This window comes from Pseudomonas sp. GW822-FHT02D10 (assembly GCF_058802345.1).
This window is the reverse complement of record NZ_JBXAOB010000010.1, coordinates 111,266-168,606: the sequence shown is the minus strand read 5'-3', so window position 1 is coordinate 168,606 and position 57,341 is coordinate 111,266. Positions and strand designations below refer to the sequence as shown.

The 57,341-nt window shown below is 59.4% G+C and carries 50 protein-coding genes and 2 pseudogenes (2 of these 52 running past the window's edge); 26 read left to right on the top strand and 26 right to left on the bottom strand.

Translation table 11 applies throughout. The annotated features are described in order from the left end of the window. The 3 genes from xdhB to guaD form a co-directional block, all read left to right on the top strand. A protein-coding gene (gene xdhB, locus AC1RPZ_RS17855; protein ID WP_493138288.1) for a xanthine dehydrogenase molybdopterin binding subunit crosses the window boundary here: on the top strand, positions 1-545 show its 3' end. It extends 1,855 nt beyond the left edge of the window; the window shows 545 of its 2,400 coding nt (coding positions 1,856-2,400); its start codon lies off the left edge, out of view; its stop codon occupies positions 543-545. A 139-nt stretch (positions 546-684) separates the two neighbouring features. Beyond that, the gene (xdhC, locus tag AC1RPZ_RS17850) at positions 685-1,527 is read left to right on the top strand and encodes a xanthine dehydrogenase accessory protein XdhC (protein ID WP_493138287.1); all 843 of its coding nucleotides are present in this window, start codon (positions 685-687) and stop codon (positions 1,525-1,527) included. 23 nt (positions 1,528-1,550) lie between these two features. After that, positions 1,551-2,855, top strand: coding sequence for a guanine deaminase (gene guaD, locus AC1RPZ_RS17845; protein ID WP_493138286.1), 1,305 nt, complete (start codon positions 1,551-1,553; stop codon positions 2,853-2,855). Positions 2,856-3,018: 163 nt separating this feature from the next. Here guaD and AC1RPZ_RS17840 read toward each other — a convergent pair whose 3' ends face one another. Next, entirely contained in the window at positions 3,019-3,783 is a 765-nt protein-coding gene (locus tag AC1RPZ_RS17840) for a GntR family transcriptional regulator (protein WP_493138285.1), read from the bottom strand. A 241-nt stretch (positions 3,784-4,024) separates the two neighbouring features. Here AC1RPZ_RS17840 and AC1RPZ_RS17835 point away from each other — a divergent pair, with 241 nt between their 5' ends. Beyond that, complete coding sequence (locus AC1RPZ_RS17835; RefSeq protein ID WP_493138284.1) at positions 4,025-5,215, top strand: benzoate/H(+) symporter BenE family transporter; 1,191 nt, start codon at positions 4,025-4,027, stop codon at positions 5,213-5,215. Between the two features lie 44 nt (positions 5,216-5,259). Here the strand turns inward: AC1RPZ_RS17835 and AC1RPZ_RS17830 are convergent, their stop codons facing one another. Further along, positions 5,260-5,604: a YggL family protein gene (locus AC1RPZ_RS17830; RefSeq protein ID WP_262115650.1), complete on the bottom strand. Its 345-nt coding sequence runs from the start codon at positions 5,602-5,604 to the stop codon at positions 5,260-5,262. 234 nt (positions 5,605-5,838) lie between these two features. Here AC1RPZ_RS17830 and dacB point away from each other — a divergent pair, with 234 nt between their 5' ends. Continuing rightward, on the top strand, positions 5,839-7,299 hold the full coding sequence (dacB, locus tag AC1RPZ_RS17825; RefSeq protein WP_493138283.1) for a D-alanyl-D-alanine carboxypeptidase/D-alanyl-D-alanine endopeptidase: 1,461 nt from the start codon (positions 5,839-5,841) through the stop codon (positions 7,297-7,299). Positions 7,300-7,439: 140 nt separating this feature from the next. On the opposite strand, the gene AC1RPZ_RS17820 is transcribed toward dacB, so the two are convergent. Together AC1RPZ_RS17820 and rlmKL are read right to left on the bottom strand one after the other, a co-directional pair. Next, entirely contained in the window at positions 7,440-9,839 is a 2,400-nt protein-coding gene (locus AC1RPZ_RS17820; protein ID WP_493138282.1) for a sensor domain-containing diguanylate cyclase, read from the bottom strand. Between the two features lie 138 nt (positions 9,840-9,977). Then, complete coding sequence (gene rlmKL, locus AC1RPZ_RS17815; RefSeq protein ID WP_493138281.1) at positions 9,978-12,248, bottom strand: bifunctional 23S rRNA (guanine(2069)-N(7))-methyltransferase RlmK/23S rRNA (guanine(2445)-N(2))-methyltransferase RlmL; 2,271 nt, start codon at positions 12,246-12,248, stop codon at positions 9,978-9,980. Positions 12,249-12,793: 545 nt separating this feature from the next. On the opposite strand from rlmKL, the gene rmf reads away from it, so the two are divergent. Then, positions 12,794-13,009 carry a ribosome modulation factor gene (gene rmf, locus AC1RPZ_RS17810; RefSeq protein WP_003223300.1) on the top strand — a complete coding sequence of 72 codons (216 nt, stop codon included), beginning with the start codon at positions 12,794-12,796 and terminating at the stop codon, positions 13,007-13,009. Between the two features lie 256 nt (positions 13,010-13,265). On the opposite strand, the gene AC1RPZ_RS17805 is transcribed toward rmf, so the two are convergent. Continuing rightward, positions 13,266-14,285 (bottom strand): quinone-dependent dihydroorotate dehydrogenase, encoded by a 1,020-nt coding sequence (locus tag AC1RPZ_RS17805; RefSeq protein ID WP_493138280.1) that lies wholly within the window; start codon positions 14,283-14,285, stop codon positions 13,266-13,268. Positions 14,286-14,532: 247 nt separating this feature from the next. On the opposite strand from AC1RPZ_RS17805, the gene AC1RPZ_RS17800 reads away from it, so the two are divergent. From AC1RPZ_RS17800 to cobA, 8 genes are all read left to right on the top strand, one after another. Beyond that, positions 14,533-15,744: a CmpA/NrtA family ABC transporter substrate-binding protein gene (locus AC1RPZ_RS17800; protein WP_493138279.1), complete on the top strand. Its 1,212-nt coding sequence runs from the start codon at positions 14,533-14,535 to the stop codon at positions 15,742-15,744. A 15-nt stretch (positions 15,745-15,759) separates the two neighbouring features. Continuing rightward, positions 15,760-16,335: an ANTAR domain-containing response regulator gene (locus AC1RPZ_RS17795; protein ID WP_145015334.1), complete on the top strand. Its 576-nt coding sequence runs from the start codon at positions 15,760-15,762 to the stop codon at positions 16,333-16,335. A gap of 337 nt (positions 16,336-16,672) precedes the next feature. Then, a complete protein-coding gene (locus tag AC1RPZ_RS17790; RefSeq protein ID WP_493138278.1) occupies positions 16,673-17,884 on the top strand; it encodes a nitrate/nitrite transporter in 1,212 nt (403 codons plus the stop codon). Positions 17,885-17,891: 7 nt separating this feature from the next. After that, positions 17,892-19,562 carry a bifunctional protein-serine/threonine kinase/phosphatase gene (locus AC1RPZ_RS17785; protein WP_493138277.1) on the top strand — a complete coding sequence of 557 codons (1,671 nt, stop codon included), beginning with the start codon at positions 17,892-17,894 and terminating at the stop codon, positions 19,560-19,562. Between the two features lie 306 nt (positions 19,563-19,868). Further along, positions 19,869-22,322, top strand: coding sequence for a nitrite reductase large subunit NirB (gene nirB / locus AC1RPZ_RS17780; protein ID WP_493138276.1), 2,454 nt, complete (start codon positions 19,869-19,871; stop codon positions 22,320-22,322). Then, positions 22,319-22,636, top strand: coding sequence for a nitrite reductase small subunit NirD (gene nirD, locus AC1RPZ_RS17775; protein ID WP_054593246.1), 318 nt, complete (start codon positions 22,319-22,321; stop codon positions 22,634-22,636). Before nirB ends, nirD begins: the two co-directional genes overlap by 4 nt. Further along, positions 22,636-25,353: a nitrate reductase gene (locus tag AC1RPZ_RS17770; protein ID WP_493138275.1), complete on the top strand. Its 2,718-nt coding sequence runs from the start codon at positions 22,636-22,638 to the stop codon at positions 25,351-25,353. The genes nirD and AC1RPZ_RS17770 overlap by 1 nt, the downstream gene beginning before the upstream one ends. Positions 25,354-25,363: 10 nt before the next feature. Further along, on the top strand, positions 25,364-26,149 hold the full coding sequence (gene cobA / locus AC1RPZ_RS17765) for a uroporphyrinogen-III C-methyltransferase (protein WP_493138274.1): 786 nt from the start codon (positions 25,364-25,366) through the stop codon (positions 26,147-26,149). An 88-nt stretch (positions 26,150-26,237) separates the two neighbouring features. Here cobA and AC1RPZ_RS17760 read toward each other — a convergent pair whose 3' ends face one another. From AC1RPZ_RS17760 to ppsA, 9 genes are all read right to left on the bottom strand, one after another. Continuing rightward, positions 26,238-27,218, bottom strand: coding sequence for an OmpA family protein (locus AC1RPZ_RS17760; RefSeq protein ID WP_493138273.1), 981 nt, complete (start codon positions 27,216-27,218; stop codon positions 26,238-26,240). A gap of 107 nt (positions 27,219-27,325) precedes the next feature. Beyond that, positions 27,326-27,916, bottom strand: a complete 591-nt coding sequence (gene sigX / locus AC1RPZ_RS17755; RefSeq protein WP_401120263.1) for an RNA polymerase sigma factor SigX — start codon at positions 27,914-27,916, stop codon at positions 27,326-27,328. A gap of 90 nt (positions 27,917-28,006) precedes the next feature. Beyond that, complete coding sequence (locus tag AC1RPZ_RS17750; protein WP_123425629.1) at positions 28,007-28,831, bottom strand: mechanosensitive ion channel family protein; 825 nt, start codon at positions 28,829-28,831, stop codon at positions 28,007-28,009. Between the two features lie 2 nt (positions 28,832-28,833). Continuing rightward, positions 28,834-29,079, bottom strand: a complete 246-nt coding sequence (locus AC1RPZ_RS17745; protein WP_123425628.1) for a CrfX protein — start codon at positions 29,077-29,079, stop codon at positions 28,834-28,836. 63 nt (positions 29,080-29,142) lie between these two features. Then, positions 29,143-30,138, bottom strand: a complete 996-nt coding sequence (locus AC1RPZ_RS17740) for a zinc transporter ZntB (RefSeq protein WP_493138272.1) — start codon at positions 30,136-30,138, stop codon at positions 29,143-29,145. A 26-nt stretch (positions 30,139-30,164) separates the two neighbouring features. Next, the gene (gene rraA, locus AC1RPZ_RS17735; RefSeq protein WP_493138271.1) at positions 30,165-30,656 is read right to left on the bottom strand and encodes a ribonuclease E activity regulator RraA; all 492 of its coding nucleotides are present in this window, start codon (positions 30,654-30,656) and stop codon (positions 30,165-30,167) included. An 87-nt stretch (positions 30,657-30,743) separates the two neighbouring features. Then, a complete protein-coding gene (locus tag AC1RPZ_RS17730) occupies positions 30,744-31,043 on the bottom strand; it encodes a Rieske (2Fe-2S) protein (protein ID WP_493138270.1) in 300 nt (99 codons plus the stop codon). Positions 31,044-31,142: 99 nt separating this feature from the next. After that, positions 31,143-32,132: an alpha/beta fold hydrolase gene (locus AC1RPZ_RS17725; RefSeq protein WP_493138269.1), complete on the bottom strand. Its 990-nt coding sequence runs from the start codon at positions 32,130-32,132 to the stop codon at positions 31,143-31,145. A gap of 94 nt (positions 32,133-32,226) precedes the next feature. Next, positions 32,227-34,602, bottom strand: a complete 2,376-nt coding sequence (gene ppsA, locus AC1RPZ_RS17720; RefSeq protein WP_493138268.1) for a phosphoenolpyruvate synthase — start codon at positions 34,600-34,602, stop codon at positions 32,227-32,229. A 176-nt stretch (positions 34,603-34,778) separates the two neighbouring features. Here ppsA and ppsR point away from each other — a divergent pair, with 176 nt between their 5' ends. Continuing rightward, on the top strand, positions 34,779-35,597 hold the full coding sequence (gene ppsR / locus AC1RPZ_RS17715; RefSeq protein ID WP_493138267.1) for a posphoenolpyruvate synthetase regulatory kinase/phosphorylase PpsR: 819 nt from the start codon (positions 34,779-34,781) through the stop codon (positions 35,595-35,597). A gap of 111 nt (positions 35,598-35,708) precedes the next feature. Here ppsR and AC1RPZ_RS17710 read toward each other — a convergent pair. Further along, positions 35,709-36,071: pseudogene (locus AC1RPZ_RS17710) on the bottom strand (PLP-dependent aminotransferase family protein); the annotation flags it as partial. Between AC1RPZ_RS17710 and AC1RPZ_RS17705 the strand changes: the two are divergent. Further along, a pseudogene (locus tag AC1RPZ_RS17705) lies at positions 36,064-36,561 on the top strand (EamA family transporter); the annotation flags it as partial. The pseudogenes AC1RPZ_RS17710 and AC1RPZ_RS17705 sit on opposite strands and share 8 nt — an antisense overlap. Before the next feature lie 27 nt (positions 36,562-36,588). On the opposite strand, the gene prpD reads toward AC1RPZ_RS17705, so the two are convergent. The 6 genes from prpD to AC1RPZ_RS17675 form a co-directional block, all read right to left on the bottom strand. Further along, on the bottom strand, positions 36,589-38,073 hold the full coding sequence (gene prpD, locus AC1RPZ_RS17700; RefSeq protein WP_493138266.1) for a 2-methylcitrate dehydratase: 1,485 nt from the start codon (positions 38,071-38,073) through the stop codon (positions 36,589-36,591). A 210-nt stretch (positions 38,074-38,283) separates the two neighbouring features. Further along, positions 38,284-39,486: a 2-methylaconitate cis-trans isomerase PrpF gene (gene prpF, locus AC1RPZ_RS17695; protein WP_493138265.1), complete on the bottom strand. Its 1,203-nt coding sequence runs from the start codon at positions 39,484-39,486 to the stop codon at positions 38,284-38,286. Positions 39,487-39,538: 52 nt separating this feature from the next. Further along, a complete protein-coding gene (gene acnD, locus AC1RPZ_RS17690; RefSeq protein WP_493138264.1) occupies positions 39,539-42,133 on the bottom strand; it encodes a Fe/S-dependent 2-methylisocitrate dehydratase AcnD in 2,595 nt (864 codons plus the stop codon). A gap of 204 nt (positions 42,134-42,337) precedes the next feature. Beyond that, positions 42,338-43,465 carry a bifunctional 2-methylcitrate synthase/citrate synthase gene (gene prpC / locus AC1RPZ_RS17685; RefSeq protein ID WP_493138263.1) on the bottom strand — a complete coding sequence of 376 codons (1,128 nt, stop codon included), beginning with the start codon at positions 43,463-43,465 and terminating at the stop codon, positions 42,338-42,340. A gap of 56 nt (positions 43,466-43,521) precedes the next feature. Then, positions 43,522-44,412 (bottom strand): methylisocitrate lyase, encoded by an 891-nt coding sequence (prpB, locus tag AC1RPZ_RS17680; protein ID WP_493138262.1) that lies wholly within the window; start codon positions 44,410-44,412, stop codon positions 43,522-43,524. Next, the gene (locus tag AC1RPZ_RS17675; RefSeq protein WP_123425615.1) at positions 44,409-45,131 is read right to left on the bottom strand and encodes a GntR family transcriptional regulator; all 723 of its coding nucleotides are present in this window, start codon (positions 45,129-45,131) and stop codon (positions 44,409-44,411) included. The genes prpB and AC1RPZ_RS17675 overlap by 4 nt, the downstream gene beginning before the upstream one ends. 270 nt (positions 45,132-45,401) lie before the next feature. Between AC1RPZ_RS17675 and rloA the strand changes: the two genes are divergently transcribed. From rloA to pabB, 4 genes are all read left to right on the top strand, one after another. Then, entirely contained in the window at positions 45,402-45,938 is a 537-nt protein-coding gene (gene rloA / locus AC1RPZ_RS17670; protein WP_493138261.1) for a retropepsin-like aspartic peptidase RloA, read from the top strand. A 5-nt stretch (positions 45,939-45,943) separates the two neighbouring features. Further along, entirely contained in the window at positions 45,944-47,476 is a 1,533-nt protein-coding gene (gene rloB / locus AC1RPZ_RS17665; protein WP_493138260.1) for an osmotic stress tolerance membrane protein RloB, read from the top strand. Continuing rightward, positions 47,476-48,462, top strand: a complete 987-nt coding sequence (locus AC1RPZ_RS17660) for an alpha-L-glutamate ligase-like protein (protein WP_493138259.1) — start codon at positions 47,476-47,478, stop codon at positions 48,460-48,462. Before rloB ends, AC1RPZ_RS17660 begins: the two co-directional genes overlap by 1 nt. A 240-nt stretch (positions 48,463-48,702) precedes the next feature. Further along, positions 48,703-50,046: an aminodeoxychorismate synthase component I gene (pabB, locus tag AC1RPZ_RS17655; protein ID WP_493138258.1), complete on the top strand. Its 1,344-nt coding sequence runs from the start codon at positions 48,703-48,705 to the stop codon at positions 50,044-50,046. A gap of 93 nt (positions 50,047-50,139) precedes the next feature. Here pabB and thrH read toward each other — a convergent pair whose 3' ends face one another. Further along, positions 50,140-50,757 (bottom strand): bifunctional phosphoserine phosphatase/homoserine phosphotransferase ThrH, encoded by a 618-nt coding sequence (thrH, locus tag AC1RPZ_RS17650; RefSeq protein ID WP_493138257.1) that lies wholly within the window; start codon positions 50,755-50,757, stop codon positions 50,140-50,142. A gap of 174 nt (positions 50,758-50,931) precedes the next feature. On the opposite strand from thrH, the gene AC1RPZ_RS17645 reads away from it, so the two are divergent. Next, positions 50,932-51,666, top strand: a complete 735-nt coding sequence (locus AC1RPZ_RS17645) for a phosphoadenylyl-sulfate reductase (protein ID WP_493138256.1) — start codon at positions 50,932-50,934, stop codon at positions 51,664-51,666. Between the two features lie 73 nt (positions 51,667-51,739). On the opposite strand, the gene AC1RPZ_RS17640 is transcribed toward AC1RPZ_RS17645, so the two are convergent. Then, positions 51,740-52,663 (bottom strand): LysR family transcriptional regulator, encoded by a 924-nt coding sequence (locus AC1RPZ_RS17640; RefSeq protein ID WP_493138255.1) that lies wholly within the window; start codon positions 52,661-52,663, stop codon positions 51,740-51,742. A 125-nt stretch (positions 52,664-52,788) separates the two neighbouring features. On the opposite strand from AC1RPZ_RS17640, the gene AC1RPZ_RS17635 reads away from it, so the two are divergent. After that, complete coding sequence (locus AC1RPZ_RS17635) at positions 52,789-53,535, top strand: 3-oxoacyl-ACP reductase family protein (protein ID WP_493138254.1); 747 nt, start codon at positions 52,789-52,791, stop codon at positions 53,533-53,535. An 84-nt stretch (positions 53,536-53,619) separates the two neighbouring features. On the opposite strand, the gene AC1RPZ_RS17630 is transcribed toward AC1RPZ_RS17635, so the two are convergent. After that, entirely contained in the window at positions 53,620-54,312 is a 693-nt protein-coding gene (locus AC1RPZ_RS17630) for an HAD-IA family hydrolase (protein ID WP_493138253.1), read from the bottom strand. A 254-nt stretch (positions 54,313-54,566) separates the two neighbouring features. On the opposite strand from AC1RPZ_RS17630, the gene AC1RPZ_RS17625 reads away from it, so the two are divergent. Both AC1RPZ_RS17625 and AC1RPZ_RS17620 read left to right on the top strand, forming a co-directional pair. Continuing rightward, positions 54,567-54,821 (top strand): type II toxin-antitoxin system RelE family toxin, encoded by a 255-nt coding sequence (locus tag AC1RPZ_RS17625; RefSeq protein WP_493138252.1) that lies wholly within the window; start codon positions 54,567-54,569, stop codon positions 54,819-54,821. Continuing rightward, positions 54,802-55,128 (top strand): helix-turn-helix domain-containing protein, encoded by a 327-nt coding sequence (locus tag AC1RPZ_RS17620; RefSeq protein ID WP_493138251.1) that lies wholly within the window; start codon positions 54,802-54,804, stop codon positions 55,126-55,128. The genes AC1RPZ_RS17625 and AC1RPZ_RS17620 overlap by 20 nt, the downstream gene beginning before the upstream one ends. 132 nt (positions 55,129-55,260) lie before the next feature. Here AC1RPZ_RS17620 and AC1RPZ_RS17615 read toward each other — a convergent pair whose 3' ends face one another. Both AC1RPZ_RS17615 and AC1RPZ_RS17610 read right to left on the bottom strand, forming a co-directional pair. Then, positions 55,261-55,605 carry a bacteriocin gene (locus AC1RPZ_RS17615; protein ID WP_493138250.1) on the bottom strand — a complete coding sequence of 115 codons (345 nt, stop codon included), beginning with the start codon at positions 55,603-55,605 and terminating at the stop codon, positions 55,261-55,263. A gap of 270 nt (positions 55,606-55,875) precedes the next feature. Then, positions 55,876-56,067, bottom strand: a complete 192-nt coding sequence (locus AC1RPZ_RS17610; protein WP_493138249.1) for a hypothetical protein — start codon at positions 56,065-56,067, stop codon at positions 55,876-55,878. A 258-nt stretch (positions 56,068-56,325) separates the two neighbouring features. On the opposite strand from AC1RPZ_RS17610, the gene AC1RPZ_RS17605 reads away from it, so the two are divergent. After that, positions 56,326-56,520 carry a hypothetical protein gene (locus AC1RPZ_RS17605; RefSeq protein WP_493138248.1) on the top strand — a complete coding sequence of 65 codons (195 nt, stop codon included), beginning with the start codon at positions 56,326-56,328 and terminating at the stop codon, positions 56,518-56,520. A 208-nt stretch (positions 56,521-56,728) separates the two neighbouring features. After that, positions 56,729-57,341, top strand: partial view of a MocR-like pyridoxine biosynthesis transcription factor PdxR gene (gene pdxR, locus AC1RPZ_RS17600; RefSeq protein WP_493138334.1) — the start only. The gene runs 806 nt beyond the window's last position; the window shows 613 of its 1,419 coding nt (coding positions 1-613); its start codon is at positions 56,729-56,731; its stop codon lies off the right edge, out of view.

Genomic DNA, 57,341 nt, shown 5'->3' with positions numbered 1-57,341 from the left:
CACGTGGTCGGCCGTTCTACTACTACGCCTTCGGTGCAGCCTGCGCCGAGGTGATCGTCGATACCCTGACCGGCGAATACAAAATGCTCCGTACCGACATCCTGCATGACGTCGGCGCCTCGCTGAACCCGGCCATCGATATCGGCCAGGTCGAGGGTGGCTTCATCCAGGGCATGGGCTGGCTGACCATGGAAGAGCTTGTCTGGAATAACAAGGGCAAACTGATGACCAACGGCCCGGCCAGCTACAAGATCCCGGCGGTTGCCGACATGCCGCTGGATTTGCGAATCAAGCTGGTGGAAAACCGCAAGAACCCGGAAGACACGGTGTTCCATTCCAAGGCCGTGGGTGAACCGCCGTTCATGCTCGGCATCGCCGCCTGGTGTGCGATCAAGGATGCGGTGGCGAGCCTGGGCGATTACAAACATCAACCAAAAATCGACGCACCCGCCACACCGGAGCGGGTGTTGTGGGGCTGTGAACAGATGCGCCAATTGAAGGCGGTGAAAGCCGTGGAAGCCGAGACCGAGCTGGCTTCGCTGTAAAGACCGTGTCGCGGCCATCGCGAGCAAGCTCGCTCCCACAATGGATATGTACAGGTCCATCAGTCAGCACATAACCCTGTGGGAGCGAGCTTGCTCGCGATGAAGCCCGAACAGACAACAATGTTGTAGGGGTGAAAACATGTACAACTGGATCGACGCCCTCGCCGACCTGCAAACCCAGGGTGAACCCTGCGTGTTGGTGACCATCATCGAAGAGCTCGGCTCGACACCGCGCAATGCCGGCTCAAAGATGGTCATCAGCGCAACGCAGACGTTCGACACCATTGGTGGCGGGCATCTGGAATACAAGGCAATGCAAGTCGCCCGGGAGATGCTTGCCAGCGGCAAACAGGACACCCACCTGGAACGTTTCACCCTCGGCGCCAGCCTCGGCCAGTGTTGCGGTGGCGTGACCGTGTTGCTGTTCGAACCCATGGGCCAGGTACAGGCACAGATCGCCGTGTTCGGCGCCGGCCACGTCGGCCGGGCGCTGGTGCCGTTGCTGGCCAGCCTGCCCTGCCGCGTGCGCTGGATTGATTCGCGGGAAGCGGAGTTCCCCGAACAGATCCCCCATGGCGTGCGTAAAATCGTCGCCGAAGAACCAGTGGACGAAATCGACGACCTGCCCGCCGGCAGTTACTGCATCGTCATGACCCACAATCACCAACTCGACCTGGAACTCACCGCGGCGATCCTCAAGCGCAACGACTTCGCCTACTTCGGCCTGATCGGCTCGAAGACCAAACGGGTGAAGTTCGAACACCGCCTGCGCGAGCGCGGTTTCGACAACGCCGTGCTGCAACGCATGCGCTGCCCGATGGGCCTGGGCGAGGTCAAAGGTAAATTGCCGGTGGAAATCGCCATTTCCATCGCCGGTGAAATCATCGCCACCTATAACGCGAATTTCGGCCAGCACACCGCGAAAGCCGAACCGATTGCCAAACTGCTGCCCGCCTCACGCCGCAGCCACGCTTCGAACTAAAAAGCCACGAACCGAGAACGACAATGCCTTTGACTCGCAAAGCCTACCGCGCCGCCATTCTGCACAGCATCGCCGACCCTGCCGTGGTTGGCATCGAAGCCTCCTACGAGTATTTCGAAGATGGCTTGCTGGTGACCGAAAACGGCCAGATCAGCGCCATCGGTCCGGCCCGCGAACTGCTCGCCAGCCTGCCCGCCGGCATTGAGATCACCCATTATCAGGATGCCTTGATCACCCCAGGCTTCATCGACACCCACATTCACCTGCCGCAAACCGGCATGGTCGGCGCGTACGGCGAACAACTGCTGGACTGGCTCAATACCTACACTTTTCCGTGCGAAAGCCAGTTCGCCGATAAGGCCCACGCTGAAGAAGTCGCCGGCATTTTCATCAAGGAATTGCTGCGCAACGGTACCACCACCGCACTGGTGTTTGGCAGCGTGCACCCGCAATCGGTGGACTCGTTCTTCGAAGCCGCACGGACGCTTGATCTGCGGATGATCGCCGGCAAGGTGATGATGGATCGCAACGCCCCGGACTACCTGACCGACACCGCTGAATCCAGCTACGTCGAAAGCAAGGCACTGATCGAACGCTGGCACGGCAAGGGTCGCCTGCACTATGCGGTGACGCCGCGCTTCGCACCGACCAGCACCCCGGAACAGTTGACCCTCGCCGGCCAGTTGCTCAGCGAATACCCCGACCTGTACATGCAGACTCACATCAGTGAAAACCTGCAGGAAGTCGAATGGGTCAAGGAACTGTTCCCGGAGCGCAAGGGTTACCTGGACGTCTACGACCACTACAAATTGCTCGGCGAGCGCTCGGTATTCGCGCACGGCGTGCACCTGTGCGACGACGAGTGCGCACGTCTGGCTGAAACCGGCTCGGCCATCGCCTTCTGCCCGACCTCGAACTTCTTCCTCGGCAGCGGCCTGTTCAACCTGCCGATGGCCGAGAAGCACAACCTGAACGTGGGCCTGGGCACTGACGTCGGCGGCGGCACCAGCTTCTCGCTGCTGCAGACTCTGAACGAAGCCTACAAAGTCATGCAGTTGCAAGGTGCACGCCTGAGCCCGTTCAAATCGCTGTACCTGGCGACCCTCGGCGGCGCCCGCGCACTGCGCCTGGAAGACAAGATCGGCACCCTGCAACCGGGCACCGACGCCGACTTCCTGGTGCTGGACTACAACGCCACACCGCTGCTCAGCTATCGCCTGAAACAGGCCAACACCATCGCCGAGACGTTGTTTGTGCTGATGACATTGGGTGATGACCGGACTGTTCTGCAGACTTATGCGGCGGGGAATCTCGTTCATCAGCGCTAAGCCCTTCAGAAACGAAAAATCCCCCGCAATCGTTGGTTGCGGGGGATTTTTTTATCGCCTGTCAGACCGCTATCGCGAGCAAGCTCGCTCCCACAGGAGATCTATGCACGACACAGATCTAATGTGGGAGCGAGCTTGCTCGCGATGGGCGCGCCGCGGTCTATCAAAACTTGGCGGTTGGCCGCCCTGGCTTCTTGGTCTGCAACAGGTGCGAGAACACGGCGTGCAAATCGTCTGAGGCGCTTTCTTCGTCGAGGTTGAGCTTGCTGTCGATGTGATCCATGTGATGCATCATCAGGTTCACCGCCAGTTCGGCGTCACGGGCCTCGATGGCATCGATCAACTGAGTGTGTTCATCGTAGGAGCAGTGCGAGCGGTTACCGCTTTCGTATTGGGCGATGATCAAGGAAGTCTGCGACACCAGGCTGCGCTGGAAGCTGATCAGCGGCGCGTTCTTCGCCGCCTCGGCCAGCTTCAGGTGGAACTCGCCAGACAGACGGATGCCGGCACCACGGTCGCCACGGGAGAAGCTGTCGCGCTCGTCGTTGACCATCTGCCGCAGTTCGGCAATTTGTTCGGCGGTCGCGTGTACGACTGCCAGCTCGGTGATCGCCTTCTCAACCAGACGCCGCGCCATGAATACCTGACGGGCCTCTTCAACACTCGGGCTGGCAACCACGGCGCCACGGTTGGGACGCAACAGCACCACACCTTCGTGGGCCAGACGCGACAACGCACGGCGAATGATGGTGCGACTGACCCCGAAAATCTCTCCCAGCGCCTCTTCGCTCAATTTCGTACCGGGCGCCAGGCGCTGTTCGAGGATGGCCTCGAAGATATGCGCATAAACGATATCGTCCTGGGTTCCGCTGCGGCCGGCTTTACCTGCTCGCGGTTGTTTCTTGAGGGGCTGCAACTGTTCGTTCATGGGCACTCGAGTCGGGAGAACTGCGGCGAATTGACTGTGACTGTAATACGGCACAGTAGGTCGCTGGCAAGTATTGCGTAAAAAACACAGCACATTGTACACAACCGGTGGTGGCAACACGACTGTACGGCCATATACGCCCCCGGCTGTATTGCAACGACCGGTCACGTTTAAGTTTAGGCTTGAATACCCTGGCACTCCGGGGTGCATCATCTTTATCAAGAGCAAGGAACACCGCGCCATGACCGACGCCACTCACGCGCAACTTCGCCCATTGGCCGATACTTCACCTTCGGCCATCGTCGCCGGATTCATCGCCATGATGACCGGCTACACCAGCTCGCTGGTGCTGATGTTCCAGGCCGGCCAGGCGGCGGGCCTGACCAGCGGGCAAATTTCGTCGTGGATCTGGGCGATCTCGATTGGCATGGCCGTGTGCTCGATCGGTTTGTCCTTGCGCTATCGCACACCAATCACCATTGCCTGGTCGACACCCGGTGCGGCACTGTTGATCACCAGCCTGTCGGGCGTGACCTACGGCGAGGCGATTGGCGCCTACATCACCTGCGCCCTGCTCGTCACCCTTTGCGGTATGACTGGCAGCTTCGAACGTCTGGTCAAACGTATTCCTGCATCCCTGGCAGCTGCGTTACTGGCGGGGATTCTGTTCAAGATCGGCAGCGAAATTTTCGTCGCCGCCCAGCATCGCACCAGCCTGGTACTGGGGATGTTTTTCACCTATTTGCTGGTCAAGCGCCTGTCGCCGCGTTATGCGGTGCTGGCGGCGCTGCTGATCGGCACTGCATTGTCCAGCTTCATGGGCCTGCTGGATTTCAGCGGTTTTCATCTTGAAGTGGCAACCCCGGTCTGGACCACCCCGCACTTTTCCCTCGCAGCGACCATCAGTATCGGCATTCCACTGTTCGTGGTGGCCATGACCTCGCAGAACATGCCCGGCATCGCCGTGTTACGCGCCGACGGCTACAACGTGCCGGCCTCGCCGCTGATCACCACCACCGGCATCGCCTCACTGTTGCTGGCGCCATTTGGCTCCCACGGGATCAACCTGGCAGCCATCAGCGCCGCGATCTGCACCGGGCCGCATGCCCATGAAGACCGCAACAAGCGTTACACCGCGGCCGTCTGGTGCGGGATTTTCTACGGGATTGCCGGGGTCTTTGGCGCGACCCTCGCGGCGCTGTTCGCCGCCTTGCCGAAAGAGCTGGTGCTGTCGATTGCCGCGCTGGCGCTGTTCGGCTCGATCATCAACGGCCTGAGCATCGCCATGAGTGTAGTGAAGGAGCGCGAAGCGGCGTTGATCACCTTTATGGTCACTGCGTCGGGGCTGACGCTGTTTTCCATCGGTTCGGCATTTTGGGGGATTGTGGCGGGGGTGGTGACACTGATGATTCTGAATGGGCGCAAGGCCTGAGAGATAAAAAAACGGCGACCCTTGGGTCGCCGTTTTTTAGAACATCAGGCTACCGGATTGATCGGCTTTTCCGGGTACCAAACGTCCAGCAACGGGCTGACTTCTACGCTGGTCAGCTCGGTGCGAGCTTTCAGCCAGGCTTCAACGGCGGCGCGTTGTTCTGCGCTGACCGAGCCACGTTTTTGCAGGCAAACCAGACCGAAGTCGTCGCCGCCAACGTAGCCAAGGCCGTTAGCTTCCATGGCTTCTTTCAAGAACGCGTCGAGGAAAGCGTCAACGGCTGCATCAGCCAAATCTTCTTTGAAATCCAGGTTCAGTTCGAAACCCAGCTCTTGAAATTCATCGACGCACAATTTTTTGCGCAGACGCTGGGAACGGTTAGTCGCCATTGGAACAATCCTCAAAAGTAATAACGGGCGGCACTTTAGCAGTTTAAGCCGCTGTTTGCCCGACTCTCTGGGAGCTTGTGCCTACCGCCGGTAAAAAAAATAGCGGATTCGGCCCCCTGTGTACGGCACAAGGCGCCATACCTTGGGGCATAATGCCGACACTTTCGTGACCACTGAGGGATTTTATCTTCATGCCCTCATCTTTTTCCCCTCGGCTGTAGGGTTTTACTTCAGATGATCAAATCTTTGCGTCCATTGCTTCTTGCCAGCCTGCTTGTGCCTCTGGCCTTCCCTGTTTCCGCTGCCCCGACCAACACAGCCCTGTCACCCAATGTTGAAAAGGCTCTCAGAGCCAGCAAGTTGAAGGACAGCGCCCTGTCGCTGGTGATGATTCCACTCAATGGCCCCGGCACAGCGACCGTTTTCAACGCTGACGTTTCGGTCAATCCAGCCTCGACCATGAAACTGGTGACCACCTACGCCGCGCTGGAAATGCTTGGCCCGAACCATCAGTGGAAAACCGAGTTCTACACCGACGGCACCCTCAGTGGCGGCATCCTGCACGGCAACCTGTACCTCAAGGGTGGCGGTGATCCGAAGCTGAACATGGAAAAACTCTGGCTGCTGATGCGTGACCTGCGGGCCAATGGCGTGCAGCAAGTCACCGGTGACCTGGTGCTGGACCGCAGCTTCTTCGTCCAACCGCAATTGCCTGAATTCAATGACGACGGCAACAATGAAAACAAGCCGTTCCTGGTCAAGCCCGACGCGCTGATGGTCAACCTCAAGGCCTTGCGCTTCGTGGCTCGCAACGACTCGGGCAAGGTGCTGGTGTCGGTTGAGCCGCCGATCGCCAGCATTCGCATCGACAACCAGGTCAAGGCCATCAACGGCAAGCAGTGTGCCGGTGGCGTGCGCTACAACCCCGTGACCCAGGCCGACGGCAGCGTGTCCGTGACGGTTGCGGGCCAGTTGGCCGACGGTTGCAGCTCGCAGACTTACCTTTCGCTGCTCGACCACGCGACCTACACCGCTGGCGCCGTACGCGCGATCTGGCAAGAACTGGGTGGCAGCATCCAGGGCAAGGATCGTCTGGCCGCCGTGCCGAAAGACGCCAAGGTACTGGCCCGGGCGTTCTCGCCGGACCTGGCGGAAATCATCCGTGACATCAACAAATACAGTAACAACACCATGGCTCAGCAGCTGTTCCTCAGCCTGGGTGCGAAATACCGCACCGACGCCGATGCTGACGATGCAAAAGCTGCACAACGCGTGGTCCGTCAGTGGCTGGCGAAGAAAGGCATCACCGCGCCGCACCTGGTGATGGAGAACGGCTCCGGCCTGTCGCGTGCCGAACGGGTCAGCGCCCGTGAAATGGCGAGCATGCTGCAAGCCGCCTGGAGAAGCCCGTATTCGGCCGAGTTCGTCAGTTCGCTGCCGATCAGCGGCATGGACGGCACCATGCGCAAACGCCTCAAGACCACCGCAATGAGGGGTGAAGCACACGTCAAGACCGGCACCCTGAACACTGTGCGTGCGATCGCCGGTTTCAGCCGCGACAGCAACGGCAACACCTGGGCAGTGGTCGCAATCCTCAACGATCCCGCGCCTTTTGGCGCGCATACGGTGCTTGATCAGGTGCTGCTGGATTTGTACCGCCAGCCGAAACTGGCGACAGCCGAGTCGGCGCTTTAAGCCGATCTATCAAACGCCACAGATCCAGTGTGGGAAGAGCCGGGCGACGTTCGTCTGCTCGCGATGCGGTGTATCGGAATGACCGTGTCATCGTTCATCGCGAGCAAGCTCGCTCCCACAAAAGCTGGTGTGCAACCGGCTTACGCCAACTCCATCTCAACCCGATCCCGTCCCGACTGTTTCGCCGCGTAAACCCCCGAATCAGCGCGCAACAACAAGGCATCAGCACCTTCTCCGGAACGCCAACTGGCGATGCCAAAGCTGGCAGTCACCGTGCCCAATCCGTCGATCGGCGAATTACGCAAGCTCTGCCATAGCTCGACGGCCAACGTATGAGCATGCTGCCCGTCGGTGTCCGGACACAGCACCATGAACTCCTCGCCCCCCAGGCGACAGAACACATCGGTGCGCCGCAAGCGGTGGCGGATGCGCTGACAGATCGCCTGCAACACCCGATCGCCCGCCGCGTGGCCGTACGCATCATTGATGCGTTTGAAGTGATCGATATCCAGCATGATCACTGCCAATTCCCCGGTACCGCGCTCGACCCGAGCCATTTCCGTGGTCAACCGCTCCTGGAAATAGCGCCGATTGTGAATGCCGGTCAGTGAGTCGGTCACCGACAACGCGCGCAGTTCTTCCTCGACTCGCTTGAGGTCGGAAATATCCGAAATGTAGCCATGCCACAGCACTCCACCACCGGGCAGTTCTTCCGGCGTTGCCTCACCGCGTACCCAACGCAGACCACGGACGGGCAACTGTACACGGTACTCTTCGCGCCACGGGCTGAGCTTTAGCGAAGAGATGCGGATCGAGGCACGCACCCGGACCACATCCTGCGGATAAATCCGCTCGAAAATGGCCTCGGCGTTCTGTTGCAGCACGTCTGGATCGAGCTCGTAAATATCGCGGATACCGTCGCTGGCGTAGATCACACTGAAGCGCCCGTCTGCCGTCATCTTGAACTGATAAATGCCGCCCGGCACATGCGCGCTGAGTTTCTTGAGCAACAAATCGCGCGCCGCCAATGCTTCGTGCACGCGCTTGCGCTCGGTGATGTCGATACAGATCGCCAGATGCCCGACCCAAAGCCCCAGTTCATCAAGCACGGCCGTGGCGAGCATGTTCACCGTCAGATGGCTGCCATCCTGACGCACCAAGGTCCATTCACGCGCTTCACGCCCACCCTCTTCGCCACCTTCCACCAGCATCGCCTGACAGCTCGGCACCGGCTTGCCGTAACGCTGACTGAGCTGGGCGGCGCGCGCTTCCAGCTCAATGGGCAGGTGCAGCCCCTCGAGGGTCATGTGCCCCAGCACATCGGCGCTGCGATAACCGAGCATGTGTTCGGCACCGGCATTGAAGGTCGTGATCACGCCGCGCAGGTCGGTAGCAATCACTGCCACTTGGGTCGCCGCGTCCAGCACCCCGCGTAACTGTCCATGAGCACGGTGCAATTCCTGCTCACGCAGGCGCAACTCGCGGGTACGCTGCTCAACCAGCGCCAGTGCCCGTTGCCTCTGACTGACCAGAATGTAGAGCAAGGCGCTGAGCAGCACGCTCAACAGAACCCCCATCACGATCAGACTGGCAACCGTCGAACGATTGGCACGCTCAAATACCGCGCTAGTGCGAATGTCGAGATCATAGACGTGATCGCCCAGTCGCAACATCGAGCCGTAATGCAACGGCTGATTCGCCACCGGGTTGGTGGATTCGTAGAGCGTTTCTGACTGGCCGTCCTGCGCCCGACCGCGAATCTGCACCACGAGGTTGTCCTGACCTGGCATTGGAAAACCATCGACCACCAACTGCCGCATGCTGATCACCGCCAGCACAAAACCAAGGGGGGTGGCGTCGTGAGCGGACGCTGCGGCATTGCGCGAAACCGGTTCGACCAGCAGCACACCACGGGCATATCCAGGGTCGACGCCAATCAGTTGCACGGGCTCGGACACCGCCATCCCATTCAGGCTGCGAGCCCTTTGCAGGGTTGCGCGACGCGCCGGCTCCGAGAGCAAATCAAAACCCAGCGGCGAGCTTTTTGAGCGTTGCGCCTGGCTGTACAACACCGGCGCATACTCATCACGTTCGGCGGCAGGTTGCAACGCTGCTGAAGGTGTCAGATCGCGGATGGAAAACCCTGTTTTACCTTGCTCTCGCACTCGTTGCTCGAACGCGGCACGTTCACTGCGGGCAACCAACGGCACCCAGGTGTAAGCCTGGGTTCTTTGCAACAGTGCTTTGGTAAAACCGTCGAACTCTTCACGGGACACCGATTCGGAGTTGACGAAGAATCGCCGCAGGCTATCGAGGCGCTGTTCCTGATCGTCGAAACGTTCGGTGATCCGGCTCTTGCGCTCGTTGACCAGCAATTGAAAACTCTGCGCCATCTGCTGACGGTGCACATTGAGACTGGCCCAGGCGAGCAGCCCCGTCAGCACGCCGCCGGTCAGTAGAACCAGCAGCGCAACCAACCAGGCCGAAACATCTTCACTGATGAAGCCCAGAATCTTGGGTCGTACGGCGTGCAACGGCATAAGCAAAACTCAGAACGCCGGCGTGCTTTGGCGTCACCTTGGCTTTGAGTGAAGTTATAGCCATTAGCCATCAGATTAGCCAGCGCAAAAAGACCACAGAGCCCAGAAAAATCAAGGCCCTGTGGATCCAATCGGCCGTTAGCGCGCCATGATTTTCCAGGCGCGATGGATCTTGCCGTTACGGGCAAAGTCCGGGTCGATGGTTTGTGCGGTGATCTCCTCGACGGCATAGCGCGCCGTGAGGTTTTCTTCAAGCTGGAACTTGCGGAAGTTGTTGGAGAAATACAACACGCCACCCGGCGCCAGACGGGCCATGGCCAGGTCCAGCAACTGCACGTGGTCACGCTGCACGTCGAAGATGCCTTCCATGCGCTTGGAGTTGGAGAAGGTCGGTGGATCGATAAAGATCATGTCGAACTCGTCACGGTTGGCTTCCAGCCAAGCCATCACGTCGCCCTGCTCCAGGCGGTTCTTGTCAGAGAAACCGTTCAGCGACAGGTTGCGGCGTGCCCAATCCAGGTAGGTTTTCGACAGGTCGACGCTGGTGGTGCTGCGCGCGCCGCCCTTGGCCGCATGGACGCTGGCCGTCGCGGTGTAGCAATACAGGTTGAGGAAGCGCTTGCCGGCCGCCTCTTTCTGAATCCGCAGACGCATTGGACGGTGATCCAGGAACAGCCCGGTGTCGAGGTAGTCGGTCAGGTTGACCAGCAACTTCACGCCGCCTTCGTTCACCTCGGTGAACTTGCCCTGTGCGCTCTGGCGCTCGTACTGCTTGGTGCCGCTCTGACGCTCGCGACGTTTGACGACCACGCGGTTCTTGTCGATGTTCAAGGCCTGCGGAATGGCCGCCAGCGCATCGAACATACGCGCCGAGGCTTTTTCCGGATCGATCGACTTCGGTGCCGCGTATTCCTGGACATGGACCCAGTCGTGATACAGGTCGATGGCCATGGAGTATTCCGGCATGTCGGCATCGTAAACGCGGTAGCAGTCGACACCTTCGCGCTTGACCCATTTGCCCAAGGCCTTGAGGTTCTTTTGCAGGCGGTTGGCAAACATCTGCCCGCCTTCGCTCAGGCGTGCCTGTTCAACGACGGGAGCCGGCGCCGGTGCCGGCTTGATCGGGTTACCGTTCTTGTTGTACTGACGCTCTTGCGGCTCGGCCGGCGACTGATCGTAGGCCGCCTGTTCACGCTCGGCCTGACGCTGTTCCGGGGTACGACGCTCACCGGTGACGAACTGATCCGGCAGCACTTTGATCAGCAGCAATTTGCACGGCAAGGCGCCGTTCCAGAACGAATACTGTTTGTGGCTGCGAATCCCCATGCGCTTGCCCAGATCCGGCGCGCCGGTGAACACCGCCGCTTCCCAGTTCAGGCAGGTCTGACGCAGACGCTCGCCGAGGTTCTGGTAGAGGTAGAGCAAACTCGCCTCATCGCCCAGACGCTCGCCGTACGGAGGGTTGCAGATCACCAGGCCTTTCTGGTTCTGGTCTGGACGCGGCTCGAAGGTCGCGACTTCGCCCTGGTAGATCTTGATCCACTCACTCAGACCGGCGCGTTCGACGTTGTTGCGGCCCGGTTGAATCAGGCGCGGGTCGGCTTCGTAACCGCGAATCCACAGCGGTGGTTTGGCCAGACCGGCAGCGGCGCGGGCAGTGGCTTCTTCGTGTAGTTTTTTCCACAGCGCCGGCACGTGACCGAGCCAGGCGGTGAAACCCCACTGCTCGCGACGCAGGTTCGGCGCCATGTCGGCGGCGATCATCGCGGCTTCGACGAGGAACGTACCGACACCGCACATCGGGTCAGCCAGGGCGCCGCCTTCAGCGGCAATGCGCGGCCAGCCGGAACGAATCAGAATCGCCGCCGCGAGGTTTTCCTTCAGCGGCGCTGCACCTTGCTGCAAACGGTAACCGCGCTGGTGCAGGCTGTGGCCAGACAGGTCGAGGGACAGGATCGCTTCGCCACGGTCCAGACGCAGGTGAATGCGCAGGTCCGGGTTGAGTTTGTCGATAGACGGACGCTCGCCCGACGGGGTGCGCAGTTTGTCGACGATGGCGTCCTTCACTTTCAGGGCGCCGAAGTGGGTGTTGTCGATGCCCGAGCCGTGACCGCTGAACTCAACGGCCAGGGTGCCGTCATTGAGCATGTGGTCTTGCCACTCGATATCCAGCACGCCGTGGTACAGGTCTTCGGCATCCTTCATCGGGAAACGCTTGAGCACCAGCAGCACCCGGTTAGCCAGACGCGACCACAGGCACAGGCGATAAGCCGTTTCCATGTCGGCCATGCCGCGCACGGCAGAAGTGTGCTCGCGCGCGTCCTCAAGGCCAAGCCCGACGGCTTCCTCGATAAGCAGACCTTCGAGGCCTTTTGGGCAAGTGAGGAAGAGTTCGTAACGATCCGACATGGGAGTTCCAGGGCCTTTAGCAATAAGTGAACGGGCAACGCATTGACCGCTCGGTTTTCAATCAAGCGCTTTTCTTGAAGAGCGCTCGCGAGGCACGAAAGTGTGCCGTCCCACCCTGACCGCACAGCCAACCAACCGGTTGAATGAGCTTAGATGCCCGGGCAGATAAAAAATTCTTTGCAACAAAATGTCATAACTCGACCCTTCGTCGAATAATACCCGAGCGCAACGGGTGGACATTCTCACCAAAGCATTAGCCTCGTCATCTTGTGAAAGGCTGATCATAGCGGGCTTTGACCAATGAACATGGGAATTACATCGTGTTACTTATGGCCTTAGCATCTTTATCGTTACGTCCTTATGACAAAACGATCATTCCCTCGATGTGACGCATTGGTTAGAACTCAATACAGGTTGACGCCGCAACGACGTCAACACCTTGGCTCGTGACGCCGGCAGCGAGCCACCAACGGCAGAAATTTTTCTGCCTGACCTCGATAGAGGTCGACGCGATAAATACAGTCAACAAGTGAGGGAAACACCCTATGAGAAGACTTAAGCGTGATCCGTTGGAAAGAGCATTTTTGCGCGGATATCAATATGGCGTTGGTGGAAAATCCCGTGAGCTTTGCCCATTTACTCTACCGTCGGTACGTCAAGCCTGGATCAACGGCTGGCGAGAAGGACGCGGCGACAACTGGGACGGTATGACCGGCACTGCGGGAATCCATAGACTCAACGAACTTCACGCCGTCGGCTAAACAGGGCACACACTCCGACACGACAATCTGATTACGTAACGACTTAACCACGCACGTCCTCTCCGGACGGCGGGCTTCGGCCCAGGGGCTCCCTCGAGGAGCCCTTTTTTATGCCTGTTGCAACACAAATCCCGCGATACCTCGCGTAGGAGCTGCCGAAGGCTGCGATCTTTTGATTTTGCTTTACGACTTTTTTCTGCTGACGCAAAAAACAAGATCAAAAGATCGCAGCCTGCGGCAGCTCCTACATCTATGGTTATCTCAGCGCGGCGATAGCATCCACCGATTCGCGAATCAGCGCCGGACCTTTGTAAATGAAGCCCGAATACAACTGCACCAGACTGGCGCCCGCAGCGATTTTCTCAGCGGCGTGCTTGCCTTCGGTAATACCGCCAACCGCGATGATCGGCAAACGCCCGGCCAGCTCAGCCGCCAGCACCTTGACCGTGTGAGTGCTCTTGTCGCGTACCGGTGCACCGGACAAACCGCCCGCCTCGTCACCGTGCTCCATGCCTTCGACGCCGACCCGGCTCAGGGTGGTATTGGTCGCGATCACCGCGTCCATTCCGGTGTCGATCAGCGCTTGCGCCACCTGAACGGTTTCTTCGTCGGTCATGTCCGGAGCGATCTTGATCGCCAGCGGTACACGCTTGCCGTGGTGCTGAGCCAGTTCTTCCCGGCGCTTAGCCAGGTCTGCGAGCAATTGCTTGAGCGAGTCACCAAACTGCAGGCTGCGCAGGCCCGGGGTGTTCGGCGAGCTGACGTTGACCGTCACGTAACTGGCGTGGGCGTAGACCTTGTCCAGGCAGATCAGGTAGTCGTCGACAGCACGCTCAACCGGCGTATCGAAGTTCTTGCCGATGTTGATCCCCAGCACGCCCTTGTATTTGGCAGCCGCCACACGCGCCAGCAGATGATCGACGCCGAGGTTGTTGAACCCCATGCGGTTGATGATCGCCTCGGCCTGGGGCAGGCGGAAAATCCGTGGTTTTGGATTGCCCGGCTGCGGACGCGGGGTAATGGTGCCGATTTCAACGAAGCCGAAACCCAATTGAGCAAACCCGTCGATGGCCGCACCATTCTTGTCCAGACCGGCCGCCAGACCCACCGGGTTCGGAAAGTCCAGCCCCATGACATTCACTGGCATCTGCGCTGGCGCCTTGCACAACAAGCCATTGAGACCCAAACGCCCACCTGCGCCGATCAGGTCCAGGGACAGATCGTGGGAGGTTTCCGGGGAGAGTTTGAACAGCAGTTGGCGGGCCAGGGTATACATGGGCGGGATTGACTCGGTTGACGGCGAAATAAGGCGGCGATTATAGCCGTGCATCGGGGTCGCAAGCGAGACGCACGACGAAATCAGCCATGAGTGGCATATGCCTTGCACCAACTTGCTTATCAGCACCCATGCCAATGGCGGGATGAGTGCCAGGTTGCGATTAGAAAGGACAACGGCGTCGTCACCTGGCCTGGTTTGCACACGGGCCCGGGTACGGCGCTTTTTCATGCAAGGTGCTTATTTGATGACTGAACCTCAAGCGGGACCGCTGGCCTGGGTCAACGGCAGCGATGCCCCGGAAAAAACCGCGATCAACCTGGGCTTCATGGCCCTGAGCGACTGCGCGTCAGTGGTGGTTGCCGCGACCCAAGGCTTCGCCCAACCCTATGGGTTGACCCTGAACCTCAAACGCCAATCGTCCTGGGCCAACCTGCGAGACAAACTGGTCAGCGGTGAACTGGATGCCGCCCACAGCCTCTACGGCTTGATCTATGCGGTGCACTTGGGCATCGGCGGCGTCGCGGCAACGGACATGGCCGTGCTCATGGGGCTGAACCAGAACGGCCAGAGCATCAACCTCTCTCACGGCCTGCAAGGGCTGGGCGTGACCAGTCCTGAAGCGCTGGACCGTCACGTGCACCAAAGTCGCCCAAAACTCACCTTCGCCCAGACCTTCCCCACCGGCACCCACGCCATGTGGTTGTATTATTGGCTGGCGAGCCAGGGCATCCATCCGTTGCAGGATGTCGACAGTGTCGTGGTGCCGCCACCGCAAATGGTTGCGCACTTGCAGGCCGGACGGATCGACGGTTTCTGCGTCGGCGAACCGTGGAGCGCCAGTGCAGTGAAGCAGAACCTCGGTTTCACGATGGCGACGACCCAGGCCATCTGGCCCGACCACCCGGAAAAAGTCCTCGGTTGCACCCGCGCCTTCGTCGAGCAATACCCGAATACCGCTCGGGCGCTGGTCATGGCGATTCTGGAAGCCAGCCGGTTCATCGAACAAAACACCGAAAATCGCCGCAGCACCGCACAGCTGTTGAGCGCCCCCGAATACCTCGACGCGCCGCTCGACTGTATCGAACCGCGCTTGCTGGGCGACTATGCCGACGGCCTTGGCAATCGCTGGCAAGACCCTCACGCGCTGCGCTTTCACGGCGGTGGCGACGTCAACGTGCCGTACCTGTCCGACGGCATGTGGTTCATGACCCAATTCCGGCGTTGGGGCTTATTGCGCGAAGACCCGGACTATCTGCAAGTGGCGCGTCAAGTCCAGCAACTCGGCGTCTACCGCGACGCCGCCAGCGCGCTGGGTGTCGCGGCCCAGGGTCAGGAAATGCGCAGTAGCCAGTTGATCGACGGTAAAATATGGGATGGTTCGGACCCGGCGGCGTATGCCCGCAGTTTCAAGCTGCACGCCATGGCCGACGCCCCCACCCTTCTCGCCCGCCGCTGACAGGAGCCTGCAAACATGTTGCGTATCCTGCTGATCAACGACACCGCGAAAAAGGTAGGGCGGCTCAAGGCTGCGCTGACCGAAGCCGGTTTTGAGGTGATCGACGAGTCCGGCCTGACCATCGACTTGCCTGCGCGCGTCGAAACGGTGCGTCCGGACGTGATCCTGATCGATACCGAGTCACCGAGCCGTGATGTGCTGGAGCAAGTGGTGCTGGTCAGCCGCGACCAGCCTCGGCCGATCGTGATGTTCACCGACGAGCACGACCCGGACGTGATGCGTCAGGCGATCAAGTCCGGCGTCAGCGCCTACATCGTCGAAGGCATTCATGCCGCACGCCTGCAACCGATCCTCGATGTGGCCATGGCGCGTTTTGAAAGCGACCAGGCCCTGCGCGCCCAGCTCCAGGCCCGCGATCAGCAACTGGCCGAGCGCAAGCGCATCGAGCTGGCCAAGGGGCTGCTGATGAAAATGAAGGACTGCAATGAAGAACAGGCCTACACCCTGATGCGTCGTCAGGCCATGAGCCGCCAACAGAAGCTGATCCAGGTCGCCGAGCAGATCATTGCCATGAGTGAGTTGCTGGGCTGAGCCTTCAGCGCCTGTAAGGGCGCCAATCGCGAGCAGGCTCGCTCCCACAGGGGAATTGCGTCGTACACAAATCAACTGTGGGAGCGAGCCTGCTCGCGAATGGCCGCGACGCGGCTTCACCTGTTGGCACAGATCTCGCTAGGTAAACCACACAGGTAGCCAACGGCGGTTGCCCCACCTACGACAAAGACGTCGCACACCCCTTTCGCGCAAGCGCAGCGGGTTGCGGCGTTTTTTCGTTTTGGCCCCACAGCCCGGGGCCGGTGGTGCGGCCGTCGCGGCGCCCCACCGCAAAGCTCATGACTCCCTTCGAGACTCTTCACAGCTGAGGTGCGCGATGAATTCAAGCTTCTGGAAATCCGGCCATACCCCGACACTCTTCTCGGCCTTTCTGTATTTCGACCTGAGCTTCATGGTCTGGTACCTGCTCGGCCCGTTGGCGGTGCAAATCGCCGCCGACTTACACCTGACCACCCAGCAACGCGGACTGGTGGTGGCCACGCCGATTCTGGCCGGGGCGTTCTTGCGCTTCGTGATGGGCTTGCTGGCGGATCGACTGTCACCGAAAACCGCTGGGTTGATCGGTCAGGTGATCGTGATCTGCGCCCTGTTCGGCGCCTGGAAACTCGGCATCCACAGCTACGAGCAAGCATTGCTGCTGGGGCTGTTCCTCGGCATGGCCGGCGCCTCGTTCGCGGTTGCCCTGCCCCTGGCTTCGCAGTGGTATCCGCCACAGCATCAAGGCAAGGCGATGGGCATCGCCGGCGCGGGCAACTCGGGCACGGTGTTCGCTGCGCTGATCGCCCCGATATTGGCTGCCTCATTTGGCTGGAGCAACGTCTTCGGCTTCGCGCTGATTCCGCTGATCCTGACGCTGATCATCTTCGCCTGGCTGGCGAAAAACGCACCTGAGCGGCCGAAAGCCAAATCCATGAGTGACTACTTCAAGGCCCTTGGTGACCGCGACAGTTGGTGGTTCATGTTTTTCTACAGCGTGACCTTCGGCGGCTTCATCGGCCTGGCCAGCGCCCTGCCCGGCTACTTCAACGACCAATACGGCCTGAGCCCGGTCACCGCCGGCTACTACACCGCCGCCTGCGTGTTTGGTGGCAGTTTGATGCGGCCACTCGGTGGTGCACTGGCGGATCGTTTCGGTGGTATTCGCACCTTGCTGGTGATGTACACGCTGGCCGCGATCTGCATGGCTGTCGTGGGGTTCAACCTGCCCAGTTCCTACGCTGCGCTGGCGCTGTTCGTCTGCACCATGCTCGGTCTTGGCGCGGGTAATGGTGCGGTGTTCCAGTTGGTGCCGCAGCGCTTTCGGCGCGAAATCGGCGTGATGACCGGGTTGATCGGCATGGCGGGCGGCATCGGCGGTTTCGCCCTTGCGGCGGGCATGGGGGCGATCAAACAGAGCACCGGCAGCTATCAGCTGGCCTTGTGGTTGTTCGCCTGCCTCGGTGTCCTGGCCTGGTTTGGCTTGCACGGGGTCAAACGTCGCTGGAGAACCACTTGGGGTTCGGCCGCCGTGACCGCAGCGCGGGTATGATGCATCGATGAGCCTGCAATTGAGCTTCGCCGAGGCCAGCGCCATCGGCCCACGAGACGAGAATCAGGACGCCCTGCGCCTGGTCACGCCCGCCGCTGAACTGGCGGCGAGCAAGGGGTTTCTGTTCGCCATCGCCGACGGCGTCAGCCAATGCGCCGATGGCGGACTCGCAGCCCGCGCGACCTTGCAGGCTCTGGCCCTCGATTACTACGCCACGCCGCAGACCTGGGCGGTGGCGCAAGCGCTGGACCGCCTGCTGCTGGCGCAGAATCGCTGGTTGCAGGCCAATGGCGGTGGCCAGCCATTGCTCACCACCGTTAGCGCGCTGGTGCTGCGCGGTCGACGCTTCACCTTGGCGCATGTCGGCGATTGTCGGGTGTATCGCTGGCACGCCAACCAATTGCAGCGCATCAGCGAGGACCACGTCTGGGAACAACCGGGCATGCAGCATGTGCTCAAGCGCGCACTGGGACTGGATCAGCATCTGGTGCTGGATTTTCTCGACGGCGAACTGCGCACCGGCGAGAGTTTCGTCCTGCTGAGCGATGGTGTTTGGGCGACGCTGGGCGACACCGCAATCGCGGCCATTCTTCGCGACCAGCCCGACCTCGACAGCGCTGCGCAAACCCTGGTCAACGCGGCCCACCTGGCGGGCAGTCAGGACAACGCCAGCGCACTGTTGGTGCGGGTCGACACCCTTGGCGAAACGAGCATCGGTGATACGCTGATCCAACTGCAGCAATGGCCATTGCCGCCGCTGCTCAAACCCGGCCAAGCCTTCGAGGGCTGGCATGTCGAGAGACTGCTTGGGCAGAGTCAACAGTCGCTGATCTATCGCGTTCGCGATGGCCAGCAACAGCCCTGGCTGCTGAAGACCCTCCCCTTGCAACTGAACAACGACACAACGGCCGCACAGGCACTGCTCTCTGAAGAGTGGTTTCTCAAGCGTGTTGCCGGTCGCAGCTTTCCGGAAATTCACCCGGCGACGCAACGTCAGCACCTGTATTACGTGATGCGCGAGTATCCCGGAATGACCCTGGCCGAACTGTTCGCGCAGAACGGTCCGTTGCCGTTGCCCCAATGGCAACAACTGGCCGAGCGTCTGCTGCGAGCAGTCGGCATGCTGCATCGGCGGCAGATCTTCCATCGCGACATCAAACCGGAAAACCTGCTGCTGGCTGAGGACGGTGAGTTACGGCTGCTGGATTTCGGTCTGGCGTACTGCACTGGCTTATCCGAAGACCAATCGAACGCGCTGCCGGGCACCCCAAGCTACATCGCCCCGGAAGCGTTCAACGGGACTCCGCCGACGCCGCAACAGGATCTGTATGCGGTCGGCGTGACGCTGTATTACCTGGCCACCGGACATTATCCCTATGGGGAAATCGAAGCCTTTCAACGACCGCGCTTTGGTTCGCCAGTCAACGCCAACCGCTATCGGCCGGATTTGCCGGACTGGCTCGGGCAAAGCCTGGAACGCGCAGTCTGCGCCGACCCGGCGCAACGTTATGAGACGGCGGAGGAATGGTTGCTGCTGCTGGAGCAAGGCGAACGACGCAGTTTGAGTGTGCGCCGCAGGCCGCTGTTGGAACGTGAACCCTTGAAGGTCTGGCGGACCTTGGCGCTGGTGTCGTTACTGATCAATCTGGTGCTGTTGTATCTGGCATTTCATGGCTGATCTTTTGATTTTCTGCTTCAAAACCGTGCATTGCGCCTTTATCCGGTGCACTAAAAAGCCCGTTACTCATAGGGAACGTCCGTAAATACGGCCCTTGCGCCACTTGGCACGACCACTGCATTACCTGTTTCACCATACATAAAGCCCAACCTTCAACGACGAAGGGTGTGCTTCCCGAGAGAACGGGACCAGGACAAAGGCGTCCTCGCTAGGTAACTAGCGGGACGCCTTTTTTTGTTTGCGCAAAATATGTCGAGCCAGCCTGATCGCTCTGATGAGACAGGCCTGAGCTCCCCGGAGAACCTGATGAAAAAACTAAAGCTGGTGATGATCGGCAACGGCATGGCCGGGGTTCGCACCCTGGAAGAACTGCTCAAGCTGAGCAATGAACTGTATGACATCACGGTCTTCGGTGCCGAACCCCACACCAACTACAACCGCATCCTGCTTTCGCCGGTGCTGGCGGGCGAGCAGACCTTCGACGAAATCGTGCTCAACGATCTTGATTGGTACCTGGACAACAACATCAAACTGCTGCTCAACCGCAAAGTGGTGGAGATCGACCGGGTCAAACGCCGGGTCATCGCCGAAGACGGCAGCGAAGCCGAATACGACCGCCTGCTGATTGCCACCGGTTCGACGCCGTTCATCCTGCCGATTCCTGGCAATACCTTGCAGGGCGTCATCGGTTACCGCGACATCGCCGACACCCAGGCCATGATCGACACCGCCAAAACCCACAAACATGCGGTGGTCATCGGCGGCGGCCTGCTGGGTCTTGAAGCCGCCAATGGCCTGATGCTGCGCGGCATGCACGTGACCGTGGTGCACCTCGGCGAGTGGTTGCTGGAACGGCAACTGGACAAAACCAGCGGACAATTGCTGCAAACCGCCCTGGAAGGTCGTGGCCTGCACTTTCGCCTGAGCGAACAGACCCAGGCCCTGCACGACGCCGGCAATGGCCGGGTCGGTTCGGTGCAATTCAAGAACGGCGACATTATCCCCGCTGACCTGGTGGTGATGGCCGCCGGCATTCGCCCCAACACCGAACTCGCGGAAAAATCCGGCATCCCGTGCAACCGCGGGATTCTGGTCAACGACACCCTGCAAACCTATGACCCACGCATCTATGCCATCGGCGAATGCGCCAGCCACCGTGGCATCGCCTACGGCCTGGTGGCACCGCTGTTCGAGCAGGCCAAGGTCTGCGCCAACCACCTGGCACAACTGGGGTTTGCCCGCTATTCGGGCTCGGTGACCTCGACCAAATTGAAAGTCACCGGCATCGACCTGTTCTCCGCTGGCGACTTCATGGGCGGCGAAGGCACCGAGACCATCACCCTCTCCGACCCCATCGGCGGGGTCTACAAAAAACTGGTGATCAAGGATGACGTGCTGGTCGGCGCCTGTCTGTACGGCGACACAGCGGATGGCGGCTGGTACTTCCGGCAGATTCGTGAGAACCACGCCATCGGCGAGATCCGCGATCACCTGATGTTCGGCGAAAACGCTCTGGGCGATGTCGGCCACCAAGGCCAGGACAAAGCCATGAGCATGGCCGACAACGCCGAAGTCTGCGGTTGCAACGGCGTCTGCAAAGGCACCATCGTCAAGGCGATTCAGGAACACGGGCTGTTCAGCGTCGACGAGGTCAAGAAACACACCAAAGCGGCCAGCTCCTGCGGCTCCTGCGCCGGACTGGTGGAGCAGATCCTGATCAACACCGTCGGCGGTGCGGCGGACGTCAAACCGAAGAGCGAAAAAGCCATCTGCGGTTGCAGCGACCTCAACCACGGGCAGATCCGCCAGGCGATCCGCGAAGAGCATCTGTTGACCATCGCCGGGACCATGAGCTACCTGAACTGGCGCACCCCGAATGGCTGCGCCACCTGCCGTCCGGCGCTCAACTACTACCTGATTTCAACCTGGCCAGGCGAGGCCAAGGACGATCCGCAATCGCGGCTGATCAACGAACGGGCCCACGCCAACATTCAGAAAGACGGCACGTACTCAGTAGTCCCACGGATGTGGGGCGGCGTGACCAATCCTTCGGAGCTGCGGCGCATTGCCGACGTGGCCGACAAGTACAACGTGCCCATGGTTAAGGTCACGGGCGGCCAGCGCATCGACTTGCTGGGAATCAAGAAGCAGGATCTGCCCGGCGTCTGGAAGGACCTTGACATGCCTTCCGGGCATGCCTACGGCAAATCGATCCGCACGGTCAAAACCTGCGTCGGTAGCGAGTTCTGCCGCTTCGGTACGCAAAACTCCACGCAACTGGGCATCGAACTGGAACATGACCTGTTCAACATGTGGTCGCCGCACAAGGTCAAGCTGGCGGTCTCTGGCTGCCCGCGCAATTGCTCGGAAGCCGGGATCAAGGACGTAGGAATCATCGGCGTCGACTCTGGCTGGGAGATGTACATCGGCGGCAACGGCGGGATCAAAACCGAAGTCGCGGAGTTCTTCGTCAAACTGAAAACTGCCGAAGAAGTGCGCGAGTACAACGGCGCCTTCCTGCAGCTGTACCGCGAAGAGGCCTTCTACCTCGAACGGACCGTGCACTACCTGCAGCGGGTTGGCATGGAGCACATCAAGAAAGCCGTGCTGGAAGACCCGGAGCGCCGCAAAGCGCTCAACGATCGCCTGCAATTCTCCCTGTCGTTCGAGCAGGACCCGTGGAAAGAACGCCTTGAGCAGCCGCTGCTGAAGAAGGAGTTCGATGTCATCCCCGTGAAAAACCTGGAGGTGTCGGCATGAACTGGCTGGATATCTGCGCACTGGAAGAAATCAACGCCTTGGGCTCGCGCATCGTCAGCGGGCCAAAAGGTGACATCGCGATTTTTCGCACCAGCGACGATGAGGTTTTCGCCCTCGACGACCGCTGCCCCCACAAGGGCGGACCGCTGTCCCAGGGACTGATCTACGGCAAACGCGTCGCCTGCCCGTTGCACAATTGGCAGATCGACCTGGAGTCCGGTCAGGCCCTGGCGCCTGATGTCGGTTGCGCCCATCACCATCCGGCACGGGTGGAGAACGGCCGGGTCATGCTCGCTCTGCGGGAAGCAGGCTGATGAGCCGCCAGACGACCGCCTCGACCTGCTGTTACTGCGGGGTGGGCTGCGGCGTACTGATCGAGCATGACGGCGAGCAGATCCTCGGCGTCAGCGGCGACCCGACGCACCCGGCCAACTTCGGCAAACTGTGCAGCAAAGGCTCGACCCTGCACCTCACCGGCGACCTCGCGGCGCGGGCGCTATACCCGGAACTGCGATTCGGCAAAGGTATGGCCCGCAGCCGTACCGATTGGGACACCGCCCTCGATCACGCCGCCAGCGTTTTCGCCGACACCATCGCCGAGCACGGCCCGGACAGCGTGGCGTTCTATATCTCGGGGCAATTGCTGACCGAGGACTACTACGCCTTCAACAAACTGGCCCGGGCACTGGTGGGCACCAACAACATCGACAGCAATTCACGACTTTGCATGTCGTCAGCGGTGGTCGGCTACAAGCGTAGCCTGGGTGCCGACGCTCCGCCGTGCAGCTATGAAGACCTTGAGTTGAGTGATTGCGTGATGATCGTCGGCAGCAACATGGCCTACGCCCATCCCGTGCTGTTTCGTCGCCTGGAAGAAGCCAAAACCCGCCGGCCACAGATGAAAGTCATCGTCATCGACCCTCGGCGCACAGACACCTGTGACTTGGCCGACCTGCATCTGGCCATACTGCCCGGCACCGATGTCGCACTGTTCCATGGGATATTGCATCTGTTGCTGTGGGAAGACTGGGTCGACCGTGAGTTCATCAAGGCGCACACCGAAGGCTTGGCCGAGCTGAAAAACCTGGTGCGCGATTACACCCCGCAAATGGTCGCGCAACTCTGCGGAATCAGCGTTGAGCAATTACAGCAATGCGCAGAGTGGGTCGGCACTTCAGCGAGTTTTCTGTCGCTGTGGTGCATGGGCCTCAACCAGTCCACCGCCGGCAGTGCAAAAAACAGTGCGCTGATCAACCTGCACCTGGCCACCGGGCAAATCGGCCGCCCAGGTGCCGGCCCCTTCTCGCTCACCGGTCAGCCAAATGCCATGGGCGGACGCGAAACCGGCAGTTTGTCGAACTTGCTGCCAGGACATCGCGAAGCCGCCAATGCCGAGCATCGCGCCGACGTGGCAGCTTACTGGGGTGTCGAAAAACTGCCCGACACCACCGGGCTGACCGCCATTGAGCTGTTCGAACAGGTCCAGAGCGGCAAAATCAAAGCCCTGTGGATCGCCTGCACCAACCCGGCGCAGTCGCTGCCGGATCAGCAAACCGTGCGCTCGGCGTTGCAGGCTTGCCCATTCGTGGTGTTGCAAGAAGCCTTTCGCACTACCGAAACCGCCCCCTTCGCCGACCTGCTGTTGCCCGCCGCCAGTTGGGGTGAGAAGGAAGGCACAGTGACTAACTCTGAACGGCGGATTTCCCACGTTCGCCGCGCCATCAGCGCACCGGGTGAAGCACGCCCGGACTGGGCGATCACTGTGGATTTCGCACAGCGCCTGGAACGGCGCCTGCGTCCGGGGAAACCCAGCCTGTTTGCCTTCGAACAACCGGCGCAGGTCTTTGATGAATACAAACAGCTGACACGCGGACGGGACCTGGACCTCTGCGGGATCAGCCATGCGCTGCTCGACCGCCTCGGCCCACAGCAATGGCCGTTCCCGGAAGGCGCCTTGAGCGGAACGCCACGGCTTTATCTGGACTGGATTTTCCCCACTGAGAGTGGCCGTGCACAGTTTGTCGCCGACCCTTATCGCGCCGCCAAGGAGCAACGTGATGCACGCTTTCCGCTGACCCTGATCACCGGACGCCTGCGCGATCAATGGCATGGCATGAGCCGCACTGGCACCGCCGCGCAGCTGTTCGGCCACGTCAGCGAAGCCTTGTTGAGCCTGCATCCTGATGAACTGCGTCGGTATCGGCTGCAAAACGGTGACCTGGTCAGCCTCAAAAGCCGTCGAGGCAGCCTGATCGTCGCGGTCGGTAGTGATGACAGCGTGCGTCCAGGCCAGGCGTTTCTGCCGATGCATTGGGGGGACCGTTTCCTCAAGGGCGGCATCAATGTGCTCACGCAGCCGGCGTTCGATCCGCTGTCGAAACAACCCGAACTCAAACACAGCGGCGTGCGTATCGAACCGGCAAAGCTGCCATGGCATTTGTTCGCATTGGTTGAGGGCGATGTTCAGCTGCATTTCGAGACCTTACGACCGCTCTGCGAGGACTTTGCCTACGTCAGCCTCAGCCTGGCCGGCCGTGAACGCCCGGCGCTGCTGATACGCGCTGCCAGCGCCCAGGCGCCCGATCCGCAATTGCTGCATGACATCGATCAACAACTGGGACTCAACGATGGCCCGGTCTTGGCCTATGACGATCCACGGCGCGCCATTGGCAAACGAGTGCGCATCGAACACGGCCGGATTACCGCCATTCGCCTGGCCGGTGAAACCCTTGCACAACACTGGCTGCAAAACCTGTGGCTGGAAGGCCGTGCCGACGAACAACTGCGGCGCTGGCTTCTGGCGCCGTTGAGCACGCCACCCGGCGGTGCAGGCGCCGCTGTCAGCCCCCGCAAGACCCTGTGCAACTGCATGAACGTCAGTGAAGACGCGGTGTGTACCGGCATTCGCAGCGGGCTGGACTTGCAGGGCCTGAAACAACAACTCGGTTGCGGCACGCAATGCGGCTCCTGCGTCCCGGAAATCAAGCGTCTGTTGGCGGCCAGCGTGCAGCCGATCGCAATCACGTCGTGAGGAATAGAACATGAGCGCAAAAGTCTGGTTGGTAGGTGCAGGTCCCGGCGACCCTGAATTGCTGACCCTCAAAGCCGTTCGGGCGCTGAACGAAGCCGATGTGGTGCTGATCGATGATCTGGTCAACGAAGCAGTGCTGGTGCATTGCCCGCAGGCGCGAATCATTGCGGTCGGCAAACGCGGTGGCTGTCGTTCTACTCCGCAGGCGTTCATTCATCGCTTGATGCTGCGCTATGCCCGCCAAGGCAAATGCGTGGTGCGGCTCAAGGGTGGCGATCCGTGCATTTTCGGACGCGGCGGTGAAGAAGCACAGTGGCTGCGCGAGCGTGAGGTTGAGGTCGAGCTGGTCAATGGCATCACCGCAGGCCTGGCCGGCGCAACACAATGCGATATTTCCCTGACCCTGCGCGGCGTCGCCCGCGGCGTAACCCTGGTCACCGCGCACACTCAGGACGACAGCGAGCTTAACTGGCGAGCCTTGGCCCAAAGCGGTACGACGCTGGTGATTTACATGGGCGTGGCGAAATTGAGCTCAATTGGCGAGCAATTGCTGGCCGGTGGGATGGCTGCTGATACGCCGGTGGCGATGATTGAAAACGCTTCATTGCCACACCAGCGCGAATGCCGGAGCAACCTGACAGCAATGCAGGAAGACGCCCGCAGCTTCCAGTTGAAAAGCCCGGCAATCCTGGTGATCGGCGCGGTGGCAGCCCATGACAATGCTAAAAGATCGTCCGAACGCGGCCCGAGCCCTTCGACAGCTACAGAGGAGCGCTGGAACGCCCATCTAGCATAGCTGCCGCAGGCTGCGATCCTTTCAAAAAACCAAATCGCAGACAAAGAAAAGCCCGGCCTAAGCCGGGCTTTTCCGAACTACACGCTAATTACTTAGCGGTAGCTTCAACTTCTGCTTCTACGCGACGGTTCATAGCGCGGCCAGCTTCAGTTGCGTTGTCAGCAATTGGGCGGGACTTGCCATAACCAACCGAGTGAACGCGGTTAGCTGCAACACCATCCTTGACCAGGACTTGTTTCACAGCGTCGGCACGACGCGCGGACAGTTTCTGGTTGTAGGCGTCAGGACCGACGTTGTCGGTGTGACCTGCAACGGTGGTGGTGGTGTTCGGGTACTGCTTCATGAAGTCAGCCAGGTTCTTCACGTCGCCGTAGCTGTTTGGCTTAACAACAGCCTTGTTGAAGTCGAACTTCACGTCCAGCTGAACTTTAACAGTTTCAGCAACTGGAGCTTCTGGCTCTGGCTCTGGAGCCGCAGCTACTGGAGCTACTGGAGCTGGAGCAACTTTGCCGCCAGTGCCGCCGAAGTTAACGCCCAAGCCAATCAGGGCCTGGTAGTCCCAACGACCGCTGTCCAGCTTGTAGTCGGCTTCAACGCCGGCACGAGCGTACAAGTTGTCGGTCATGTACCACTTGGCGCCAGCACCAGTGGTCAGATAGGTGGACTTATCACGACCAGTGTGGCCGTCAGCAGCGACGTTGGTCATGCTGCCGTGTTGAACACCGCCTTCAACGTAAGGACGGATGGCATCGCCAACAGTACCGAAGTGGTACTGGGACTTCAGACCGAAGTGATCGCCACGGATTTTCTGGTTGCCAGTGTCGGTGTCAGAACGAGTGTAGTCGTCCGAACGGTAGGTGGCATTCACAGAAACGTCGTCGGTCAAGAAGTAACCGATCGAGTAGCCAGGACCAGTGCGGCCGTTCTCGTAAGAGTCAATACTGTGGTTGAACGTCTTGCCGTAGAACAGCTCACCTTCGACCGCGCCTTGGCCTTGTGCCAGAGCGCCGAACGAAGTAGCGGCAATAAGAGAACCAATGGCAAAGCCCAAGGTGTTTTTCAGTTTCATCCGTTAAATCCCCATCTGGTGATTGTAAAGCAGTCCCGCAAACCGGGGGACAACTCGGCGGCAAGTCTATCAGAACTTGCCTACACGTAAGAGATATTTGCGCTGAACTAAGTTTCAGCAATGCCTGCAAATTTCTCACGCAATTTGTCAAGAGCGCGTTTGTACCGCATTTTCGTTGCACTCAAGCCCATGTGCATGATGTCCGCGATTTCCTGAAACTCCAGCTCTGCGACAAATCGTAGCACCAGAATTTCTCGGTCAATCGGGTTCACATACACCAACCAGCGATCAAGTCCACCCTTTTCCTCAGGTGTCGGCGCCTTCTCTTCAGACGCTTCCTCAAGGGGGTCCAGACTCAAAGCGTCCATCAAGCGACGCTTACGCCGTTCCTTCCGATACTGCGTGATGCACTCGTTGTACGTGATGCTGTAGAGCCACGTTTTGAACTTCGATTTTCCCTCGAAGTTCTTCAAACCGTACAACACCTTCAACATCACTTCCTGACAGACATCATCTGCGTCACGATCGTTCCCAAGATACCGTGCACAAACGTTAAATAATGTTCTCTGATAACGCCGCATCAGCTCTTCGTAGGCGCGCGTCACGTGAAACAGCTCCGTGTGCGAGCGCGCGACCAACTCCTCATCAGAGAGCTCGCGGGGGTCGTAGCGCATGGATAGCGATTGGGCTTTATTCAAAACAAGTCGGGCCGACAGTCAGGTCAATGTCCGCCGCAACCCATCGTATCGGGCATTTTGCGGCGGCATACATTAGCAGGGTTTGCCGGGTTAGCGGCTACTAACATGCTGTTCCAGGAGGATCCGATTGGAAAGTGAGACTAGCTCACCCTCATCGGTCAGCAATGTAGTTTTAACCGTGCCGATCTCTTCGATCTGGCCTTCGACCTCACCAACACGCACTTGTTGCCCAACCTGGTACAACTCACGCACATAGATTCCAGCAAGAATCTGGCCGGCAATTTCCCGGCTTCCCAACCCCATGGCCAGGGCAACTGCCAGACCAACGGTAATCAAAACAATCACGATCACATGGTTCAGCAGGTCGGTTTTGACCTCAAGCTGACTGATCGCGACCGAAATACTGATGATGATCACCAGGCCTTGAGCGATACGCCCCAGGCCCGATGCGTAATCCAGTCCTACCCCTTCTGCGGCGCCGCGCACCAGCCCATTGGCCAATTGCGCGAGCAGCACGCCCACCAGCAACACCAGCGCGGCACCAAATACTTTCGGCACATACAACGCCAACATATCGAGCGTAGCCGAAACTCGCTCCAAGCCAAGGGATTCTGCAGCAGAAACCAGAAAAATCAGCAAAACGAACCAATAAACGATCTTGCCGATCAGGGTCGAAATCGGCACCTGCAGGCCTGCGCGAGCCAGCAGCTTGGTCAAACCGGTACCGCCCATCAAGCGATCCAGGCCCAGTTTTGCGAGTAATTTGGAGAGCAGGGTGTCGAGCAGCTTGGCCACGACAAAACCCAGCAAAAGCACTACCAGTGCGCCGAACAGGTTCGGAATGAAGTTCGCTACCTTGGTCCACAACGCTGTCATTGCCGTGACGAGGCTCTGAGTCCAGAGATCAAGTTCCATATTCAATCAGCCTTATCAGCAGTGCGAGCAGTAGGTTTACGACGGGAAACCGGCGAGACATGGGCCGATCCGTTATTGAGGGCAATCATCAGCGCGGGCAGCCAGCGGCCCAGCAGGCTGAACAGATCACCGGCGCCGACCTGGCGGTTGGCAGTTTTCAGTACACGCCCCAGACAGGCATCATCGTCACGGGTGGACGGTGATGCCTTGAGCATGTCACGCAAGGACTGTTCAAACGGATCGTGCATACGCACCTCTCGTGATATCTGTGAAAGACGCGATCAAAATTCTCTGGGTCACATGGCTCTCCCTCATACCCAGCGCAAACGCCGGAACAACCACCACTGCCCCACCCCGACTGTCACCATCATCAGGCAGGCAATCACGAAGCCATAAGGGTTCCCGGAAAAAGGAATTCCACCGACGTTTATACCGAGCAAACCGGTTAGAAAACTCATCGGCAAAAAGATCCCGGTAATGATCCCGAAACGGTACATGATGCGATTCATGTGCACGCTCAAACGCCGGTCTTCGGTCTCCAGCACCAGCCCCACGCGCTCCCGGGTCAATTCCAGTTCTTCCAGATAACGCGTCAGGCTGTTGTTCAATTCGTTCCAGTAGTCGCCGTCATCATCGACAAACCATGGCAGTTTTATTCGCGTCAGTTGACCGAAGATATCCCGCTGCGGAGCAAGGAAACGCTTCAGTCCTGCCGCTCGCCGACGGATCTGCAAAATGGCGCCATGTTCTGGAGTATACCGTTCGTCGGCATCCAGCTTTTCTTCTTCGTCATCGACGATTTCGGAGAGATCGCTGACCAGATCCTGCACCTTGTGGGTGAGGTACTGAGCCATATAAAGGATCAGGTCAGAGGTGGTTTTCGGCCCCTTGCCCTCGGCCAGTTGCACCAACAACTCATCGGTGGCGCGTAACGGACGCAAACGCAGGGAAATGACCCGCTGAGCAGAGGCGAAGATCCGCACCGAGACCATGTCTTCAGGCTCGGCACCCGGATTGAGGTTGATTCCACGCAAAAACAGCAACAGCTCGGAGTCCGGCAGCGCCAACAGGCGCGGCCGGGTGTTTTCTTCGAGCAACAGATCGCAGCTGAACTCACTCAGACCGCTGGATTTACGCAACCAGGTCTGAGTTTGCGGGTGACTACGGTCCCAGTGCAGCCAAAGGCTTTCATGGGGTTGCAGTTGCAGGTCATCCAGTTCAGTCCGGGTAAGCCAACGCGCACCGCCTTTGCCATCCAGCACCAGGGCATGCACCAGCCCCCACTGCGCGTTTTCTTCCTCGAACATCCTCACCCCTGGCTTGAATCAGTTATTTATTCTGGCATTTTCAACGGACTTGGCGAGATGATCACGCCATTATTGTCCGCGTAGATGTATTCGCCTGGACGGAAAGTCACGCCGGCGAAGGTTACCGCAACGTTCAGATCACCGAGGCCACGTCTGTCGGTTTTCATCGGATGGCTGGCCAGCGCCTGCACGCCCAGATCGGTTTGCGCAATAACGTCGACGTCACGGATGCAGCCGTAGATCACCAGCCCTTCCCAACCGTTTTTCGCGGCTTTCTCGGCAATCATGTCGCCCAGCAGTGCGCGGCGCAGCGAACCACCGCCATCGACCACCAGCACCTTGCCATTCCCTTTGAGCTCGGCCTGCTCCTTGACCCGCGAGTTGTCTTCGAAGCACTTGATGGTAACGATTTCGCCGCCGAAGGAATCACGGCCACCAAAATTGCTGAACATCGGTTCCAGCACCTGCACCAGTTCCGGGTAGGCATCACACAGGTCGGGAGTGAGGTAATGGTTCATCGAGAAACTCCTGTAAGAGAAAGAACACGATTGTGGGCTGTCGAAAATCGCCGGGGTTACAGTACTGAAACGAGTAGTCGCAAAGGATTAAACATCGATCCCGATGCGATCACCCTCGTAAGCCACCTTCAGCATGCTCAAGCCAGGGCACGGCGCCTGTACCGGAACGCCGCTGGGCAACTGAAACTCGATGCCGTGGCGCTGACAACGCAGGATATTTCCCGACAATGTCGCACTGCTCAGCGGCGCACCCTGATGCGGGCAACTGTCTATCAGCAACAACGGCTGATTATCCAGCACCATCAACAGCAGGCTACGCCCTTCGACCTGGAACGTCCGCCGATAACCTTCATCCAGATTGATCAGACGCTCAAGTGGCACGAACATAAGGGTGACTCAGCAACCGATTGTGACCAGAACAGCTCAATGCGTCATATCTTAGCCGTTAGCTGATCGGTGCGAAACGCTCTTGTCAGAGCATTCGTCTCAGACTGCTGCGGCCAAATCCGGCTTGTCAGCCAATAATGGCGTCTGCTGATCGGTCAGCCAGCGCTGCACCAACGGCCAGACTTCGGCCTGTGCGGCTTTGCTGACCAGCATTTCAACATGCCCAAAATTGTCCGAAAAGCCCTGCTCGCGCCCCAGGCAGATGAACTGTTTGTGCTCGGAGCCGATCTGATCGAACAGCTTGCGACACGCCCATTCAGGGTCCTGATGATCGCTGGTCGCGCTGACGCCCAATACCGGCACCTGAACCTCGGCCAGCCCGCCCCACCAGTCTTTCTCAGCATCGCCAAAGCGCCCGAACAAGCCATACCAGCGCATGCCTTCCAGGGCCAGGCCGATCGGCTCGTCCTCCGGGCCACGCTTGAGGCGAGAGCCCGAAATCTGCGCGAAACGCTTCAAGATGAACCGCCCGCTCCACTCCACCGGGGGAATTTTCAGCGGCCAATAGGTGCGACTGACCTGCGTCCCAAAAAATGCGGCAGAAGCCACGGCTGGCTCACCCAGGTACTGACCACCCAGCGCTGCCGCCAGAGTGATACCACCCAGTGAATGACCAATCCAGTGCGGAACCTGACCGCTTTGCTCACGAACGAACGCAGCAATCGCCGGCAGATCGTAACGGGCATAGTCGGCAACGCGGTTCTTTCGATAGTTCTGGTTGCGCGCGGACAATCCGTGACCGCGCATTTCCGGTATCCACACATCAAAACCGGCGCGCGCCAGGTAGGCGCCCAAGCCAAGGCCTTTGGGGGAAAACCAGAAGCGCCGATTGGAAAAGCTGCCGTGCAGCAAAATCACCGGAACGCCGCGCACGGAAGGCTCATCGGCCATGCCCAGACGGGTGACCGCCAGTTCGACGGTGCCGTCCGGACTGTTACCGGGTTTCAAGCGATAGACGTCCTCGCTCAGATCGCCGCGACGCTCGGCGCTGATCAAGGCGACAGGAAATAGGTTGCTGCTGCTTTGCATAATGCTCTTGCACAAAAAAGGGCGGGGTCCATCTGGATGCCGCCCTACTTTAACTCTAAAGGGCCGATCATCGATCGGCCCTTCACTCAACGACTCAGACCGCAGCCTGACCTTCAGCCAGGAAGAACCAGGTTTCCAGTACGGAATCCGGGTTCAACGAAACGCTTTCGATACCCTGCTCCATCAGCCACTTGGCCAGGTCCGGGTGGTCGGAAGGGCCCTGGCCGCAAATACCGATGTATTTGCCAGCCTTGTTACAAGCCTGAATCGCGTTGGACAGCAGCTTCTTGACCGCCGGGTTACGCTCGTCGAACAGGTGCGCGATGATCCCGGAGTCACGGTCCAGGCCCAGGGTCAGCTGGGTCAGGTCGTTGGAACCGATGGAGAAACCGTCGAAGAACTCGAGGAACTCTTCAGCGAGGATCGCGTTGGACGGCAGCTCGCACATCATGATGACGCGCAGACCGTTTTCGCCACGCGCCAGGCCGTTCTCGGCCAACAGCTCCACAACCTGGCTGGCTTCGCCCAGGGTACGGACGAACGGCACCATGATTTCGACGTTGGTCAGGCCCATCTCGTTGCGCACGCGTTTCAGCGCGCGGCATTCGAGCTCGAAGCAGTCACGGAACGACTCGCTGATGTAACGCGAAGCGCCACGGAAGCCCAACATCGGGTTTTCTTCTTCCGGTTCGTAGAGCTTGCCGCCGATCAGGTTGGCGTATTCGTTGGACTTGAAGTCCGACAGACGCACGATGACCTTTTTCGGCCAGAACGCGGCGGCCAGGGTGCTGATGCCCTCGACCAGTTTCTCGACGTAGAAACCGACCGGATCGTTGTAACCGGCCATGCGCTTGTCGACGCTGCTCTTGATTTCCGACGGCAGACCGTCGTAGTTCAGCAGCGCTTTGGGGTGCACACCGATCATACGGTTGATGATGAACTCCAGACGGGCCAGGCCCACACCGGCGTTCGGCAACTGCGCGAAATCGAAGGCGCGATCCGGGTTGCCGACGTTCATCATGATTTTGAACGGCAGCTCTGGCATGGCGTCGACGGAGTTTTTCTTGATGTCGAAGCCCAGCTCGCCTTCGAAGATGAAACCGGTGTCGCCTTCAGCGCAAGAAACGGTCACGCCCTGGCCGTCTTTCAACAGTTGGGTGGCGTTACCGCAACCGACGACGGCCGGGATACCCAGTTCACGCGCAATGATCGCTGCGTGGCAGGTACGGCCGCCACGGTTGGTGACGATGGCGCTGGCGCGCTTCATGACCGGTTCCCAGTCCGGGTCGGTCATGTCGGAAACCAGAACGTCGCCCGGCTGGACTTTGTCCATCTCGGAAACGTCTTTGATGATGCGCACTTTACCGGCGCCGATCCGCTGGCCAATGGCGCGACCTTCAACCAGCACAGTGCCGGTTTCTTTCAACAGGTAACGCTCCATGACGTTGGCCTGGGTGCGGCTCTTCACGGTTTCAGGACGAGCCTGAACGATGTACAGCTTGCCGTCGTCGCCGTCTTTGGCCCATTCGATGTCCATCGGGCACTTGTAGTGCTTCTCGATGATCATCGCCTGTTTGGCCAGTTCGCTGACTTCAGCATCGGTCAGGCAAAAACGCGCGCGTTCAGCCTTGTCGACATCGACAGTCTTGACCGAACGACCGGCCTTGGCTTCATCGCCGTAGATCATCTTGATGGCTTTGCTGCCCAGATTGCGGCGCAGGATCGCCGGACGACCCGCCGCCAGCGTGCCTTTATGGACGTAGAACTCATCCGGGTTTACCGCGCCTTGTACGACGGTTTCGCCCAGGCCGTAGGCGCCGGTGATAAACACCACGTCACGGAAGCCGGATTCGGTGTCCAGGGTAAACATTACGCCAGCAGTGCCGGTTTCCGAACGGACCATGCGCTGCACGCCAGCCGACAGGGCAACCAGCTTGTGGTCGAAGCCCTGGTGCACGCGGTAGGAAATGGCGCGGTCGTTGAACAGGGAAGCAAACACTTCCTTGGCCGCGCGAATGACGTTTTCGACGCCACGGATGTTCAGGAAGGTTTCCTGTTGACCGGCGAAAGAGGCGTCCGGCAAGTCTTCGGCGGTCGCCGAAGAGCGCACGGCCACGGCCATGTCCGGGTTACCGGCCGACAGCGTGGCGAACGCGGTGCGGATCTCGGCGTTGAGCTTCTCCGGGAACTCGGCTTCCATGATCCATTGACGGATTTGCGCACCGGTTTTCGCCAGGGCGTTCACGTCATCGACGTCCAGCGCATCGAGCGCGGCGTGGATCTGGTCGTTCAATCCACTTAATTCGAGAAAATCACGATAAGCCTGAGCCGTCGTGGCGAAGCCACCTGGGACCGATACACCGGCGCCCGCAAGGTTACTGATCATCTCGCCCAGGGATGCGTTCTTGCCCCCCACATGCTCTACATCGTGGACGCCGAGCTTATCGAGGGAAACTACGTACTCTACCAAGGTGATCTCTCCACTAACTGTGTTGGAAAAGCTCAGGGCGCTGGCGGCTCATCAGGAGCATTTGCCAGCGATATGGCCTGGACCTGGAAAATAAGTGAGAATGCAGGCCAATCCAGGCCGGCAAACCGCGCCTATCATATCCAAGAATCGTCACCAGCTTAAGGCCCAAGGCGCAAATGAAACGATCTGCTTTCTTTATCTCCGATGGCACGGGCATTACAGCCGAAACCCTGGGTCAAAGTCTGTTGGCGCAGTTCGAAAACATTACCTTCAGCAAAGTCATACGGCCGTACATCGACAACGTGGACAAAGCGCGGGCCATGGTACAACAAATCAACCAGGCCGCCGAAAAGGACGGATTTCGTCCGATCATCTTCGACACCATCGTCAACCAGGACATTCGTGAGATCCTCGCGACCTCCAATGGTTTCATGATCGACATTTTCTCGACCTTCCTCGCGCCTCTCGAACAAGAGTTGAGCGAGCACTCGTCGTATTCGGTCGGCAAGTCCCATTCCATTGGCCACAACTCCAATTACATGGAGCGTATCGAGGCGGTGAACTTTGCTCTCGACAATGATGACGGCGCCCGCACCCACTATTACGACAAGGCTGACCTGATTCTGGTCGGCGTGTCGCGCTGCGGCAAAACCCCGACCTGCCTGTACATGGCCATGCAATTCGGGATTCGCGCGGCCAACTACCCGCTGACCGAAGACGACATGGAACGCCTGCAACTGCCGACAGCATTGCGCGCCCATCAGCACAAGCTGTTCGGCCTGACCATCGACCCGGACCGCCTCACCGCGATCCGCAACGAGCGCAAGCCCAACAGTCGCTACTCGAGCTACGCCCAATGCGAGTTCGAAGTGCGTGAAGTCGAGAACCTGTTTCGCCGCGAGAACATCGCGCACATCAACTCCACGCATTTTTCCGTGGAAGAGATTTCGGCGAAGATTCTGGTGGAAAAAGGCGTGGATCGGCGCTTCAAGTAATTTTTCAGCGCCTGATCTACCGCCATCGCGAGCAAGCTCGCTCCCACACTGGACCGTATTTACCTTGAGGTCGCGGTCAAATGTGGGAGCGAGCTTGCTCGCGATGAACGATTACGCGGTTTCTGCACCCTGCTCCAACGCCTTCGCCACCGCCACGAACCCTTCACACAGTAACCTGTCATCCCCAGACGTATTACAGACACTCACCCGAATGAACTGCGGCACGCTTGCATGCCCAACGGCGAACGCTTCGGCAGTGGCGATCAGATAACCGTTCTGTTTGAGCTCAGCCTCGATCTGCGACGCACGCCAGGGCTCGGGCACTTCGATCCAGAAGTGTGGGCTGTGGAGGTGGGTTTTGTACTCAAGCCCCTTGAGTAGCCCGGCGACCAGGGTTTTGCGGCGAATGATTTCTGCTATTTGCTGCCCCAGCAACTGCTCGGCGACACCGTTTTCGATCCAGGATTTTGGCAGCCTGTTCATGATTATCCGTAGCCAAGGGCTGCATCTGGATCACGCGGAATTGTTTGGGGTGCTGGCGATTCTTGCCGCTGCGATCCTGCATGCGCTGTGTTACGTGGTGACCAAAAAACAAGGCAGCGCCATCAGCGTCATCACCTACAACACCCTGCCCATTGGCATCGCCGGACTAATGCTGGCAAGCGCAGGCCTGGTGGTCGAGACGCCGACATTCGCGACCATCAGCCTGCGCTCATGGGGCGCCCTGCTCTATCTCGGGCTGGTCGCTTCTGTCGGTGGTTTTATTGTGTATTTCATGCTGCTAAAACGTCTGAGCCCAATCATCCTGTCCTTTGTCTTCATCATCTTCCCGGTGTTCGCCGTGATCATCGGAGCCTGGTACGAAGGCTCGACGATTTCGCCGGAGCTGATGGCTTACAGCGCGGTGCTGTTGACGGGGTTTGCGATCACCAAACTGCCAATGGAGAAGCGGTTCAAGGTCTGAAAAACCCACCTTACGCGGGATCCGACTTCAGATCACGAAGAGGTCCATGAAGCGGTTAACCGGCGTTGCCTCAAGCTTCGCCTGATCCTTGCACAAGGCAAAGATTTGCGCCGAGCGTTGCGCAGTGAATCGGGTAATCAGATTGGCTTTGAACTTGTCCTCCAGCAGGGGAATGCCATCGGCGCGACGACGGCGATGGCCGATCGGGTATTCAACCACCACTTGTTCAGTGCTTGAACCATCCTTGAAGAACACTTGCAGGGCGTTGGCGATGGAGCGCTTGTCGGCCTCCAGATACTCGCGGGTGTAGCGCGGGTCTTCGACGATGACCATTTTTTCACGCAGCACATCGATGATCGGGTGCGCCGCGTGAAACTCATCTTCGTACTGTTCCGCCACCAGATTGCCGAAGGCCAGCGGTACCGCCGTCATGTACTGGATGCAGTGGTCGCGGTCCGCGGCGTTGGCCAGTTGACCAACCTTGGAAATGATGCGAATCGCCGACTCGTGGGTGGTGATGACGATCTTGTCGATTTCATCCAGACGATTGCGCACCTGCGGGTGCAAGGTCACCGCTGCCTCGCAAGCGGTTTGCGCATGAAACTCGGCCGGAAAACTGATCTTGAACAGCACGTTTTCCATCACGTAGGTGCCGTATTTCTGCGAGAGGCTGAAGGTGCGCTTGTCTTCAGGCTTGAGCGCCAGGTCCTTGTTGGTGTGGCTGAACAGCACGTCGTAGAAACCCCATTGCGGTGCCGTTAATACGCCCGGAATACCCATCTCGCCACGCAGGGCGATGTCCGCCAGCCGCACGCCACGACTGGAGGCGTCGCCCGCCGCCCAGGACTTGCGTGAACCGGCGTTTGGCGCGTGACGGTAGGTGCGCAATGCCTGGCCATCGACAAACGCGTGGGACAGCGCGGCCAACAATTGTTCGCGATTGGCGCCCATCAGTTTCGCGGTAACGGCCGTCGAGGCGACTTTGACCAGCAGGACATGGTCCAGGCCGACTCGATTGAAAGAGTTTTCCAGCGCTATCACGCCCTGAATCTCGTGGGCCATGATCATCGCGTCCAGCACCGCTCGCACCGTCAGCGGTGCATCGCCGTTGGCCACGCGTTTCTGCGACAGGTGATCGGCAACTGCGAGGATCCCACCGAGGTTGTCGGACGGATGCCCCCACTCGGCGGCCAGCCAGGTGTCGTTGTAGTCGAGCCAACGGACGATACAACCAATGTCCCACGCAGCCTTTACCGGATCGAGGCGAAAGCTGGTGCCGGGAACACGTGCGCCAAAGGGCACGACCGTGCCTTCGACGATGGGACCCAGGTGTTTGGTGCATTCGGGAAAACGCAGGGCAAGCAGACCGCAGCCGAGGGTGTCCATCAGGCAATTGCGGGCGGTGTCCAACGCCTCTTTGGACTCGATCTTGAAATTGAGGACGTAATCGGCAATGTCTTGCAGGACTTTGTCGTAGTCGGGACGGTTGTTCAGGTCGACGTTGGCGCTCATGCTCGATTCACTCTGGCAGTGGTTCGTTGATGGGACCTCGGTTCAGGGGCAATCTTAGTCAGTTACATCATTCTTATTGTTGGAAAACGGTCAATTGTAGGAGCGAGCTTGCTCGCGATGGCGGCGTGACAGCCAACATAGATACTGAATGTTATGGCCTCATCGCGAGCAAGCTCGCTCCCACAGGGTTCACTTCAGGTTTGTATTACCTCAGAAAGAGTCTCCCGGCACACGCACCCAGCCTTCCATCAACACCCGCGCACTGCGGCTCATGATGGCTTTGGTCACGGTCCATTCGCCGTCGACCAGATGAGCTTCGGCGCCGACGCGCAAGGTGCCCGACGGATGCCCGAAACGCACAGCATTGCGTGGAATACCACCGGCAGCGAGGTTGACCAGCGTGCCGTCAATCGCCGCTGCGGTGCCGATGGCCACGGCAGCCGTACCCATCATCGCGTGGTGCAACTTACCCATGGACAGCGCGCGGACCAGCAGATCGACATCGCCTGCTACCACCGGTTTACCGCTGGAAGCGAGGTAATCGGCGGGCCGTGCAACGAACGCTACCTTGGGGGTGTGCTGACGCTTGGCGGCGTCTTCAAGATTCTGGATCAAGCCCATGCGCAGCGCGCCGTGCGCCCGAATGGTCTCGAACATCGCCAGCGCTTTCGGGTCGCCATTGATGTCGCCCTGCAACTCGGTGCCGGTGTAACCGATGGCCTCGGCATTGAGGAAAATGGTCGGGATGCCGGCGTTGATCATGGTCACCTTGAGGGTGCCAACACCTGGCACTTCAAGATCATCGACCAGATTACCGGTCGGGAACATCGAGCCACCTGCGCCCTCTTCCTCGGCCGCCGGGTTCATGAATTCGAGTTGCACTTCAGCGGCTGGAAAGGTCACGCCATCGAGTTCGAAATCACCGGTTTCCTGCACCGCACCGTCGGTGATCGGCACATGGGCGATGATGGTCTTGCCGATATTGGCCTGCCAGATGCGCACCACCGCCACGCCGTTGTGCGGGATGCGACGGGCCTCTACCAGGCCGCTGCTGATGGCGAACGAACCGACCGCCGCCGAGAGGTTGCCGCAGTTGCCGCTCCAATCGACAAAAGGCTTGTCGATGGAGACCTGACCGAACAGGTAATCGACGTCGTGATCAGCCTTGATGCTCTTGGACACAATCACTGTTTTGCTGGTGCTGGAAGTCGCCGCGCCCATGCCGTCGATTTGCTTTTCATACGGGTCGGGGCTGCCGATCACTCGCAGCAGCAACGCATCGCGGGACGGGCCCGGAACCTGTGCCGATTCAGGCAAATCCTGCAAGCTGAAGAACACGCCTTTGCTGGTGCCGCCCCGCATGTAGGTGGCAGGGATTCTAATTTGAGGGGCGATCTGAGGTACGTGAGCCATGTGGGTCCTTATTGGCCAGCGCGGGACTTAAAATCCCGCGCGGCTCGTCGTATTAAACGGCAACAGCCGATTCAAGGAAGTCCTGGGCGAAACGCTGCAACACGCCACCGGCTTCGTAGATCGAGACTTCTTCAGCGGTATCGAGACGGCAAGTAACCGGCACCGAAACCTGTTCACCGCTCTTGCGGGTGATGACCAGGGTCAGTGTGGCGCGCGGAGTGCGCTCGCCGATCACGTCGAAGGTTTCAGTGCCGTCGATGCCCAGGGTCGTGCGGTCGGTGCCCGGTTTGAACTCCAGCGGCAACACGCCCATGCCTACCAGGTTGGTGCGGTGGATGCGTTCAAAACCTTCGGCAGCGATGGCTTCGACGCCCGCCAGACGCACACCCTTGGCGGCCCAGTCGCGGGACGAACCCTGACCGTAGTCTTGACCTGCAATGATGATCAGCGGCTGCTTGCGCTCCATGTAGGTTTCGATGGCTTCCCACATGCGCATGACCTGGCCTTCCGGCTCGACGCGCGCCAGCGAACCCTGCTTGACCTTGCCGTTTTCCTTAACCATTTCGTTGAACAGTTTCGGGTTGGCGAACGTCGCGCGCTGCGCGGTCAAGTGGTCACCCCGGTGAGTCGCGTAAGAGTTGAAGTCCTCTTCCGGCAAGCCCATTTTCGCCAGGTATTCACCGGCAGCGCTGTCGAGCATGATCGCGTTGGAGGGCGACAGGTGATCGGTGGTGATGTTGTCCGGCAGCACCGCCAGCGGGCGCATGCCCTTGAGCGGACGCGCCCCGGCCAGCGCACCTTCCCAGTACGGCGGACGGCGGATGTAGGTGCTCATCTCGCGCCAGTCGTACAGCGGCGCGACCTTCGGGCCGGTGTCTTCGTGGATGGCGAACATCGGGATGTAAACCTGGCGGAACTGCTCCGGTTTCACCGATGACTTGACCACGGCGTCGATCTCTTCGTCGCTCGGCCAGATGTCCTTGAGGCGGATTTCCTTGCCATCAGCCGTCAGGCCCAGCACGTCTTTTTCGATGTCGAAACGGATGGTCCCGGCAATCGCATACGCCACCACCAGCGGCGGCGACGCGAGGAACGCCTGCTTGGCGTACGGGTGAATCCGTCCGTCGAAGTTGCGGTTACCCGACAACACGGCAGTGGCGTACAGGTCGCGGTCGATGATCTCTTGCTGGATCACCGGGTCGAGTGCGCCGGACATGCCGTTGCAGGTGGTGCACGCGAATGCCACCACGCCAAAACCGAGTTGCTCCAGTTCGGTGGTCAGGCCGGCTTCATCCAGGTACAGCGCCACGGTTTTCGAACCGGGCGCCAGAGACGACTTGACCCATGGCTTACGGCTCAACCCAAGCTTGTTGGCATTGCGTGCCAACAGACCGGCAGCGATGACGTTGCGCGGGTTACTGGTGTTGGTGCAGCTGGTGATGGCGGCAATGATCACCGCACCGTCCGGCATCTGGCCGGGAACGTCGTCCCACTGACCGGAGATGCCTTGAGCCGCGAGATCCGAAGTAGCGACACGGGCGTGAGGATTGCTCGGCCCCGCCATGTTGCGCACCACCGACGACAGATCGAAGCTCAATCCGCGCTCGTATTGCGCGCCCTTCAGGCTGTCGGCCCAGAGACCGGTCTGCCGGGCATAGTTCTCCACTAACTGCACTTGCTCGTCTTCACGGCCGGTGAGTTTCAGGTAGTCGATGGTTTGCTGGTCGATGTAGAACATCGCCGCAGTGGCACCGTATTCCGGGGCCATGTTGGAAATCGTCGCACGGTCGCCGAGGGTCAGCTTTGATGCGCCTTCGCCGAAGAACTCCAGCCAGGCGCCGACGACTTTTTGCTGACGCAGAAATTCGGTCAGCGCCAGCACCATGTCGGTGGCGGTGATGCCCGGTTGCAGCTTGCCCGTCAGTTCGACACCGACGCTTTCCGGCAGGCGCATCCAGGACGCGCGGCCGAGCATCACGCTTTCAGCTTCCAGACCGCCGACACCGATGGCGATCACACCCAGCGCATCGACGTGCGGGGTGTGACTGTCGGTACCGACGCAGGTGTCGGGGAAGGCCACGCCATCGCGCACCTGAATCACCGGAGACATTTTCTCCAGGTTGATCTGGTGCATGATCCCGTTGCCCGGCGGGATCACGTCGACGTTCTTGAAGGCCTTCTTGGTCCAGTTGATAAAGTGGAAGCGGTCTTCGTTGCGACGGTCTTCGATGGCGCGGTTCTTTTCGAACGCCTCCGGATCAAAGCCACCGCGCTCAACGGCCAGAGAGTGGTCGACGATCAGTTGCGTTGGCACCACCGGATTCACTTGCGCAGGATCGCCACCTTGCAGGGCGATAGCGTCGCGCAGGCCGGCGAGGTCGACCAATGCGGTTTGGCCAAGAATGTCGTGGCACACCACACGGGCCGGGAACCACGGAAAGTCGAGGTCGCGTTTGCGCTCGATGAACTGCTTCAGGGAATCGGTGAGCGTGGCCGGGTCGCAGCGACGCACCAGGTTTTCCGCCAGCACGCGGGAGGTGTACGGCAGGGTGTCGTAGGCGCCGGGCTGGATGGCCTCGACTGCCGCGCGGACGTCGTAGTAATCCAGATGGCTGCCGGGCAGTGGTTTGCGAAATTCAGTGTTCATCGTCAGGACTCGGTCACGGTGATTGCATAGGAGGTGCCTGGCACCGGAACTGAAGTAACACCCAACCACTGTGGGAGCGAGCTTGCTCGCGATGACTGAGTCACATCCAACATCGATGTCGACTGACCCACCGCTATCGCGAGCAAGCTCGCTCCCACAGGGTCCTGGGTTTTATCCAGTAACCGGCGTTTAAGCGTCCACCACTCAGCGTTGTTCGATTGGCACGAACTTGCGCTGTTCGACGCCGACGTACTCGGCGCTCGGGCGGATGATGCGGTTGTTGGCGCGCTGTTCGAACACATGCGCCGCCCAGCCGGTCAGGCGCGAGCAGACGAAGATCGGCGTGAACAGCTTGGTCGGTATGCCCATGAAGTGGTACGTCGAGGCATGGTAGAAGTCAGCGTTGGGAAACAGTTTCTTCTGCTCCCACATGGTCTTGTCGATAGCTTCGGACACCGCGAACAGGACCTTGTCGCCGGCTTCGTCAGCGAGCTTTTTCGACCAGCCCTTGATCACTTCATTACGCGGATCATTGTCTTTGTAGATCGCGTGGCCGAAACCCATGATCTTGTCTTTGCGCTCGAGCATGGCGAGCGTGCCTTTGATCGCCTCTTGCGGCGACGCGAAGCGCTCGATCATTTCCATCGCCGCTTCGTTGGCGCCGCCATGCAGCGGACCACGCAAGGAACCGATGGCCGCGGTGACGCAGGAGAACAGGTCGGACAAGGTCGAAGCGCAGACCCGGGCGGTGAAGGTCGAGGCGTTGAACTCGTGTTCCGCGTAAAGGATCAGCGAAACGTTCATCACCTTGACGTGCAGCTCGCTCGGTTTCCTGTCGTGCAGCAGGTGCAGGAAATGGCCACCGATCGACTCTTCATCGGTCACGCAGTTGATGCGCTTGCCGTCGTGGCTGAAGCGATACCAGTAGCACATGATCGCCGGGAACGCGGCCAGCAGCCGGTCGGTTTTGTCGTGTTGCTCAGAGAAGTTCTGCTCCGGCTCAAGGTTGCCCAAAAACGAGCAACCGGTGCGCATCACGTCCATCGGGTGCGCGTCCGCCGGGATGCGTTCGAGCACTTCCTTCAGCGCTTGCGGCAGGTCACGCAACTTGCCCAGTTTGCTGATGTAGGCCGCCAGCTGCGCCTTGTTCGGCAGTTCGCCATACAGCAGCATGTAGGCCACTTCTTCGAAATGCGCTTGCGCCGCCAGTTCGCGAACGTCATAGCCGCGATAGGTCAGGCCTGCGCCTTCTTGTCCCACGGTGGACAGGGCGGTTTGCCCGGCCACCTGGCCACGCAGCCCGGCGCCACTCAATACTTTTGCTTCGGCCATTGCTGTCTCCAATCTTGAATTTGTTAGGGAATCGGCAAGTTGTGTACAACCGCGTCTTACTTCTTCGCAGCAAACAACGCATCGAGCTTCTGTTCGAAGGTGTGGTAATCAATGCGATCGTAAAGCTCCATGCGGGTCTGCATGGTGTCGATGACGTTCTGTTGAGTACCGTCGCGGCGGATCGCGGTGTAGACGTTTTCCGCGGCTTTGTTCATCGCGCGGAAGGCCGACAGCGGGTAGAGCACCAGCGACACATCGGCGGCTTTCAGTTGTTCGGTGGTGTACAGCGGCGTGGCGCCGAACTCGGTGATGTTGGCCAGGATCGGCGCTTTGACGCGGCTGGCGAACAGCTTGTACATCTCAAGTTCGGTGATGGCTTCCGGGAACACCATGTCGGCGCCGGCTTCGATGCACGCCGCGGCGCGATCCAGTGCCGACTCCAGACCTTCCACCGCCAGGGCATCGGTGCGGGCCATGATCACGAAGCTGTCATCGGTGCGCGCATCGACGGCAGCCTTGATGCGGTCGACCATTTCCTGCTGGGAAACGATTTCCTTGTTCGGACGGTGACCGCAGCGCTTGGCGCCGACCTGGTCTTCGATGTGAATCGCCGCCGCGCCGAACTTGATCATCGACTTCACGGTGCGCGCGACGTTGAACGCCGAGGAACCAAAACCGGTGTCCACGTCCACCAACAGCGGCAGGTCGCAGACATCGGTGATCCGGCGTACGTCGGTCAACACGTCATCGAGTCCGGTAATCCCCAGGTCCGGCACACCGAGAGAACCGGCAGCGACCCCGCCACCGGACAGGTAAATAGCCTTGAAACCGGCGCGCTTGGCCAGCAGCGCATGGTTGGCGTTGATCGTGCCGACCACTTGCAAAGGATGCTCGTTGGCAACCGCATCGCGGAAACGCTGGCCTGGTGTGCTCTTGTTGGAACTCATGACTCACCTCGTGGAGTGGCTGTCTGATGGGCGCCGTCCTGATAGTGACGGGCGATATTGCGTTTTGAAGCGCCGATGTGACGACGCATCAACAACTCGGCCAATTCACCGTCACGGTCGGCGATGGCATCGAGAATCCGGTGGTGCTCGGCAAACGCCTGGCGCGGCCGATTGGGCGTGGCGGAAAACTGGATGCGGTACATGCGCACCAGTTGATACAGCTCGCCGCAGAGCATTTGCGTCAGCGTGCGGTTGCCGCTGCCCTGAATGATCCGGTAATGGAAGTCGAAATCGCCTTCCTGCTGGTAATAGCCAACACCGGCCTGAAACGCCGCATCGCGTTCGTGGGTTTCCAGCACCCGGCGCAGTTCGTCGATTTCTTCGCTGGTCATGCGCTCGGCGGCCAGGCGACAGGCCATGCCTTCCAGAGACTCGCGAATTTCGTAAAGTTCAAGCAGTTCGGCGTGGCTCAGCGACACCACCCTGGCCCCCACGTGCGGGACGCGAACCAGCAGGCGCTGACCTTCCAGTCGATGGATCGCCTCACGCAACGGCCCGCGGCTGATGCCATAGGTGCGCGCCAGCTCAGGCTCGGAGATCTTGCTGCCCGGGGCGATCTCGCCTTTGACGATGGCCGCCTGAATGCGTCGGAAGACGTTTTCGGAAAGGGTTTCCGAATCGTCTGACGCCATCACGGGGGGATCGAGTTGATCCAGCATATTGTCGACACCTTATAAGCTAATGTGCCAAAAACTAACCAATATCAGGCAATCAGTCAAAGGAAAAAGAGCTATTGTCGACAATCGTCTAATAAACGCCTTAGGTAAAACCTAAGTAAAGGCCAGCCCCGCGGCTGGCGCCATAAAACCACCGTGCTAGAATGCCGCCCGCATTTGTCTGTCATCTTTTTATGGCAGGCATGAGAAGGAGCTTGTGCAGCAATGCCAGTCGCCTTGAACTGAAGAACGGACGGCACCGCGCCAGGATCTATGAGACTCAAGCCCTTCACCCTGCTGATCTGTCTACTCTGCCTGCCAGGTCTCGCGATCGCGGGCGAAAAGACTGTGTATGGCCTCAACGAGTACGCGCAGCTGGCAGGGATCGACCTGGAAGTCGCGGCCAAACTCGACACCGGGGCCAAAACCGCCTCCCTCAGTGCTCGCGACATCAAACGCTTCAAACGCAATGGCGAATCCTGGGTGCGCTTTTATCTGGCCATCGACACCGCCCATTCGCACCCTATTGAGCGTCCATTGGCGCGGGTCAGCAAAATCAAACGCCGCGCTGGCGACTTCGATCCCGAGGAAGGCAAGCAGTACACCGCTCGCCCGGTGATCGAGCTGGATATTTGCATGGGTACGGCGCTACGCAGCATAGAAGTGAACCTGACCGACCGAAGTGCATTCCAATACCCGCTTTTGATCGGCTCCGAAGCCTTGAAACGCTTTGATGCGCTGGTCGACCCCAGCCTTAAATACGCTGCTGGCAAACCCGCCTGCGCCGCCGACGCTCATACCGCAGAGTAATGCCCATGCGCTCTCTTACCCTCCACCTGAGAATCCTGATCGCCCTATTGATGGTGCTGGGCATTTCAGTGACGGCCTATCAGATTTTCGTGCTGGGCATTCCGGTGACCGAAGACGCCACCGACGACTTGTGGAACATCGACGCCAAGGTCCAGTTCGTCGCCAGTGCCAAAGATCCGGTCAAGATCCAGATGTTCGTGCCACCGCTGAGCCGCGATTACGTCAGCCTCAATGAAAGCTTTATTTCCAATAACTACGGTGTTGCGGTGAACCGCGTCGACGGCAACCGCAAAGTCACCTGGTCGGCACGTCGAGCCAAGGGCAACCAGACGCTTTACTACCGCCTGGTGCTGACCAAGCGCTACACCGGTGAAAAATCCAAAGTCAAAGGCCCGACCTTCCGCGACAGCATCTCCGTCGAAGGCCCGGAGAAAATCGCCGCTGACGCCCTGCTCGCACCGATCCGCCAGCACTCGGCAGACGTCGAGACCTTCATCGGCGAAGCGATCAAACGGGTCAACAACAGCAACGACGACAACGCCAAGATGTTGCTGGCAGGCGATACTTCGCCGACGCACAAGGCGAAAATCGTCGAGCTGCTGCTGTCCATCGCCCACGTACCGATGGAAAAGGTCCACACCATCCGCCTGGTGGCCGATCAGCCGCAAATCCCGGAACTCTGGCTGCGCAGCTTCAACGGCACCGACTGGCTGTACTTCAACCCGGAAACCGGTGAACAAGGCCTGCCAACCGACCGCCTGCTGTGGTGGACCGGCGATGACAGCCTGATCACCGTCGAGGGCGGCAAGAAAGCCAACGTCACCTTCAGCCTGAACAACAGCGAAATGAACGCCATTCGCCTGGCCAAGCTGACCGACGAAAATACCAACGCCAGCTTCCTTGATTACTCGCTGTACGGCCTGCCGCTGCAGACCCAGCAAACCTTCATGATCATGGTGATGATCCCGATCGGCGTACTGGTGATCCTGATCCTGCGTAACCTGGTCGGCTTGCAGACCCTCGGCACCTTTACCCCGGTGCTGATTGCTCTGGCTTTCCGCGAAACCGGGCTGGGCTTTGGTATCGCGCTGTTTACAGTGATCACGGCGCTGGGGCTGTCGCTGCGCTCCTACCTTGAGCACCTGAAGCTGCAAATGCTCCCCAGACTGTCGGTGGTGCTGACCTTCGTCGTGGTGCTGATTGCCGCCATCAGCCTGTTCAGCCACAAGCTTGGCCTGGAGCGCGGGTTGTCGGTGGCCTTGTTCCCGATGGTGATTCTGACCATGACCATCGAACGCCTGTCGATCACCTGGGAAGAACGCGGTGCCGGCCATGCGTTGAAAGTCGCGCTTGGCACGCTGTTCGCCGCCGCTCTGGGACACCTGATCATGAGTATTCCGGAACTGATTTATTTTGTGTTCACCTTCCCGGCGATCCTGTTGATTCTGGTGAGTTTCATGCTGGCCATGGGTCGCTATCGCGGCTACCGCCTGACCGAGCTCATGCGCTTCAAAGCCTTCGTCAGGGCTGATTCGTAATGTTCGGTTTCTGGAAGACCTGGAAGGCCCTGCACGCTCGGGGCATCATGGGCATCAATCGGCGCAACGCGGACTACGTACTCAAGTACAACAAGCGCAGCCTGTACCCGATTGTCGATGACAAGATCATCACCAAGGAACGCGCGATCAAGGCCGGCATTCATGTACCGGAAATGTACGGGGTGATCTCCACCGAGAAGGAAATCGACAAGCTCGGCGAGATCATCGGCAACCACAGCGACTTCGTGATCAAACCGGCGCAGGGTGCCGGCGGTGACGGTATCCTGGTGATCGCCGACCGCTTCGAAGGCCAGTACCGCACGGTTTCCGGAAAGATCATCAGCCATGAAGAAATCGAACATCAGATTTCCAGCATTCTGACTGGCCTGTATTCCCTGGGCGGCCACCGCGACCGTGCGCTGATCGAATACCGGGTGATTCCCGACCAGATCTTCAAAAGCATCAGTTATGAAGGCGTGCCGGACATCCGCATCATCGTGCTGATGGGCTACCCGGTGATGGCCATGCTGCGTTTGCCAACCCGGCAGTCCCATGGCAAGGCCAACCTGCACCAGGGCGCTATCGGCGTCGGCGTCGACCTGGCCACCGGCCTGACACTGCGCGGCACCTGGATGAACCGAATCATTGCCAAACACCCGGACACCGCCAACCCGGTGGATGACGTGCAATTGCCCTACTGGGACGGTTTCATGAAGCTCGCCGCCAGTTGTTATGAGCTGTGTGGCCTGGGTTACATCGGCGTCGACATGGTGCTGGACCAGGAAAAAGGTCCGCTGATTCTCGAGCTCAACGCGCGCCCTGGGCTGAACATTCAGATTGCCAATGACTGCGGGTTGACCCAGCGCACCCATGCGGTCGAGGCGCGTCTTGAAGAGCTGAAGGCCAGAGGCATTACCGAAACTCCGCAAGAGCGGGTGGAGTTTGTTCAAGAGATGTTTAGGCATATCCCCTCGGTTGACGGCTGATTCCAGACCGAGGTGCACCCATCGTCGGAACGCCGCCCGGAGCAAGCTCGCTCCCACACTGGATCTGTGTCGCACCAAAGATCTAAATGTGGGAGCGAGCCTGCTCGCGATGGCGGCCTGACAGCCACCAAAACCTTCAGCCCTGCCTCCAACCTGCCAATCACCGACATCCCCTCTAGGAGCAATTCCCGCAGAGGACTACAATCGCCACCCCGCGTCGATGGCTGATCTGCCCCGCTCATGTTGACCTGCTCCGTATACCCGCTTCCCTATCGCGCCAACCCCGCCGAGTATTTCGCGGCGATTCGTCATGCCCCGGGCAGTGTACTGCTCGACAGCGGCCGGCCGAGTGCCGAACGCGGACGTTATGACCTGCTCAGCGCCTGGCCGTTGGCAACACTGGCGGTGTCGCCTGACGAAAGTGGCGGCGCGTTCCTGCAACGCCTGCGTGACACGCTGGGCCGACTCGGCGACGCCGCGATACCAGAACCCTACAAGTTGCCGTTCGCGGGTGGCTTGATCGGCTACCTCAGTTACGATTTCGGCCGTCACCTGGAAGCCCTGCCCTCTCAGGCTCACGATGACTTGCAACTGCCCGACGCGCGCTTTGGCCTGTATGACTGGGCGCTGATCAGCGATCACCTGATCGGCAGCAGCCAATTGGTATTCCATCCAAACCTGATCGAAACCGAGCGCCAGCGTCTGATCGAACTGTTCAGCCAGCCCACGACTGCGGCTGCCGCACCGTTCACCCTGAGCGGCGCCATGAGCCCCGACCTCAGCGCCAGCGACTATCAGCAGGCGTTCGTGCGTATTCAGCAGTACATCCAGGCCGGCGACTGCTATCAGGTCAACTTTGCGCAACGCTTTCGCGCGCAGTGTGAGGGTGATCCGTGGACCGCGTATTGCGCGCTGCGGGCAGCCTGCCCGACACCGTTCTCAGGTTTCCAGAGCTTGCCCGGCGGCGGCGCGGTGCTGAGCCTGTCGCCGGAGCGTTTCGTCAAAGTCAGCGACGGTCATGTGGAAACCCGGCCGATCAAAGGCACCCGCCCGCGTGGGCAAAACGCCGCCGAAGACGCAGCCAACGCCGCCGAACTGTTGGCCAGCCCCAAGGATCGCGCGGAAAACCTGATGATCGTCGACCTGTTGCGCAACGATCTGGGTCGCACCTGCCGCATTGGCTCGGTGCGCGTGCCAGAATTGTTCAGCCTGGAAAGCTACCCGAACGTGCATCACCTGGTGAGCAGCGTCACCGGCGAATTGGCTGACAACAAAGACGCCCTGGACCTGATCGCCGGCAGCTTCCCCGGCGGCTCGATCACCGGCGCGCCGAAGATCCGCGCCATGCAGATCATCGACGAACTGGAGCCAACCCGCCGTGGTTTGTACTGCGGCTCGCTGCTGTATCTGGATGTACGCGGAGAGATGGACAGCTCGATCGCCATCCGCAGCTTGCTGGTCAAGGAGGGTCAGGTCTGCTGCTGGGGCGGTGGCGGGATCGTCGCCGATTCGGACTGGCAGGCCGAGTATCAGGAGTCGATCACCAAGGTGAAAGTATTGCTCGAAACCCTGCAAAACCTTTAAAAACATCGCGAGCAGGCTCGCTCCCACAGGTACAGCGTTGTCCTTGTGGGAGCGAGCCTGCTCGCGATAGCGCCATCAGCCCCGACACATGACTTACAGGCTCAGTTCGCGATTCGAGGCCTTGAGAAATTCCAGCTTCAGCTCGGCAAAGCTGTGCACCGCCGGGAACTGCGGGAATTCGCGGATCACGTTATCTGGCGCGTGGAACAGAATCCCGGCGTCCGCCTCACCCAGCATGCTGGTGTCGTTGTACGAATCACCGGCCGCGATCACCCGATAGTAGAGGCTCTTGAAGGCCAACACCGACTGACGCTTGGGGTCTTTCTGACGCAGTTGATAGCCCGTCACCCGACCGGTTTCGTCAGTCATCAGACGATGGCAGAGTAAGGTCGGAAAACCCAATTGACGCATCAGCGGCTGGGAAAACTCGTAGAACGTGTCGGAAAGGATCACCACCTGAAAGCGCTCACGCAGCCAGTTGACGAACTCGATGGCACCGTCCAGCGGCTTCAGGGTGGCGATCACTTCCTGAATGTCGGACAGCTTCAGGCCGTGCTCGTCGAGGATGCGCAGGCGCTGCTTCATCAGCACGTCGTAATCGGGAATATCCCGGGTGGTTGCCTTGAGGGATTCAATCCCGGTTTTTTCGGCAAAGGCGATCCAGATTTCCGGGACCAAAACACCTTCCAGATCGAGACAGGCAATTTCCACAAGACACTCCCATTTATACTGATTATTGAGTTGAGCGAGCAAAAGGACTGCCGAACTCTAGCGAGTCGTACCGACCGACGCAACGCAGACGAGCCCCCCTGTCGCCTCGGGTTTTTGCTACCATCGCCACTATATAGAGCGCTTAGCGCCACCGACCTGTAGGAAACCGCCCTGATGAGCCCATCGTTCGACGTCACTGAACTCGCCGCGACCTATGCCACCAAATCCGCCCAGGACATTCTCAAACTGGCTTTTGCCGAGTTCGGGGATGATCTTTGGATCTCCTTCAGCGGCGCCGAAGACGTGGTGCTGGTGGACATGGCCTGGAAGATCAACAAGAACGTCAAAGTCTTCAGCCTCGACACCGGACGCCTGCATCCGGAAACCTATCGCTTCATCGATCAGGTGCGCGAGCACTACAAGATCGAGATTGAACTGGTCTCGCCGGACCATACAAAGCTCGAACCGTTCGTCAAAGAAAAAGGCCTGTTCAGCTTCTACAAGGATGGTCATGGCGAATGCTGCGGCATCCGCAAGATCGAACCACTGCGTCGCAAGCTGTCCACCGTCAGCGCCTGGGCCACCGGCCAGCGCCGTGATCAGAGCCCGGGCACCCGCAGCCAGGTTGCCGTACTGGAAGTCGACAGCGCGTTCTCGACGCCGGAACGCACCCTGTACAAATTCAACCCACTGGCACAAATGACCAGCGAAGAGATCTGGGGCTACATCCGCATGCTGGAGCTGCCGTACAACAGCCTGCATGAGCGCGGTTTCATCAGCATTGGCTGCGAGCCGTGCACCCGCCCGGTGTTACCAAACCAGCACGAGCGCGAAGGTCGCTGGTGGTGGGAAGAAGCCACGCAGAAAGAATGCGGCTTGCACGCGGGTAACATCATCCAGAAAGCCTGATCCCCTGCCCTGCAAAATCCCCTGTGGGAGCAAGCTCGCTCCCACAGGATCTGCACTCGGCCAGGAGACCTGCTCAGACGGCGCTGAATCGCTGCGCCCATTGCTGCTCGGCAAACTGCTCGATGATGAAATCAACGAACGCTCGCGTCTTGCCCGGCAGCAGTTTGTGTTCGGCGTAGTAGATCGAGATGTTGCCGTCATCGACATACCAGTCCGGCAGCACGCGCTGCAAGGTGCCGACATTCAGGTAACCGACGGCGAACGGCATGCTCACCAGCGCAATGCCCAAACCTTGCACCGCAGTGGCGCAAGCGGCTTCGGAGTCACTCATGGTCATCCGCGCCTTGAGGTTCAGCGGGCTGTGTTCCTGACGACGGCTGGTCAGTTGCCAGGAACGCACCCGGCCGGTCTGCGGTGAACGAATCAGAATCCCGTCGCAGTAGCGTAAATCATCCGGTTCACGAATCACCTCGCGCCGGGCCAGATAATCGCTGGATGCCACCAGCACTCGGTGGGCCGGCGTCAGCTTGCGTGCGACCACCCCTTGCGGCAGTTCAAAACCGCCACCAATCGCCGCGTCGAAGCCTTGGCCGATCAGATCGACCTGGCGGTTATCGAAATGCCAATCCGGGTTGATCGCCGGGAAACGTCGCAAAAACTCGCCCAGCAGCGGCACGATGTACAGCCGCCCAAACACCGTGCCCATACTGACTTTCAGCGTCCCGGCCGGACGCCCTTCGGCGCTGGCCAGATTGGCCACCGCGTTCTGAATGGTGTGCAGGCTGGCACTGACTTCGCCGAGAAACAGCTGACCGGCTTCGGTCAACGTCAGGCTGCGCGTACTGCGCTGAAACAGCCGAACGCCCAGGCGCGCCTCAAGCTTGGCGACACTTTTGCCCACCGCCGCCGGGGTCAGGCTCAAGCGCCGCGCGGCTTCGGCAAAGCTGCCGACCTCGGCGCTGCGAACAAAGCATTCGATACTGCTGAAGGTTTCCATGGCGGCCACTATAAACTTTTGGTTTACACAGACTATAGCAATGACCGTCTACACAGCAGGTAATCCAATATCGATACTAGGCCCCATCAACCGAGACATCTCGCCTCGGGACTTTGGAGATCGACATGACCACTCAAAACCTCAGCGGTAAAGTAGCTCTGATCCAGGGCGGTTCCCGCGGCATCGGTGCCGCCATTGTTAAACGCCTGGCCGCTGAAGGCGCAGCGGTCGCCTTCACTTACGTCAGCTCCGCTGCCAAGGCCGAAGAATTGCAGAACAGCATCACCGCGACCGGCGGCAAAGCCCTGGCCATCAAAGCCGACAGCGCTGATGCAGTAGCCATTCGCAATGCGGTAAACACCACAGTCGAAACCTTTGGTCGCCTCGATATTCTGGTCAACAACGCAGGTGTGCTGGCCATTGCCCCACTGGAAGATTTCAAACTCGAAGACTTCGACCAAACGCTGGCAATCAACGTACGCAGTGTGTTCATCGCGACTCAAGAGGCCGCCAAACACATGACCGAAGGCGGTCGCATCATCAACATCGGCAGCACCAACGCCGACCGCATGCCCTTCGCCGGTGGTGGCCCTTACGCCATGAGCAAGGCGGCTCTGGTCGGACTGACCAAAGGCCTGTCCCGCGACTTGGGCCCACGGGGCATCACCATTAACAACGTGCAACCTGGCCCGGTCGATACCGACATGAACCCGGCCCACGGCGATTTCGCCGAGAGCCTGATCCCGTTGATGGCCGTTGGTCGTTACGGCAACGCCTCCGAGATCGCCGGTTTCGTCGCCTACCTCGCAGGCCCGGAAGCCGGCTACATCACCGGTGCCAGCCTGACCATCGACGGTGGTTTTGGCGCCTGATTCACCGCCCTCGCACCGTAAAAACAAAACGCCGGGTAACCTTTGATCAGGTTGCCCGGCGTTTTGTCGTTCAGCGTTTGCCCGTTATCTCAGCTCGAGTGCCGGCAAGCCGTACGCGTGCGGCTGGAAGGCCTTTAACGTACGAAGAATGCTGTCGGCATGCGCATACTTTTCATCAGCCATGGCCGCATCCGGCACAGCAATCGCGGTCATCCCCGCGGCTTTTGCTGCGGTGACGCCAAACGGTGAATCTTCAAACACCAGGCAATCCTGCGGCGCCACACCCAGACGTCGCGCGGCGGTAAGGAAAATATCCGGTGCTGGTTTCGCCGCGCCCACCTCAGGGTCATCAGCAGTCACGATAGTGTCGAACAGCACAAACCAATCGCCATGCAACGTGGTTTTCTGCCCGAATGACTGACTCGAAGAGCTGGTACCCACGGCAATCGGAATATTGTTCGCCTTCAAATGCTGAACCAACTCCTGCGCCCCCGGCATTGCCAGCGCCCGTGGAAAACGTTCACGCATCAGCGGTTCGCGGATCACCAGAAACTCTTCGGCGCTGATCGGCAGATCCAGCGCCTCGACGACATAGCGCGCCAGATCATCGGCACCACGACCGATGATGTTCTGTTTGATGCTCCAGTCGAACGTTCGGCCGTAGCGTTCGGCAATGATTTGTGTGACCTCGGTGTAAATGCCCTCGGTATCGAGCAGCAGACCATCCATATCGAAAATCACGGCCTTGATCGGGCCGAAGTCGAGCGGTGCATTCATCGCATCTGATCCGTTATCAACACAACATTCCGGGAGGCGGCTCAGGTACGGCCAGTGCCTTGATCGATCGAAGAGGGATCGATTAAAGGGTCCGGTAGCATAGCTAGCGCGGTTCACATGCAGCAACTGTTTGCCGCCTCTCGACTTCAGATCACGGCCTAGGGTGTGTAGCGAGCGCAAGGAAAGCGCTGCGCGGTTACTTATAGAAATATAAGAAAGCCATTGAATGACTTATGGAAGACTTATTAATATCCATGAACGAAATCTACTGGATCCGCAAAGCCGTAAAGCAACTGCTCAGAGTACACACGGAGCACCGGGCCCAAATCCGCGATGCCGTAACGCAGCCGGAGCGCATGCCCGACGCAATCAACGTCAAGGCGCTGGCCCTGCACAATTGCGGGTATCGCCTCAGAGTCGGTCACTACCGGGTTCTGTTTGACTGGGACGGCTCGGTCCAGGTGGTCAGCATTCAAGAGGTCAAAAAACGTGACGAACGCACCTACTGACATACAAATCATCAACGGCCCGGACGGCGAACCGGCCTTTGTGGTCATTCCCTACCAGCAGTATGTCGCTCAACACGGCGGTACCGAGCTGATTCCTCATCAAGTGGTCAGTCGTATCGTCGACGGCGCCACCCCAATCCGCGCCTGGCGCGAACACTTGAACCTGACTCAGGAGGAAGTGGCAAAACGAATGGGGATTTCACAACCCGCGTTCGCCCAGCAGGAGGCGGTGAACAAACCGCGCCGCGCAACCCGGGAAAAAATCGCCATGGCGTTCGGGATCAGGGCTGATCTGTTGGAGTTGTGAAGTCAGAGTCATTGCGGACTGTGGGTTCTGGTAGCGCACTAGCATGGGGGGGCTTGGGGTCGAGTGACCCAGAACGAAAAAACCCGGCAATTAGCCGGGCTTTTGCAAATCGAACCGCTGGAATCAGTGCCCCTACTTGCCCATGAGCGCACCGCCGGCTGCGCCACCAAGGCCAGCACCAATGGTAGAACCGGTCTTGCCGCCCAGCTTGTTGCCGATGACCGAACCACCCGCCGCGCCTACACCGCCGCCGATTGCAGCTTTAGCGCGGTGGCCCTTGCTCGCGCCGGCAGCACTGCCCGCCGCGCCTGCAACGCCTGCACCAATCGCCGCGCCGGTGCTGCCACCGAGCTTCTGACCGACCACGTTACCCAGCGCACCACCCAGGCCGCCGCCGAGCGCTGCGCTGCCATCACCGGCCATTGCGCCTTGAGCGACCAGAAGACCCAGAACCAGAGCAGGCAAAGTTAAACGCATGACATGAACCTCAAAAAGGGTGCTGATTAGTAATAAATTGGATGCTGTAAAAGGCAGCCGGATCAGTCAATGAACCAGCTCAACCCTCCCGAGCGCGAGGGTTGGACAGTTTATACGCAAAGAGTTTTATCGAAGACGAAAAAAAAGCCCGCAGGGGAGACGGGCTAATGGAATTGCTTTTTAACGGATGAGTTGAGCCTACGGATGTGATTGTGAAAGAAGCGTGAAAGAAACGTCCGACAATCAATAACGTTGATACAGCCCTTTCGGTTACTTGCGTACAGGCGCTGCGACCTTCGGCATAAACGGTTTTGCGGTGGTTTTTGTCACCGCTGGCAGCCTGGCCCTCCCCGGCTTGGTCGGCGTTTCACCAAACCCCGCTACATAATCTGTCTGACCACACTGCACACAATTGTTGACCGGATACTCAGCGCCATCATCTTCAATGTAAGGATTGCTCATCTATCAGTCCCTCCAGCCAGATCGATACCGGCAAGCAACTGATTGCCTTAAAAATACCGACCTTCAAGGTTTTTGAGACTAGCCGGTCATTACCGGACCAGTGATTCAAATACGAAACACCCGACGAACGGCCAGGAAAAGCCTCTGACCTCACCGATCCGCTTCTGACAGATAAAACGCCAATCAGCTTTACTTGCTAAGGACTGTTGCAACCCGGGTCCAGCTGATGGTTTTGGTGTTAAGCGCACAGGAGGTTGTATGACGGTATTTTTACTGCTGTACCTGTGCACTGACGCCTCCCGCACTGACTGCCAGGTGATACCCGTCGAACACTGGGTACGCGCTGACGCTTACAAACAATGCATTGCTGCCGCCAAACAGCTAACGACGGATCTCACCGCCAAGAATCGTAAGACCAATTACTTTGTCTGTGAAACGCAAGTCAGCCAGTGATTCTCAGATTTATTTTTGGAAGTCGTAGCCACTGCGTCAGGAACTCTTCGCTAACCCGTCCCGACTGATACACCCCATTCCCACCAGCGCCGCTTCAACCGCCTCATCCAAAGGTGTACCTAAGTAATGGCTGCCGTGTGAGCACCGAGCCGCCTATAAATGGGAGCACGCCTAGAACTTGCACCCGTTTATGCCAGAATGCTGTGGTATGGAAATACACATTACCTTGCAGGGCCAGACCGATTTATCTGGCCAAATTTATCGCCAGTTGCGCGCTGGTATTATTGACGGCCGCCTGGCTGCAGGCGAGCGTTTGCCCTCCACCCGCGATTTGGCCGGGCAGTTGGGCGTATCGCGCAAAACCACGCTGGATGTATTTGAGCGACTACTGTCTGAGGGTCTTTTGCAATCACGCCTCGGCGACGGCACCTTTGTGGCTGACGGCTTGCAACGCGTGCCGGTCAGTCACCCTATTATCCAGCACGCGCGCCCAACAGCCCTGTGGGAAGCGATGCCTGCGGCGCTCTCCATGCCTCGCCACGGCACCACCCCACCGCTGGATTTTCTGGGCGGGGTAACCGATAAATCGCGATTTCCGTTTGAACCATGGCGGCGTTGTCTAAACCACGCCATAAGGCTGCAAGCCCGCGAGCGTGGCACTTACCACGACCCGGCCGGTGAACAAGAGTTGCGCCTCGGTATCTCGCGCTATCTCGCGTTTAGTCGCGCAGTGGTGAGCAACTGGCAAGATGTCATCGTTACTCAGGGAGCACAGCAGGCACTGGATTTACTGGCGCGGGTGCTGGTGAACCCTGGCGATA

What these genes read in the sequence shown, in the direction of transcription:
- xdhC (WP_493138287.1), top strand. Translation starts at nt 685, where the DNA reads ATGTACAACTGGATCGACGCCCTCGCCGACCTGCAAACCCAGGGTGAA.
- guaD (WP_493138286.1), top strand. Translation starts at nt 1,551, where the DNA reads ATGCCTTTGACTCGCAAAGCCTACCGCGCCGCCATTCTGCACAGCATC.
- AC1RPZ_RS17840 (WP_493138285.1), bottom strand. Translation starts at nt 3,783, where the DNA reads ATGAACGAACAGTTGCAGCCCCTCAAGAAACAACCGCGAGCAGGTAAA.
- AC1RPZ_RS17835 (WP_493138284.1), top strand. Translation starts at nt 4,025, where the DNA reads ATGACCGACGCCACTCACGCGCAACTTCGCCCATTGGCCGATACTTCA.
- AC1RPZ_RS17830 (WP_262115650.1), bottom strand. Translation starts at nt 5,604, where the DNA reads ATGGCGACTAACCGTTCCCAGCGTCTGCGCAAAAAATTGTGCGTCGAT.
- dacB (WP_493138283.1), top strand. Translation starts at nt 5,839, where the DNA reads ATGATCAAATCTTTGCGTCCATTGCTTCTTGCCAGCCTGCTTGTGCCT.
- AC1RPZ_RS17820 (WP_493138282.1), bottom strand. Translation starts at nt 9,839, where the DNA reads ATGCCGTTGCACGCCGTACGACCCAAGATTCTGGGCTTCATCAGTGAA.
- rlmKL (WP_493138281.1), bottom strand. Translation starts at nt 12,248, where the DNA reads ATGTCGGATCGTTACGAACTCTTCCTCACTTGCCCAAAAGGCCTCGAA.
- rmf (WP_003223300.1), top strand. Translation starts at nt 12,794, where the DNA reads ATGAGAAGACTTAAGCGTGATCCGTTGGAAAGAGCATTTTTGCGCGGA.
- AC1RPZ_RS17805 (WP_493138280.1), bottom strand. Translation starts at nt 14,285, where the DNA reads ATGTATACCCTGGCCCGCCAACTGCTGTTCAAACTCTCCCCGGAAACC.
- AC1RPZ_RS17800 (WP_493138279.1), top strand. Translation starts at nt 14,533, where the DNA reads ATGACTGAACCTCAAGCGGGACCGCTGGCCTGGGTCAACGGCAGCGAT.
- AC1RPZ_RS17795 (WP_145015334.1), top strand. Translation starts at nt 15,760, where the DNA reads ATGTTGCGTATCCTGCTGATCAACGACACCGCGAAAAAGGTAGGGCGG.
- AC1RPZ_RS17790 (WP_493138278.1), top strand. Translation starts at nt 16,673, where the DNA reads ATGAATTCAAGCTTCTGGAAATCCGGCCATACCCCGACACTCTTCTCG.
- AC1RPZ_RS17785 (WP_493138277.1), top strand. Translation starts at nt 17,892, where the DNA reads ATGAGCCTGCAATTGAGCTTCGCCGAGGCCAGCGCCATCGGCCCACGA.
- nirB (WP_493138276.1), top strand. Translation starts at nt 19,869, where the DNA reads ATGAAAAAACTAAAGCTGGTGATGATCGGCAACGGCATGGCCGGGGTT.
- nirD (WP_054593246.1), top strand. Translation starts at nt 22,319, where the DNA reads ATGAACTGGCTGGATATCTGCGCACTGGAAGAAATCAACGCCTTGGGC.
- AC1RPZ_RS17770 (WP_493138275.1), top strand. Translation starts at nt 22,636, where the DNA reads ATGAGCCGCCAGACGACCGCCTCGACCTGCTGTTACTGCGGGGTGGGC.
- cobA (WP_493138274.1), top strand. Translation starts at nt 25,364, where the DNA reads ATGAGCGCAAAAGTCTGGTTGGTAGGTGCAGGTCCCGGCGACCCTGAA.
- AC1RPZ_RS17760 (WP_493138273.1), bottom strand. Translation starts at nt 27,218, where the DNA reads ATGAAACTGAAAAACACCTTGGGCTTTGCCATTGGTTCTCTTATTGCC.
- AC1RPZ_RS17750 (WP_123425629.1), bottom strand. Translation starts at nt 28,831, where the DNA reads ATGGAACTTGATCTCTGGACTCAGAGCCTCGTCACGGCAATGACAGCG.
- AC1RPZ_RS17745 (WP_123425628.1), bottom strand. Translation starts at nt 29,079, where the DNA reads ATGCACGATCCGTTTGAACAGTCCTTGCGTGACATGCTCAAGGCATCA.
- AC1RPZ_RS17740 (WP_493138272.1), bottom strand. Translation starts at nt 30,138, where the DNA reads ATGTTCGAGGAAGAAAACGCGCAGTGGGGGCTGGTGCATGCCCTGGTG.
- rraA (WP_493138271.1), bottom strand. Translation starts at nt 30,656, where the DNA reads ATGAACCATTACCTCACTCCCGACCTGTGTGATGCCTACCCGGAACTG.
- AC1RPZ_RS17730 (WP_493138270.1), bottom strand. Translation starts at nt 31,043, where the DNA reads ATGTTCGTGCCACTTGAGCGTCTGATCAATCTGGATGAAGGTTATCGG.
- AC1RPZ_RS17725 (WP_493138269.1), bottom strand. Translation starts at nt 32,132, where the DNA reads ATGCAAAGCAGCAGCAACCTATTTCCTGTCGCCTTGATCAGCGCCGAG.
- ppsR (WP_493138267.1), top strand. Translation starts at nt 34,779, where the DNA reads ATGAAACGATCTGCTTTCTTTATCTCCGATGGCACGGGCATTACAGCC.
- prpD (WP_493138266.1), bottom strand. Translation starts at nt 38,073, where the DNA reads ATGAGCGCCAACGTCGACCTGAACAACCGTCCCGACTACGACAAAGTC.
- prpF (WP_493138265.1), bottom strand. Translation starts at nt 39,486, where the DNA reads ATGGCTCACGTACCTCAGATCGCCCCTCAAATTAGAATCCCTGCCACC.
- acnD (WP_493138264.1), bottom strand. Translation starts at nt 42,133, where the DNA reads ATGAACACTGAATTTCGCAAACCACTGCCCGGCAGCCATCTGGATTAC.
- prpC (WP_493138263.1), bottom strand. Translation starts at nt 43,465, where the DNA reads ATGGCCGAAGCAAAAGTATTGAGTGGCGCCGGGCTGCGTGGCCAGGTG.
- prpB (WP_493138262.1), bottom strand. Translation starts at nt 44,412, where the DNA reads ATGAGTTCCAACAAGAGCACACCAGGCCAGCGTTTCCGCGATGCGGTT.
- AC1RPZ_RS17675 (WP_123425615.1), bottom strand. Translation starts at nt 45,131, where the DNA reads ATGCTGGATCAACTCGATCCCCCCGTGATGGCGTCAGACGATTCGGAA.
- rloA (WP_493138261.1), top strand. Translation starts at nt 45,402, where the DNA reads ATGAGACTCAAGCCCTTCACCCTGCTGATCTGTCTACTCTGCCTGCCA.
- rloB (WP_493138260.1), top strand. Translation starts at nt 45,944, where the DNA reads ATGCGCTCTCTTACCCTCCACCTGAGAATCCTGATCGCCCTATTGATG.
- AC1RPZ_RS17660 (WP_493138259.1), top strand. Translation starts at nt 47,476, where the DNA reads ATGTTCGGTTTCTGGAAGACCTGGAAGGCCCTGCACGCTCGGGGCATC.
- pabB (WP_493138258.1), top strand. Translation starts at nt 48,703, where the DNA reads ATGTTGACCTGCTCCGTATACCCGCTTCCCTATCGCGCCAACCCCGCC.
- AC1RPZ_RS17645 (WP_493138256.1), top strand. Translation starts at nt 50,932, where the DNA reads ATGAGCCCATCGTTCGACGTCACTGAACTCGCCGCGACCTATGCCACC.
- AC1RPZ_RS17640 (WP_493138255.1), bottom strand. Translation starts at nt 52,663, where the DNA reads ATGGAAACCTTCAGCAGTATCGAATGCTTTGTTCGCAGCGCCGAGGTC.
- AC1RPZ_RS17635 (WP_493138254.1), top strand. Translation starts at nt 52,789, where the DNA reads ATGACCACTCAAAACCTCAGCGGTAAAGTAGCTCTGATCCAGGGCGGT.
- AC1RPZ_RS17630 (WP_493138253.1), bottom strand. Translation starts at nt 54,312, where the DNA reads ATGAATGCACCGCTCGACTTCGGCCCGATCAAGGCCGTGATTTTCGAT.
- AC1RPZ_RS17625 (WP_493138252.1), top strand. Translation starts at nt 54,567, where the DNA reads ATGAACGAAATCTACTGGATCCGCAAAGCCGTAAAGCAACTGCTCAGA.
- AC1RPZ_RS17615 (WP_493138250.1), bottom strand. Translation starts at nt 55,605, where the DNA reads ATGCGTTTAACTTTGCCTGCTCTGGTTCTGGGTCTTCTGGTCGCTCAA.
- AC1RPZ_RS17610 (WP_493138249.1), bottom strand. Translation starts at nt 56,067, where the DNA reads ATGAGCAATCCTTACATTGAAGATGATGGCGCTGAGTATCCGGTCAAC.
- AC1RPZ_RS17605 (WP_493138248.1), top strand. Translation starts at nt 56,326, where the DNA reads ATGACGGTATTTTTACTGCTGTACCTGTGCACTGACGCCTCCCGCACT.